Annotated in this window: 22 protein-coding genes (2 of these 22 only partly in view); 12 read left to right on the top strand and 10 right to left on the bottom strand. The window is 72.6% G+C overall.

Annotated elements, in window-relative coordinates:
• From ACSHWO_RS09130 to ACSHWO_RS09110, 5 genes are all read right to left on the bottom strand, one after another.
• Nucleotides 1-310: the start of a carbohydrate kinase family protein gene (locus ACSHWO_RS09130; protein WP_438311065.1), read on the bottom strand. 671 nt of this gene lie to the left of the window's left edge; only the first 310 of its 981 coding nucleotides appear in the window; it begins with the start codon at nucleotides 308-310; its stop codon lies beyond the left edge, outside the window.
• A gap of 64 nt (nucleotides 311-374) precedes the next feature.
• Nucleotides 375-1,217 carry a carbohydrate ABC transporter permease gene (locus ACSHWO_RS09125; protein ID WP_438311060.1) on the bottom strand — a complete coding sequence of 281 codons (843 nt, stop codon included), beginning with the start codon at nucleotides 1,215-1,217 and terminating at the stop codon, nucleotides 375-377.
• A 5-nt stretch (nucleotides 1,218-1,222) separates the two neighbouring features.
• Nucleotides 1,223-2,212, bottom strand: coding sequence for a carbohydrate ABC transporter permease (locus tag ACSHWO_RS09120; protein WP_438311057.1), 990 nt, complete (start codon nucleotides 2,210-2,212; stop codon nucleotides 1,223-1,225).
• A 53-nt stretch (nucleotides 2,213-2,265) separates the two neighbouring features.
• Nucleotides 2,266-3,606, bottom strand: a complete 1,341-nt coding sequence (locus ACSHWO_RS09115) for an ABC transporter substrate-binding protein (protein ID WP_438311055.1) — start codon at nucleotides 3,604-3,606, stop codon at nucleotides 2,266-2,268.
• Between the two features lie 74 nt (nucleotides 3,607-3,680).
• Nucleotides 3,681-4,703 (bottom strand): LacI family DNA-binding transcriptional regulator, encoded by a 1,023-nt coding sequence (locus tag ACSHWO_RS09110; RefSeq protein WP_438311053.1) that lies wholly within the window; start codon nucleotides 4,701-4,703, stop codon nucleotides 3,681-3,683.
• Nucleotides 4,704-4,884: 181 nt separating this feature from the next.
• Here ACSHWO_RS09110 and ACSHWO_RS09105 point away from each other — a divergent pair, with 181 nt between their 5' ends.
• Complete coding sequence (locus ACSHWO_RS09105; RefSeq protein WP_438311051.1) at nucleotides 4,885-6,234, top strand: mucin-1; 1,350 nt, start codon at nucleotides 4,885-4,887, stop codon at nucleotides 6,232-6,234.
• Nucleotides 6,235-7,316: 1,082 nt separating this feature from the next.
• Here the strand turns inward: ACSHWO_RS09105 and ACSHWO_RS09100 are convergent.
• The 4 genes from ACSHWO_RS09100 to ACSHWO_RS09085 all read right to left on the bottom strand — a co-directional run bounded on the left by ACSHWO_RS09100 (nucleotide 7,317) and on the right by ACSHWO_RS09085 (nucleotide 10,718).
• A complete protein-coding gene (locus ACSHWO_RS09100) occupies nucleotides 7,317-8,528 on the bottom strand; it encodes a metal-dependent hydrolase family protein (protein WP_404241782.1) in 1,212 nt (403 codons plus the stop codon).
• Nucleotides 8,525-9,664, bottom strand: coding sequence for an MAB_1171c family putative transporter (locus tag ACSHWO_RS09095; RefSeq protein WP_438311049.1), 1,140 nt, complete (start codon nucleotides 9,662-9,664; stop codon nucleotides 8,525-8,527). Before ACSHWO_RS09095 ends, ACSHWO_RS09100 begins: the two co-directional genes overlap by 4 nt.
• A 2-nt stretch (nucleotides 9,665-9,666) precedes the next feature.
• The gene (locus tag ACSHWO_RS09090; RefSeq protein WP_361093712.1) at nucleotides 9,667-10,089 is read right to left on the bottom strand and encodes a hypothetical protein; all 423 of its coding nucleotides are present in this window, start codon (nucleotides 10,087-10,089) and stop codon (nucleotides 9,667-9,669) included.
• Nucleotides 10,090-10,259: 170 nt separating this feature from the next.
• Entirely contained in the window at nucleotides 10,260-10,718 is a 459-nt protein-coding gene (locus ACSHWO_RS09085) for a helix-turn-helix domain-containing protein (RefSeq protein WP_361093709.1), read from the bottom strand.
• Between the two features lie 767 nt (nucleotides 10,719-11,485).
• Between ACSHWO_RS09085 and ACSHWO_RS09080 the strand changes: the two genes are divergently transcribed.
• The 3 genes from ACSHWO_RS09080 (at nucleotide 11,486) to ACSHWO_RS09070 (ending at nucleotide 15,839) form a co-directional block, all read left to right on the top strand.
• Nucleotides 11,486-13,414, top strand: coding sequence for a BTAD domain-containing putative transcriptional regulator (locus ACSHWO_RS09080; protein ID WP_438311047.1), 1,929 nt, complete (start codon nucleotides 11,486-11,488; stop codon nucleotides 13,412-13,414).
• Nucleotides 13,415-13,630: 216 nt separating this feature from the next.
• Nucleotides 13,631-14,398 carry a thioesterase II family protein gene (locus ACSHWO_RS09075; RefSeq protein WP_438311045.1) on the top strand — a complete coding sequence of 256 codons (768 nt, stop codon included), beginning with the start codon at nucleotides 13,631-13,633 and terminating at the stop codon, nucleotides 14,396-14,398.
• Nucleotides 14,391-15,839 carry an amidase family protein gene (locus ACSHWO_RS09070; protein WP_438311043.1) on the top strand — a complete coding sequence of 483 codons (1,449 nt, stop codon included), beginning with the start codon at nucleotides 14,391-14,393 and terminating at the stop codon, nucleotides 15,837-15,839. Before ACSHWO_RS09075 ends, ACSHWO_RS09070 begins: the two co-directional genes overlap by 8 nt.
• 12 nt (nucleotides 15,840-15,851) lie before the next feature.
• Here ACSHWO_RS09070 and ACSHWO_RS09065 read toward each other — a convergent pair whose 3' ends face one another.
• Entirely contained in the window at nucleotides 15,852-16,775 is a 924-nt protein-coding gene (locus ACSHWO_RS09065) for an ornithine carbamoyltransferase (protein WP_438311041.1), read from the bottom strand.
• Between the two features lie 195 nt (nucleotides 16,776-16,970).
• On the opposite strand from ACSHWO_RS09065, the gene ACSHWO_RS09060 reads away from it, so the two are divergent.
• The 8 genes from ACSHWO_RS09060 to ACSHWO_RS09025 all read left to right on the top strand — a co-directional run.
• Nucleotides 16,971-39,359: a non-ribosomal peptide synthase/polyketide synthase gene (locus ACSHWO_RS09060; protein ID WP_438311039.1), complete on the top strand. Its 22,389-nt coding sequence runs from the start codon at nucleotides 16,971-16,973 to the stop codon at nucleotides 39,357-39,359.
• Nucleotides 39,359-49,390: an amino acid adenylation domain-containing protein gene (locus ACSHWO_RS09055; protein ID WP_438311037.1), complete on the top strand. Its 10,032-nt coding sequence runs from the start codon at nucleotides 39,359-39,361 to the stop codon at nucleotides 49,388-49,390. The genes ACSHWO_RS09060 and ACSHWO_RS09055 overlap by 1 nt, the downstream gene beginning before the upstream one ends.
• Nucleotides 49,391-49,450: 60 nt before the next feature.
• Nucleotides 49,451-50,239: a thioesterase II family protein gene (locus ACSHWO_RS09050; RefSeq protein WP_404241772.1), complete on the top strand. Its 789-nt coding sequence runs from the start codon at nucleotides 49,451-49,453 to the stop codon at nucleotides 50,237-50,239.
• The gene (locus tag ACSHWO_RS09045) at nucleotides 50,236-53,862 is read left to right on the top strand and encodes an SDR family NAD(P)-dependent oxidoreductase (protein ID WP_438311035.1); all 3,627 of its coding nucleotides are present in this window, start codon (nucleotides 50,236-50,238) and stop codon (nucleotides 53,860-53,862) included. Before ACSHWO_RS09050 ends, ACSHWO_RS09045 begins: the two co-directional genes overlap by 4 nt.
• Complete coding sequence (locus ACSHWO_RS09040; protein ID WP_361089348.1) at nucleotides 53,859-54,071, top strand: MbtH family protein; 213 nt, start codon at nucleotides 53,859-53,861, stop codon at nucleotides 54,069-54,071. Before ACSHWO_RS09045 ends, ACSHWO_RS09040 begins: the two co-directional genes overlap by 4 nt.
• Before the next feature lie 4 nt (nucleotides 54,072-54,075).
• Entirely contained in the window at nucleotides 54,076-55,008 is a 933-nt protein-coding gene (locus ACSHWO_RS09035) for an ATP-binding cassette domain-containing protein (RefSeq protein ID WP_361089350.1), read from the top strand.
• Nucleotides 55,005-55,832, top strand: coding sequence for an ABC transporter permease (locus ACSHWO_RS09030; protein ID WP_361089352.1), 828 nt, complete (start codon nucleotides 55,005-55,007; stop codon nucleotides 55,830-55,832). The genes ACSHWO_RS09035 and ACSHWO_RS09030 overlap by 4 nt, the downstream gene beginning before the upstream one ends.
• Before the next feature lie 75 nt (nucleotides 55,833-55,907).
• Nucleotides 55,908-57,671, top strand: the 5' portion of a protein-coding gene (locus ACSHWO_RS09025; RefSeq protein ID WP_438311030.1) for a non-ribosomal peptide synthetase. 1,293 nt of this gene lie beyond the right edge of the window; only the first 1,764 of its 3,057 coding nucleotides appear in the window; it begins with the start codon at nucleotides 55,908-55,910; its stop codon lies off the right edge, out of view.

Genomic DNA, 57,671 nt, shown 5'->3' with positions numbered 1-57,671 from the left:
TGGCCTGGCCGGCCTCGTCGAGGTGGGCGATGGCGAGGGTGCTGGGCTCGGGGGCGTTCACGCTGTCGGTCAGGTCGACGCCGGAGGCGGTGAGGTGGTTGCGGAAGAGGGTGCCGAAGACGTCGTGGGAGATGCGGGCAAGGAAGCGGGTGGGAGTGCCGAGCCGGGCGAGGGCGACAGCCGTGTTGGCGGGGCCGCCGCCGGGGAGGACGTTCAAGGCGAGTTGGGCGCGGACGGATTGGGAAGCGTCGGTGAAGGCGTCGGCGACGCATTCGCCGATGACGGTGATGCCGCAGGTGGCCGTGCTCATGAAGTGTCTCTCTGCGGGGATGGACGTGGGGTGCGCACGCAGGTGCGGGTGCTCGGTCGGTGGGTCAGCCCTTGACGGCGGAGCTGGCGACGCTCTGGACGAACCACCGCTGGAAGAAGGCGAAGACGATCAGGACGGGCAGGACGAGCAGGACGCCGAAGGCGAGGACCTGGCCCCAGTCGACGGGCGTCTGTCCCTGGAAGACGCTCAGTTCCAGCGGCAGGGGGCGGACCGAGGGATCGGAGACCATGAGGACGGGCCAGAGGAAGGAGCCCCACTGGGTGAGGAAGGTCAGGATGGCGACCGAGGCGAAGACCGGCTTCGACATCGGGACGATGATCGCGAAGAAGGTGCGCCAGGGGCCGGCGCCGTCGATGCGGGCCGCCTCTTCGATGCTGGGCGGGATGGCCCGGAAGAAGGTGGCGAACTGGTAGATGGAGAAGGCGTTGGCGATGAAGGGGATCGCCTGCATGTAGATGGTGTTGCGCTGGCTGTTGAACATGTAGAACAGCGGCACCGCCACCGCTTCGAACGGGACCAGCATCAGCAGCAGGACGAGGGCGAAGACGACGCCCTGACCTTTCCAGCGCAGGCGGGTCAGCCCGTAGGCGGCCATGGAGTTGACGATCAGGCCGCCGAGGACGACGACGGTGGACAGCAGCAGGGAGATGCCCATGAAGCGCCAGAAGTAGCCGGTGGCGTCCGAGTCGAAGCTGTCCAGGACGGCGCTGTAGTTGTCGAAGGAGAGGTGGGTGGGCAGGAAGCCGGTGAGGCCGCTCAGGACTTCGTCGGAGGGCTTGAAGCTGCCGAGGATCAGGTAGAGGACGGGCAGGACGAAGACGAAGGACAGCACGCTCAGGACGGCGTAGTCGAGGAAGCGGCGCAGGGAGTTTCGGGTCCGGGCCATGGGGATCAGTCCTCGTTGCCGGTGCGGACGACGCGGCGCTGGATGAGGGTCAGGGCGACGACGATCAGGAAGAAGACGACGGTGATCGCGGACGCCTGGCCGATGTTGTTCTGGTCGAAGGCGGTGGTGACGGCCTGGTACATCACGGTGCGGGTGGCGTCCTCGTCGAGTCCGCCGCCCTTGACGAGGACGTAGACCTGGTCGAAGACGCGGAAGGACAGCACCGAGGTGAGCATGGCGACGAAGGCGAGGGTGCCGCGGATGCCGGGCAGGGTGACGTGGCGGAACTGCTGCCAGCGGGAGGCCCGGTCGAGTTCGGCGGCCTCGTAGAGCTCGCCGGGGATCTGCTGGAGTCCTGCGAGGAGGATGACCATCTGGAAGCCGACACCTTGCCAGATGGACAGCACGATGATCGAGGCCATGGCGGTCAGACCGTCGCCGAGCCAGTCGAAGGCCCCCCAGTTGCCGAAACTCACCGCGTCCAAGGCGGAGTTGAGCAGGCCGTCGCCGCTGCGGGCGAGGATGAGCCGCCAGATGACGGCGACCAGGGCCATGGGGAAGACGACCGGCAGGAAGAACAGCGACCGGAAGACGCCGATGGCCTTGAGTTTGCGGTTGAGCAGGATCGCGAGTGCCAGCGCGAGCCCGGTCTGTACGGGGACCACGACCACGGTGAAGGTGAGGTTGTTCAGCAGGGCCCGCAGGAACGGGCCGGACATGTCGGGGTCGGTGAACAGGCGCCGGTACTGCTCGATGCCGAAGAAGCGGGGCTGCAGCGGGGAGCCGAGGCGGACGTTGTAGAAGGAGAGCACGACCGCGTAGACGAAAGGTACGCCGACGAAGGCGATCAGTCCGCCGAGGGCGGGCGCGGACATGAGCAGTCCGCGCAGCCAGTCGCGGTTCCTGCGCCCGGGTCGTATGCGCGTCCGGAAGGTCGATGGCGGGGTCGGTTTCCTGCCTGCGGGGGCGGCGGGTGCGGGGCTCAGGGTGGTCACGGTAGGGGTCCTCTCCCGGCTGCTGGATGCCGGCTATGGCGACTGACCGCCGGCTACGGCAGCTTGTAGCCGTCGTTGTCCGAGAAGTCCTGGCCGATGGCGCGGGCGGCCTTCTCGAGGGCGGCCTTCGGATCGGCCCCGCCGTAGACGCCGGACAGCGCCTGGCTGAACTTGGCGGTGACCGTGGGGTATCCGGCGGTGACCGGGCGGGTCACGGCGACGCAGGACCTGTCGCTCCGGGAGTCGCCGCAGGGCTTGGCGAGTTGGTCGGCGAAGAGCTGGAGCGGGCCGCCCTGCTTGTACAGGTCGCTCTTGGCGAGCACGGACGTGGTCCCGGGAGGGGCACCGTTGGCCGTGGTCATCGCGGTGACGTTGGTGTCGTTGAGGAGGGAGTCGAGGAAGGCACCGGCGGCCTTGCCGTTCTTGGTGTTGGCGCCGATGCCCCACTGCCAGGAGCCCTGACCGGTCTTGGGGCCGTTACCGAAGTCGGGCAGCGGCAGGACGACCAGGTCGTCGCCGAGGGCCTTGCTGTAGGTGGGGTACATCCAGTGGCCGACCCAGCTCAGGGCAACGCGGCCCTTGGCGAAGGCGTTGCCGTCGGTGTTGGGGTCGGTGTACTTCTTCCAGCCCTGGAACGTCTTCAGCGCCGACGCCACCGCCGGTGTGTCCAGGACGCCTTCCGCCTTGCCGTTCTCCAGCAGCGAGCCGCCGGCCGACCAGACGATCGGGGCGAAGCCGTAGGTGCCCCATTCGTTGGCGTAGCCGCCGCTCTCCTGGAGGTCCAGGCTCTTGCCGTCGGAGTCCTTGGCGGCGAGGTTCGTGACGGCGGCTGTGAACTCGGCCGCGGTCCAGTCGTCGGACAGCCCCGTGGGGTACTTGATCCCGGCCGCGTCCAGAAGCTTCTTGTTGCCGTAGATACCGAGCCCGGAGTCGTACATGCCCAGGCCGTAGTGCTTGCCGTTGATCTCGCCCTGGGCCTTGATGGCGTCCGTGGCATTGGCCATGGTCTGGACGGAAACGTGGTCGTCGATCGCGGCGAGCTTCTTGTTGTAGACGAAGTTCGCCATGGTCGGACCGTCGAACTCCATCACGTCCGGCAGCTTGGAGGCGTCGGTCGCGGTGAGGGTCTTGGTGTAGTCGGTGTCCGGAATCAGGGTCAGCTTGACCTTGACCTTGTTCTGGGAGGAGTTGAACGACTCCACCGCGTTCTGCAGGGCGGTCGACTCACCGGCCTGGCCCTGGTGGGCCCAGACGGTGATGGTGCCGGTGCCGCTCCCGGCCTCGGCGGAGGTGTCGGCAGGGCCGCCCGGCCCGCATGCGGCCAGCGCCACCAGGGGGGCCAGGGCCAGGCCCGTACATGCGGTGCGGCGGTACTTTCTGCTGATTGAACTCATGGCTGTGCCTCCGTGCTGGGGGGAGTTCGAGGTGCTGTCGTGCTTACCGGGCGTGGGGTGTGGGGTTCAGGGAGTTATCGCGGGCCGCGCGGGCGCGGCGGGGCGGTGGTCTCGCGCAAGACGAGGCGGATGGGCATCTGCACCTGCGCGACGGGTGGTTCGGCGTCGGGTTCGTCCATCTGGCGCAGCAGCAGCCGGGCGGCCTCGGCGCCCTGCTCGGCGACCGGCTGGGCAACGGTGGTCAGGCCGACCACGTCGGCGAGTTCGTGGTCGTCGAAGCCGACGACCGACACGTCCTCCGGCACCTTCAGTCGGTGCCTGCGCAGGGCGCGCAGGGCGCCCATCGCCATCTCGTCGGACTGCGCGAACACGGCGGTCGGCGGCCGGGCAGCGGCCAGCAGTTCGGTCATCGCCCGCTCGCCGCCCTCGACGGTGTAGTCGCCGTCCGCCTCCAGGGCCGCATCGTGGTCGATCCCGGCGTCGGCCAGGACGTCGAGGTAGGCGTTGCGGCGCTCGATGGGCGTGGTCCAGTGCAGCGGTCCGCTGGCCCCGCTGATCATGCCGATCCGGCGGTGACCCAGGTTCACCAGATGCCGTACGGCGCTCTCGGTGCCGGCCCGGTCGTCGATGCCGACCACGGTGAAGCCGGGCCGGGGGCCGCCGACCGTGGTGGCCAGCGGCACCCCCAGTGAGCGCAGCGCCGCCGACTCCTCCTCATCAGGAATGAGGAGCGTCAGCACCGCGTCCACCCGCTTGCGGACCGGCAGCCTGGTGAAGAAGCGCCTGCGGGTCTCCGGCGAACCCAGGTTGTACAGCAGCACGTCGTACCCGGCGGCGCTGAACACCTCCTCGGCAGCGTCCAGTACGGTGCCGAAGAACCAGCGGCCCACGTACGGGACCAGCACACCAACGGTGTAGGTGCGGCCACTGGCCAGGCTGGAGGCCGAGCGGGACGCGGTGTAGCCGAGTTGCGCGGCGAGGGCCACGATCCGGTCCCGGACCTCCGTCGACACCCCCGGCCGGCCGCGCAGCGCGCGGGACACGGTGGACGCCGAGACTCCGGCGGCGCGAGCGACATCGGTGATGCTGGCCGTCACGGCGGACTCCTCCCCTTGATTTTCACGTCGGTGTGATCTGTGGGTGACGTGACCGTAAACCCGCACACCTTGTTGCGCAAGCGTTTGCGTTCTTATCTACTTGGGTCTGTCCTCGGGGACCTTCTTTTTGATCAAGCGGCAGCGCACGCGCTTGCGCGCTGCGGAGCGACAGGAACTGTGCATGCGATACGCCCCGCCCGGCCTCTGTGTGAACGACTTCGCCCTCCTGCGCGACGAGGACGGCACGTATGCGGTGCTGCACCTGCAGGGACCCTGGACACCAGAGTTCGACCATCTGCGGATGGAGACCTCCTATGGCCGGGCCACCTCCACCGACCTGGTCCACTGGCAGCCCCAGGGCACCGCCTTCGGCAACGGCCTGCCCGGCCGGTTCGACCAGCAGGCCGTGTGGACCATGCACCCCTTGCGGCACGCTGGCGCGATGGCGATGTTCTACACGGGCGTCTCCGGTCTCACACCGGGGGGCTGGCCCCTCCAGTCGGTCGGACTGGCGTACTCCGACCGCACCGACGGCACAGCCTGGCGCCGCCATGGCATCGGGCCGGTCGTCGAAGCGGACCCACGCTGGTACCGCACCGATGAACGCATGGGCTGGCGCGACCCATTCGTCGTACGTGACGACGAGTCGGACGGCTGGGTCATGGTCGTCTGCGCCAGCGATGCCTCCCTCCCGGTGGAGGTCAGCGGCTGCGTCGCGCTGGCCACCTCCGACGACCTGGAGCACTGGACCGTCCATCCGCCGCTCATCTCACCCGGCGACGTCGACGAGCTGGAGTGCCCGGTCCTGGAACGCCTCGACGACGGCAGCTGGCTGCTGCTCGGCTCGATCGGCGCCACCCGGGGCTTCGAGGCGTGGACCGCCCCCCGCCTCAGGGGCCCCTGGACCCGCCGTGGCCCGCTCGGCCCGACCGGCGCCTATGCTCCGCGCGTGATCGCCGCGCCCGACGGCTCCCGCGTCGTGCTGCACACCACGCCCCGCCGCGCCGGTCTCAGGGACACCGGTGCCAGCTGCCGCGGCATGCTCGCCCAGCCGAAGGCACTCGTGATGGGGGGCGATTCGGCTCCCCGCCTGGAATGGTGGCCCGGCCTGAACACCTGGCTCGGAGAGGAGACCGACCACCCCACCCTGCACGCGGTCGGCGACATCGGCATCACCGGGCCGGTTGAGATCACCCTGCGCACCGACACACCGGACGGCAACCGTCCCGCCCTCGCCGTGGGCTGCGACGGCAAGAACCTCTGGGTCACCGGCCCCGATGGGACCCGACTCGGCGAAACCGTCCTGACCGGCCCCGCCGCCACCCTGCGCATCCTCACCGTCGGCGAATACGTCGAGGTCTACGCCGACGGCGTGTTCGCCCTGACCACCCTGTGCTACTCCGGGCACCCCGCCCGGTGGACGGCCGCCGCAGAAGGACGCCAACGCACGGTTCCGGTGCGCCCGATCCGGCTGCCCGACCCGCACCGCGACGACGCCTCGGCCATCTGGCCCGGCCCCTCGACTCCCTGAGGGGCGAGAGCCCGCGCCCAACGGTCAGTTCGGCCGCTTCACACTCAGCCGGAAGGCCGGCAGCCGCCGCTCCAGCTCCTGAAGCCACCGGTGTGCTACTTCGGCTCTGCCGATCGCGCCGCGACCTACGAGAGCGCCTCCGACCGATTCGCCCAACCACCAGGCGGGAGGATCGAACCGACCCCTCAGGGCACGAGCACGGTTGAATCGCCGACGGCTCGACCGAGCAGAGGCCGGTGACGCCGAGGTGGCTGACGGACGTGACCCTGCCGGCCCAAAGCCAAGCCCCGGGCGGAGGCGGGAGTCAGACCTTCTGACCGGGCGACAGCGGCAGCAGCAGGGCACGGCGCGGCCGGTCCGTGTCCTGGTAGGCGGGCTCGACCAGCGCGACCGCCGCGAGGTACGGCGGTACGACGAGGAGCAGCCACGCGTCCCGCCGGAAAGCGGGGTCCGCCTCACGCGGTGCGGCCCCCGCGAAGCGGACCTCGCCCGGTCCGGCTGCTGGCGGCCCGACTTGCCGGAGCCGTTGGCGCCGGCGAGGGCCAGACAGTCGCCGGGCCCCAGGACCAGACAGACGTCGGCCAGGACGGCCGCTTTGCCGTAGGCGACGTGGATGTCCTGCGCGTACAGCAGGGCAGCGTGCCGGGAGGGGTCCTCGGCGGCGTCAGTCACGCCCTCCCCCTTCGCTGCCGGCACCGGCCGTGGCCCGCAGGAGCCGGGCAGCGGCCTCCGCCACGATGCATTCACCGTGCGCGAACATACCCGTGCGGTTGAGGGCCGTAGGGGTGGGGGAGATCTCCAAGCCGGACCGGGCCGATGCGCCCCCGGTCGGCGCGGTGGAGACGGGGGCACGAGGGCTGCCGGCGCCTCGGCCCACGGCGACACCGCCGCGGTACCTGCGGTGAGCGGCCGGGGCGCTCACCCGCCCGCGCGCCACCTGGAGTTCGACCCAGTCGGCGGCATGCTGCGCGAGCAACGCCGCCGGGAAGACCTCCTGCGGTCGGATTCGTCGGTGTGCAGACGCTTTGTGGTGGAGATCGCCGTTGTGCCAGGGGGCGGCTCGGTCTGGGGGGCTTCGCCGGTCAGGAGGGGAGGGGAGGGGCGGTTGGCGGGGTGTAGCGGCGGCCTGCGGCCAGGACCAGGCGGACCGCGCGCAGGGCGGTCAGGTCGGTCAGTGGATCGCCGTCCACGACGAGCAGGTCGGCGCGGTGCCCGGGGGCGAGGCGTCCGGTGTCGCGGGCGAGGTGCAGGGCTTCGGCCGCGCCGGACGTGGCCAGGTCGATGATCTCGGCCGGCGTCATGCCGATGTGCTCGAAGAACTCGAGGCTGGAGACGAAGCCGTCGAACACGGCGCGGGGCACACCGGCATCGGTCCCGGGCAGCAGCCGGACTCCGCTCTCGGCCATCCACCGGATCCGCCGGAACATCTCCTCGGCCCGCTCCGGGCCGAAGCGGGCCGCGAAGCCCTTCCAGTCCGGGCTCGCCGCGGGGCAGACCGCGATGCCCCGGGCGGCGATGGCGGCCACCAGGTCCTCGCGTACGTCGAACCCGTCCCTCGCCATCCACGTGCAGTGCTCGATGCTGTCGACCCCGGCCGCCACGGCGGCCGCGATGCCCTCCGTGCCGTGTGCGTGGGCCGCCACCGGCAGCCCGGCCCCGTGGGCCTCCTCCACGACGGCGCGCATCTCCCGCGGAGTGAACTGGGACTGCCAGACGGGCGGGCCGCCCTTGGTGATCCCGCCTCCGGTGGCCATCACCTTGATGAGGTCGGTGCCGTTCTCGGCGTTGCGGCGCACCGCTGCGCGCATCGCGGCTTCGCCTTCGACTTCTCCGCCGAGGAACCAGCAGTGCCCGCCGGGCGCGGTCAGCGGCGTCCCGGCGGCGAGGACGCGCGGACCGGGCACCCGCCCCGCCGCGATCTCGTCCCGCAGCCGGACGGCCAGTCCTCCCCGGTCGCCGAGGTCGCGTACGGTCGTCACCCCCGAGGCGAGGAGCTGCTCCGCGCGCATCGCCATCCCGGCGTACAGCTCGTCGTCGGACGAGGTGCGCAGGGTCTCCAGGGGGTCGGGACCGGCGTCGAGCGCGAGGTGGACGTGGGCGTCGACGAGCCCGGGCAGCATCGTGCCGTCGGGGAAGTGAACCCGCGGGACCGCGGGGTCGGCCTGTGCCTCGACGACCGTGCGCGGTCCGGCGGCCTCGATCACGCCGCGCCGGACGAGCACGGCGGCGTCGGGGACCACCCTCCCCCCGGGGCCGCAGACCATGCGCCCTGCCGATATCACGGTGTCCATCATGCGCCTTCCTGCCGGGCCCGCAGCGCGTCCGAGAGCGCCACGAGCTGCCTCACGTCGTCGTCGAGGTCGTTTCCGCCGGGCAGGGCCACGGCAATGGCCCGTCCGGGTGCCGGGGCTCCCGTCGTGTACGCCGCCAGCGCCTCCTGAAGATGCACCGCCGCCCGTCCGGCCGGGAGGGGGGCCCGGGGTTCCGTCGGAGCTTCCAGCTCGGCGAGATAGGGACTGATGCGTACGAGTCCGTCCCGGCACTCGATCGCGCGCCGGTAGTACCGGCGGTGGACCCCGCGGAAGTTCAGCGCGTCGCGCCAGCCGCCCGCCGGGGTGCGGTGGAGCGAGTCCTCCGGGAACGCCTCGTGCAGCACCGTCCACAAGGGGTTCAGCCGCTGGTACATGCGACGGCGGTGGACCCACAGGCGGACGGTCGTCCACCGGGTGGCGGCGGCGGGATAGAGGAGGCCCGCGACGAAGAGCGGGATCGCGAGGTCCAGGAGCAGCTTCGCTCCCACGATGAGGGCCGCAGGTACGGATGCGCCGGCCCAGCGGGTCACGGTGAGCGCCTCACGAACCGACCCCATCAGCACCATGACGGTCAACGCGGCCGCCACCAGCACCAGTCCGGTGCGCAGCGGCCTGTGCGACACCCGTATGTAGCGCAGCGTCCACCACAGTGCCATGGCCAGCCCGTAGACGAGGTACAGACCGGCCGCGAGGTAGAAGAGGGCGACTCCCGGCTCGCGCATGTTCGCCGTCGCGTACGTGTGGGCGCGCTCGGTCCCCGGTGTGATCGTCATGGCCCATGCGGCGATACCGATGGCGGAGACCAGGGGGACCAGTTCCCACCGCGCGCGCCGGTTGCCGGCCGTGCGGTCCGAGGCCGAGTAGAGGAAGACGCACTGCAGGAGGTAGACGAGGACGAGGAGCAGACTGTTCTGCAGCAGCTTCGCGAGTCCGTCGCCGGTCAGTGAGTCGACGTACCGGGCGCCCGCCTTGAGACCCACGAGGAACGACAGCGCGGCGCAGACGATGCACAGCGTCACCGACCGCAGGACCCTGTCGGAGGGTGCCTTGACCAGCTGGCTGGTCTTCCAGGCGAGCGCCAGGAGGAGGATCGCTCCCAGGAGTGAGGAAAGTGCCACGGCTAGAGCCAACCCATCCTGTCGACCAGTGCGGAACTGATGCGCCTGGTCGACTGGGCGTCCGCCGTTCTCGGGCTCACGCGGTTCAGTACGGAGGCCCACTCCAGGATGATGGTGGCGACCAGCTCGGCTTCCCGTTCCCGCTCGTCGTCGTAGGAGGTTCGCCGGAGCGCTCGCCTGATGACGTCGCCGGACAGCTCGGGCGCCATCGACTGCCAGAACGCATCGTCCATCTCGTCGCTCTGATGGCCCGCCAGGATGTGACCGATCTCGTGCAGGATGATGTGGTCCTGGTGGGCCCTGCTGGTCTCCTTCTGGTAGAAGACGTAGTCCGCCGACTTGCTGGCGATCCACACGCCGTACGGTCCCGGCACGGGCAGGGCGTAGTCGATCAGCCGGATGGGGCGGCCCCGGTGCTCTCCCAACGCCTGGCAGAACGACGGCACATGGAGCGGCGGCTGGATTCCCAGGGACCGGAGAGTGTGCCTGCATCGGCGTCTCAGCTCTCGCTCTTTCAAGGTGTTTCTCCGCTCGTGGTGCCGTGGTGCCGTCTCATCCAACGCTGCGGTTCTACACGTCGCCAGAAGAGAATCGGTCAACTGCCCGGCTCTATCGCACGTTCTGCCTGTTCCAGGCGGTAGACGACGTCGAGCAGGTCCATCACCTGCTTCCGGTGCCCCGGCGACAGCTGACCGGCGCGCATGGCCATCAGTTTCACGTCGTTGCCCTGGGACGCCTCGTGCATGCGGGCCTGCTCGGAGGCGAGGAGCTCCAGCTGCTTCGTGATCCGGTCCGCCGCCTCGTCCTCGACGAAGTAGGCGGTCGGCACGCCGAAGAACCCGGCCAGTGCCCGAAGGTGCATGAGTGTCGGGTTGCTCTTCCGCCCGTTGCGGAGCTGCCAGATGTAGCTCTGGGAAATGGAGACGTCGGCCTCCGACTGCCGGATCGCCGCGGCGACGTACTCGTTGCTGTACTCGTGATGAGGATCGGGTCTGACCGTTGCGAAGAGGCGGTTCAGCCTGTCGGCCAGACTCTGTCCTGCTGTGTCGACCATGCTCTCTCCGGCTCTCTCCGGTCTCCACCTGTGGCAACAGCGATCGTGCCAGTCCTGTGACAAGAGTTGAAGGGGTGGCATCCGTCAAGTTAGTGTCCTGGCAGGCAAGATTTCCACTGGGATGTCGGTCAACAGCTGGCCGAACCTTCACCTGAGTTGAGCCGGTCGAGTGCTCTTCGGCCCGCTCGCCAGTGGTTCCTTCCGTCCTCAGGCACAGGGGGAGAGACGTCGTCATGCGACCGAGACAAGGATGCCCGAGTGGGTGTCGGCTCTGCACCGCGCCGGCCGACTCGGCAGCGGAACCCACGTTCTGAGGACTCCCGGCTGTCCGCGTCCTCGGCCGGTGGCCCGCAGCGGGCTTGCCCGGCGGATGTCTCCCGACCCGGCTGACAAGCAGGTTCCAGCGGCGTGACACCGCCGTCCGGGACGGCGGTACGGCCCGGCCGTGCCGGGTGGACCGTCACCCCCGCCGTCTCGCCTTTCCACCTATCCCACCGAGGTCCTTCACCTGTCCAGTCGTTGCCGCCCCGGACCGTACGGTGCGGCGACACCAGCCCAACGCCTTGTCCTGCACGTCGTACGGCGGTGCGTCATGAGGTGGCGAGCGGGCCGCAGTCCGAGGGGCCACGGCCCTGCGATCGCGGCCGTCGCGATCGCCGGCCGTGAACGCACTTCTCAGGTTTTTTCAAAAGCTACACATAACGGGGATTCGAATGCTGCAAGCAATGACCGCTTTACTGCCGGCCTCGGGGCACGAGGATACCGCGGTGGGTTCGTTCTACCCGGGGCAGCGGAGCGACACCGTCCGGGGCGAAGGCCGCTTCGATTTCCGCGTCCTCGGCCCGCTCGAGGTCTGGGCCGGGTCGCGGAGGGTGGAGATCGGTGGACCGAGGCAGCGGACCGTTCTCGCGATGCTCCTGCTCGCGCCCGACCGGGTCGTGTCGATCGACCAGCTGGTCGAGGCGGTGTGGAACGGGCGTCCGCCGGCGACCAGTCGCACCCAGATCGCCATATGCGTCGCCAGCCTGCGCAAGGCGTTCCAAGCCGCGGGGTGCACCGACAAGGTGATCGTCACGGCCGCCCCCGGTTACCTGCTGCGCAAGGGCGGACACCAGATCGACTCGGTGCAGTTCGCATCCGGCGTGGCAGCGGCGCAGACGCTCGCCCAGCGCGGGAACGCCGGCGCATCGGCCGACCTGCTGGGCCAGGCCCTCGCCCTGTGGCGGGGTCCGGTCCTGACGGACATCTCGAGCCCCGTCATCGAGTCGGAGGCGGTGCTGCTCGAGCACCGGCGGCTCGCCGCGTACGAGCAGTACGCGACCCTCCAGCTGCAGCTGGGCCGGCATCGCGAGATCATTGCCGAACTGACCACCCTGGTGTCCGACCAGCCGCTGTGGGAGCAGGCGCGGGCAGCGCTCATGCTCGCCCACTACCGGTCGGGCCACCGGTCCGAGGCCCTCAGCCTCTTCCGCCAGGCACAACGGGTCTTCCGGGAGGAGATCGGACTGGAACCCGGCCGCGTCCTCCAGGACCTGCACACGGCCATCCTCCAGGAGACCTCCGGACTGATGCCGGCAGCCGACCTTCCCGGGCCGCTGAGCGCCGGCACCGCCCTGCCCGAACTCCCCTCCGGAGCGGCGACGTTCATCGGCCGAGACCGTGAGCTCAACACTCTGGACACCCTGCTCCGCCGGGCCCGCGGAGGAGCCTCGGCCGTCGGCCTGCTCGTGGGCCGACCGGGCATCGGCAAGACCGCGCTGGCGCTGCACTGGGCGCGCGGGGCGGCCGAAGCGTTCGCCGACGGGCAGCTCTACGTCGATCTCAAGCAGACCGAGGCCGCCGATGTCCCCGGCGTCCTCCTGCGGGCCCTCGGCCTGTCGGACGCCCAGATCCCCAGGAGCCGCCAGGACCGGCTCAAGGAGTTCCACCGGCGGGTGGAGGACCGGCGGATGCTGGTGATCCTCGACGGCGTCCCCGACGACACCACCGCGGACGAGCTGGTGCCCAAGTCGGGGAGCTGCTGTTTCCTCCTGACGAGCTGCCGGGTGCTCGCGATCGCGGCGCAGGTCCGGCTGCGGCTGGCGGAGTTGAAGCCCGCGGAGGCCGTGGCGCTGCTCGGTTCCCTGGTGAGCGACGGAAGCGTCGAGGAGGGTGGCGCCGCCGCGGCGAACGAGCTCGCCGCACTGTGCGACTACCTGCCGCTCGCCCTGTCCGCAGCCGCCGCCCGGCTCGTCGCCAAACCCCATTGGCGTCTGCCCCACCTGCTGGCCCGGCTCAGCGACCCCCGGCACCGGCTGGAGGAGCTCTACACCGGCGCTCCGACGCTGCGGACGGCGTTGGGCAGCGGCTACGACGCGCTCCCGCCCGCGGCCGCGGAGCTGTACGCCCGGCTCGGGCTCATCGACGGGGACCGGATACCGGTCTGGGCGGCCCAGGCGCTCCTCGACACCGATCCGATGAACGCCCAGGGGCTTCTGGAGGAGCTCGTGGACGCCACGCTGCTCGAGGTCACGGACACGGGGGCGGACGGTTGGTTCCGCTACCGCCTGCCCAGTCTGCTGGCTCTGCACGCCGAGGAGACCGTCCATGCCGTGGAGGACGCCGCCGAGCGCCGTGCGGCGCTGGAACGGGTGAGGGCGGCCTCGGCGGACGCAGGCGATAGCGCACCGATACCGGCCCTCCGTAGCGTCTCCTGACGGCAGCCTGCCGGGCTTTCGGGGGCGCGTTCGGACCCCTGCCGCGGCCCAGGCGCACACCACGTGATCCGTGGACGTGTGCCTGGGCCGCGCTCGTCGTCTTCCCGGGACGACGACGGTTCACCGCACCGCCGTACGCACCGCGCAGGCGGGTCGGCCGAAGCCGCCGGCGGCCGCAACGAGAACAGAACGTCAACGTTCCTACGGAGGAACACCATGACTGCCATTCAGCAGGCCGACCAGTGGTTGAGGCGGTACCGACCGGCGGAACGGCCCCGGGTCCGCCTGGTGTGCTTCGCGCACGCCGGCGGCGGCCCGAGCGCCTTCCGCACCTGGCCCGCCGGGCTGGCGCCCGACGTGGAGGTGCTCGCCGTACGCTACCCGGGGCGCCAGGACCGGGTCGCCGAGCCCTGCATCGACCGGATGGAACCGATGGCCGAGGCGGTCGTCGAGGCGCTCACCCCGCTGCTCGACCTGCCGCTCGTGCTGTTCGGCCACAGCATGGGCGCGTGGATCGCGTACGAGGTGGCACAGCGGATGCCGGTGAGCGCCCTGCTGGTGTCCGGCCAGGTACCGCCCTCACGCCGGAACTCGGCGCGGCCCGGCTCGGCCCGCCGCGGCGACGGCAACGGCGTGCTCACCGACGAAGCGCTGATCGCCGAGGTCAAGCGACTCGGTGGATACGACGCCCAGCTCTTCGAGGACCCCGAGCTGCGCGAGCTCGTCCTGCCGCCGATCCGGTCCGACTTCTCGCTGGTGGCGACGTACCGGCCCGGCCCACCCAGGGCGCTCGACTGCCCGGTGCACGCGTTCCACGGCGAGGACGACGCCGACACCCGCACGGAGGACGTCGATGCCTGGTCCGAGGTCACCACGGGCCCCTTCACGCGCACCCTCTTCCCCGGTGGCCACTTCTACCTGACCGACCACGAGCCCGCACTGCTGCGCGAGCTCTCCTCCCTGCCGGCGGTGTCCCGTGTTTGATCCGACCGAAGCGACCCTTGCACAGCTGCGGGAGGCGCTCGCCGACGGGCGGCTGACCGCCCTGGAGCTGACCCGCTGGTACCTGGACCGGATCGAGCGCTGCAACGGGGAACTGCGCGCGGTCATCGAAGTGAACCCGGACGCGGAGGCGGAGGCCGCGCGGCTGGACGCCGGTCCGGTCCGGGGGCCGCTGCACGGCGTTCCCGTGCTCCTCAAGGACAACCTGGACACCGCCGACCGGATGCACACCACGAGCGGCTCCACGGTGATGCTCGGCTCCCGGCCGGAGCGCGACGCCACCGTCGCCGCCCGGCTGCGGGCCGCCGGGGCCGTGCTGCTCGGCAAGGCGAACAAGACCTCGTGGATCCTCGGGCCGGCGGGATGGAGCGCCCGGGGCGGCCAGACCCGCAACCCCTACGACACGAGCCGGTCGCCGCACGGATCGAGCTCGGGCTCGGCGGTCGGCGTCGCGGCAAACCTGTGCGCGGTGGCGCTCGGCACCGAGACCATCGGGTCGATCCTGGGCCCGGCCGCCGCGAACTGCCTCGTGGGGGTGAAGCCGACGACCGGGCTCACCAGCCGAGCGGGAATGATCCCGGCCATCCCCAGCTTCGACTCGATCGGCCCCCTGACCCGGACCGTCGCCGACGCCGCGGAAGTCCTCACCGTGATCGCCGGACCCGACCCCCTGGACGCGGCGACGGAGGGTGCGCCCACCCTGGACTACCGGCGGTTCCTCGACGCGCAGGGGCTGCGCGGAGCACGCATAGGAGTGCCCCGCAAGGAGTTCTTCGGCTACAGCGAAGCGGCGGACGAGGTAGCCGAGCGCGCCCTGGAGACCATGAGCCGGGCCGGAGCGGTCATCGTCGAGGGCACGGACATCCCGACGGCGGACAGGTTCACCTCCGATCCGGCCTTCGGTGCCGTCGTGATGCACGAGACCGCGCACGCCCTGGGCCAGTACCTCGCCCGGACGCCCGGCGACCATCCGCGCTCCATCGCCGCCCTGGTCGCGGCGAACCGGGAGAACGCGGCGGTCGAACTGGAGTACTTCGAGCAGGACGTCCTGGAGATGCTGGCCGGCTTCACGCCCGACCTGGACGACGCGGGGTACCGCGAGGCGTTGGCGACCATGCGGAGGCTGGCGGGGGCGGAGGGCATCGACACCGTCATGGACGAGCACCGGCTCGACGCGCTGGTCATGCCGACCTGCCCGCCCCCGTGGCCGATCGACATGGTCGAGGGCGACCCGGACCCGCACGGCGCCGCACTCGCGCCCGGTATCGCGGGCTATCCGGCGATCAGCATGCCGGCCGGCTGGTCGGACGGACTGCCCGTCGGCATCACCTTCACCGGCAGGGCGTTCAGCGAACCGGTACTGCTCCGACTTGCCTACGCCTTCGAACGGACGGGGCCGGTCCGCCGCCCGCCCGCCCGGTGACCCGGCCCGGTTCTACAGGGCCCCGAGGCTCCACTCCAGAACGGCCGCGGCGCTGTGCATCTTCGCCTCGGCCTGGGTGAACGCGATCGAACGCGGCCCGTCCAGCACCGCGGCGGTGACTTCCTCGCCGCGGTGCGCGGGCAGGTCGTGCATGAAGACCGCGTCCGGGCTGGACTGCAGGACGGCCTCGTCGACCCGGAACGGGACGAAGCCCTCGCGCCAGTCGGGGTCGGCCTTCGAGGTGCCCGTGGTCTGCCAGCGGGTGGTGTACACGACGTCGACGCCCGTGGGCAGGTCGGCCGCGTCGTGCCGCTCGGTCACGGTCGAACCGTGCAGGGCCGCGTACTGCTCGGCCCGGACCAGGACGTCCGGGTCGACGCCGTAGCCCTGCGGGGTCCGCAGGTGCAGCTCCGTGCCCGGGTAGCGCGGAAGGGCCAGCGCCAGGGCGGCAGCGGTGTTGTTGCCCTCGCCCATGTAGAGCACGCGCCGCCCGGCCAGATCACCGAAGTGTCCGGCCATCGCGGTCAGGTCGGTCAGTGCCTGGGTGGGGTGCTCCTGCGCCCCCATCGCGTTCACCACTGCCATGCGGTCCTGGCCGGCCAGAGCGCGCAGCTCGTCGGTGCTCCCCGCCGTGCGGGCGACCAGCGCGTCCAGCATGCCGCCCAGGACCAGGCCGGTGTCCTGCACCGTTTCGCCCGTGTTGAGCTGGAGGTCGTGCGGGCCGTACGTGATCAGGCGCGCGCCCAGGCGCAGGGCCGCCGAGGAGAACGCCGTGCGGGTACGCGTCGACGTCGCCCGGAAGTACACGCCGACGACGGCGCCGCCCAGCGTCTCGGCCGGCCACGCCCCGGTGGCGAACCGTCGACCCCTGTCCACGATCCGGTACAGGTCGGCATCGGCGATATCGGCCAGCGAGATGAGGTGGTTTCGGACCATTGCGCGACTCCTGTGCTCAGCGGGCTTCGCAATGTAGAGGGGCCGTTTATCGCGGTGGTATCGACCACGGCCCCGGGCCGGATGGGCTCGCGATAACACGCTGAAAATCCGGCTCCGTACGGTCTGCCAACGTGTCGGACGTGTGCGTGCGTCCCGGCCGTTACGAGTTGTCGACGAAGTACAGGAGTCAGCAGCGTGGACCGTCGTGCGACGCGCAATCCGATCGGGTCGAGCCTGGACGGTGATGCGGTGACGCTGCCGCTGCCCGCACTGGTCGAGGCACAGGTACGGCGGGCCCCCGACCACCCCGCCGTGGTCTTCGGCCGGACGGTGCTCAGCTACCGGGAGCTCGACGGCCGGGCCAACCGGCTGGCGCGCCGGCTGATCGGCCTCGGGGCCGGTCCCGAGCGGGTCGTGGCCCTGGCGCTGCCGAGGTCGGCGGACGCCGTGGTCGCGATGCTCGCCGTCCTGAAGACCGGGGCGGCCTACCTGCCGGTCGACCCGCGCTACCCCGCACAGCGGATCGCGTTCATGCTGTCCGACGGCCGCCCGTCGGTCGTGGTCACCACCACGGCCGCGCGCGCCACGCTGCCCGACACCACGGCCCCCGTCGTCCTCCTCGACGACATCGACCTGACCTCGGGCGACGACACCGCGCCCGACGTCACCGTCGGCACCGCGAACGCCGCCTACGTCATCTACACGTCCGGCTCGACGGGCCTGCCCAAGGGCGTGGTCGTACCGCACCAGGGCGTCGCCAACCACATGCTGTGGCAGGCCGACGAGTGGGACATCGACGCGTCCGACGTGGTGCTCGCCCGGACCGCCTTCAGTTTCGACGCGTCCGGCTCGGAGATCTGGCTGCCGCTGATCGCCGGCGCGACGATCTGCATGGCGCCCGACGAGGTGCTGGGCCTGCCGCACCTGCTGCTCGCGTACGCCGCCGAACACGGCGTCACCGTCGCCCAGTTCGTCCCGTCGCTGCTGGCCGTCGCGGTGCCCGCGATCCGGGACACCCCCGGTCTCGCGCTGCGGCTGCTCTTCGTCGCGGGCGAGGTGCTGCCGCCCTCCCTGGCCGACGAGGTGGTCACCAAGCTGGGCCTGCGCCTGGGCCACCACTACGGCCCCACCGAGGCCTCGATCGACGTCACGGCGTACGAGGTGCGGCCCGGCGAGAGCCACCGGAGCGTGCCCATCGGATCCCCGGTCGCGAACACCCGGATCCACATCCTCGACAGCTCCCTGCGCCCGGTGGAGCCGGGCGAGGAGGGCGAGCTCTACGTCTCGGGCGTCCAGCTCGCCCGCGGCTACCTGGGCCGCGCCGACCTGACCGCCCAGCGGTTCGTCGCCTCCCCCTTCGCCGCGGGCGAGCGGATGTACCGGACCGGTGACCTGGCCAGGTGGACCGCGGACGGCCTCGTCGAGTTCGCGGGCCGGGCCGACGACCAGGTGAAGGTCCGCGGCTTCCGGATCGAACTGGGCGAGATCGAAGCGGCGATCACCGAACTGGCCGAGGTGTCGCAGGCCGCCGTGACCGTGCGCGAGGACCGGCCCGGACAGCAGCGCCTCGTCGCGTACTACGTCGGCGCCGCACAGACCGCCGCGGTGCAGGACCGGCTGGCCGCCCGGCTGCCCGAGCACATGGTTCCGTCGGCGTACGTGGTCCTCGACGCGCTCCCGCTCACCCCGAACGGCAAGCTGGACCGCGCCGCGCTGCCCGCGCCGCAGCTCACCGCCGGAGCCGGCCGCGCGCCCCGCACGCCTGCCGAGGAGATCCTGTGCGGGCTCTTCGCCGACGTCCTGGGCACCGACCGGGTCGGCGTGGACGACGGCTTCTTCGACCTCGGCGGCGACTCGCTCCTCGCCGCCCGCCTGATCAGCCGCATCCGTACCGCCCTCGACCGCGAGGTCTCGGTCCGCGCCCTCTTCGAGTCGCCGACCGTGGCCGGACTGGCGGCCCGCCTCGACGAGGCCGGTGCCGCCCGGCCGCCGCTGGTCCGCGGCGAGCACCCGGATCCCATGCCGCTGTCGCACGCCCAGCGCGGACTGTGGTTCCTGCACCGGCTGGAGGGCGCGAGCGCGACCTACAACATCCCCCTCGTCCTGCGCCTGGCCGGTGACCTCGACACCGAGGCGCTGCGCGCGGCCGTCCGCGACGTCGCCCGGCGCCACGAGACCCTGCGGACGGTCTTCCCGGAGACCGACGGCGTCGCCCGGCAGGTCGTCCTCGACGCCCCCGCCGAGCTCACCGTCGTCACCACCGCGGCCGTCGAGGACGCCGTGGCCGAAGCCGCCCGGTACCCCTTCGACCTGCACACCGAGGCTCCGCTGCGGGCCACGCTGTTCTCCCGGACCGGCACGGACGAACACACCCTCCTGCTGCTGATGCACCACATCGCGGCCGACGGCTGGTCCGAGCGGCCGCTGATCGAGGACCTGTCCCTGGCCTATGCGGCCCGCTGCGCCGGCCAGGAACCGCAGTGGGAAGAACTGCCGGTGACGTACGCCGACTACACCCTCTGGCAGGGCGAGGCCGACGGCGGCATCGAGTACTGGCGGACCGCGCTCGACGGGCTGCCGCAGCTCGTCGAACTCCCCACCGACCGCCCCCGGCCCCCGGCCGCGAGCTTCCGCGGCGGCGAACTGCGCACCCGCCTCGACGCCGACCTGCACCGGGAGGTGACCGCGCTCGCCCGGTCCACCGGCCGCACCGTCTTCATGGTGGTCCAGGCCGCGCTCGCCGCGCTCATGACCCGGCTCGGCGCGGGCACCGACATCCCCCTCGGCACGCCGTCCGCGGGCCGCTCCGACGAACAGCTCGACGGACTCGTCGGCTACTTCGTCAACACGCTCGTGCTGCGCACGGACACCTCGGGCGACCCGACCTTCCTGGAGCTCCTGGACCGGGTGCGCGACACGGCCGCGGCCGCCTACCCGCACCAGGACGTGCCGTTCGACCGGCTGGTCGAGGCACTCAACCCGGCGCGGTCCCTCTCGCACCACCCGCTCTTCCAGGTGATGCTCACCTTCGAGAACCTCGGCCTGGCGGGGGTCGACATGCCCGGCCTCACCGTCGAGGTGGACGAGGCCGCCACCGGTGTCGCCAAGTTCGACCTCGACCTGCGCCTGCAGGAACGTTTCGCGGCGGACGGCGCTCCGGCCGGCGTGGACGTGATCGCCGAATACTCCACGGACCTGTTCGACGGTTCCACCGTCGACGCACTGGTCTCCCGCCTCGGCCGGCTGCTGCGCGCCGCGGTGGCCGACCCCGGGCGCCGGATCGCCACGATCGACCTGCTCACCGACGGCGAACGCCGTACACTCGGCGGCCGCTCCCACCGCGTCGTCGACGAGAACGGCGAGCTGGTGCCCGACGGCGTGACCGGAACGCTCGACGGCGCGCCGGCCCGCTACACCACCGACGGCCGCCTCGAACGCCTCGACCCGCCGGTCCTCGTGGGCGGCTCCCCGGTTGACGTCTCCCGCACCGTCGCAGCCCTGCTCGCCCACCCCGCACTCGCCGAGGCAGCGGTGGCGGACGGCCCCGTCGCCTACGTCGTGACCGCGCCCGGGCACTCCGTACGCTCCGTCGACCTGCGTGAACACCTCGCCCGCGTGCTCCCCGACTACCTGGTCCCGGACACCTACGTCACCGTCGCCGCGCTGCCGCGCACCGAGGACGGCCGCCTCGACACCGGCGCGCTGCCCTCTCCCGGGACCGATGACCCCGTGGCGGCGGGCACCCCCGAGGAAGAGCTGCTGGCCTCGCTCTTCTCCGAGGTGCTCGGCCTGGCGCACGTCGGCCCGAACCAGGGCTTCTTCGACCTCGGCGGCGACAGCATCGTCTCCATCAAGCTGGTCAGCCGCGCCCGCAAGGCGGGACTGCACATCACCCCGCGGGACGTCTTCGAGCACAAGACCGTCGCCCGTATCGCGGCGGCCGCCCGCACGGCGGCACCCGCCGCCCCCGTCGTCCAGGACGTCGCGACCGGCACCCTGCTGCCCACGCCGGTCATGGCGGACCTGCGCGACCTCGGCGGTCCCGTCGCCGGGTACCACCAGTCGATGCTGCTCGTCGTGCCCGCCGCACTCGGCACCGAGCGGCTGACCGCCGCGCTCCAGGCCGTTCTCGACCGGCACGACGCGCTGCGCCTGATCCTGGACGAGGAGTGGCAGCTCTCCGTCCCCGCTCCGGGCTCCGTCACCGCCGCCGTACGGCGCGCGGACGTCGCCGGCCTCGACGCCGAGGCGCTGGGCCGGGCCATCGAGGAGCACCGCAGGGCCGCACAGGCCGAACTGGACCCGTACAAGGGCGACCTGGTGCGCGCGGTGTGGTTCGACGCCGGAGCGCAGTCCGGTCGGCTGCTGCTGCTCGTGCACCACCTGGCCGTGGACGGCGTCTCCTGGCAGCCCCTCCTCGGCGACCTGCAGGCCGCCTGGGAGGGCGAGACCCTCGAACCCGTCGGCACCTCCTTCCGACGGTGGAGCGCCCTCCTCGACGAGGAGGCGGCCCGCCGCACCGGTGAACTGCCGCTGTGGCGGTCGGTGCTGGAAACCCCCGACCCGCTGCTCGGCAGCCGGCCCCTCGACCCCGCCACCGACGTCCGGGCCGCGGCCGGGACGCTGACGCTCACCCTGCCGGCCGACGTCACCGAACCGCTGCTCACCACGGTCCCCGCAACCGTGCGCGCGGGTGTGCGGGACGTGCTGGTCACCGGTCTGGCGCTGGCGGTCGCCGACTGGCGCGGCCGCCGCGGGGTCGACGCCTCCGCGCTGCTCCTGGAGCTGGAGGGGCACGGCCGCGAGGACATCGTGCCCGGCCTGGACCTCACCCGTACCGTCGGCTGGTTCACCAGCGCCTACCCCGTCCGGGTCGACCCGGGCAGCGCGGACGGCGTCCGTGCCCTGAAGCTCGTCAAGGAGCAGCTGCTCGCGGTGCCGGACAACGGCATCGGGTACGGCGTGCTGCGCCACCGCGACGCGCGGACCGCCGCGGAACTGGCCGGGTACGCCCGCCCCCAGCTGGGCTTCAACTACCTGGGCCGGTCCGCTGCCCCCGAAGTGGCCGACTGGGCGCCCGCCCCCGAGGCCCCGGCGCTGGGCGCGGGATTCGACGGCGCCGCGCCGCTCGGCCTCGGCATCGAGCTCGACGCCGTGACCGTGGACCACGCCGACGGGTCGCGCCTCGTCGCGACCTGGACCTGGGCGCAGGGCCTGCTGACCGAGGAGGAGGTACGCGACCTGGCCGAGGCCTGGTTCGCCTCGCTCACCGCGCTGGCAACCGTGTCCACCGGCGGTCTGACCCCGTCCGACCTGCCGCTCGTGCAGCTCTCGCAGGGCGACATCGAGGAGCTGGAGGGCGCCCTGCCCGGCCTCGTCGACGTGCTGCCGCTCGCCCCGCTCCAGGAGGGCCTGCTCTTCCACGCCCTCTACGACTCCGACGGCGCCGACGTCTACGCCGTCCAGGAGGTCTTCGCGCTGAGCGGCCCGCTGGACGCCGGCGCCCTGCGTGCCGCGGCGGCCACCGTCCTCGACCGCTACCCGAACCTGCGGGCCGGCTTCCACCACGAAGGCCTGTCGCAGCCCGTGCAGGTGGTTGTCGACGGCCTCGAACTGCCGTGGCGGGAGATCGACCTCACCGGGCTCGCCGAGGCCGAGAGGGAGCCCGCGCTCGCCCGCGTCGTGGCCGAGGCGCGCGCCGAGCGCTTCGACCTCGGCCGCCCGCCGCTGCTGCGGTTCACCCTGGTCCGGCTCGCCGAGGACGAGCACCGGCTGGTCCTCGTCAACCACCACATCCTCTTCGACGGCTGGTCCATGCAGCTGGTCCTCGACGAGCTGTTCGCGCTCTACCGCGGCGAGACCCTGACCGAGCCCGCCGCCTTCCGCGACCACCTGGCCTGGCTGGCGGAGCAGGACCGTACGGCCGCGCACGACGTCTGGCGCGGTGCGCTCGCCGGGCTCGACGCACCGACCCTGCTCGCCGAGCCGGGCACGGGGGCGCCCGCACGCCCCCTCGAGGTCTACTGCGACCTGCCCGACACCGTGTCCGGGCGGCTCCAGGACCGGCTGCGCGAGGACGGGATCACCCTCAACACCGCCGTCCAGGGCCTGTGGAGCCTGCTGCTCGCCGCCCGCACCGGGCAGGAGGACGTGGTGTTCGGCGCCACGTACTCCGGACGCGCTGCGGAGCTCGCCGGCAGCGAGGTGATGGTCGGCATGTTCATCAACACGCTGCCGGTCCGCGTCCGGCTCGACGCGGACGAGCCCCTGCGGCGGCTGATGGAACGCATCCAGGACGAGCAGTCCCGGCTCATCGCGCACCAGTACCTCGGGCTGAACGACGTCCAGCGGATAGCGGGGCTGGGGGAGCTCTTCGACACGCTGACCATCGTCGAGAACTACCCGCACGACGACGATGACGTGTGGCAGCCCGCGCCCGGCCTGCGGGCGAGCGTGCTGGAGGACCACGACGCCACCCACTACCCGCTGACCCTCTCCGTGCTCCCCGGCAAGCAGCTCAAGCTGCGCCTGGAGTACCGGCCGGACCTGCTGGACGCGGCGCAGATCGACGTGCTCGCCGCCGACCTCGTCCGCCTGCTCACCGCTTTCGTGGACGACGCCTCCGTGGCCGTCGGCGAGCTCGTCGAGGCGGGCGCCGCAGCCGTCGCGACCGTGCCGGGCACCGCGGCCGACACCGCGGCGGACCCGTTGCCTGCCGCTGCGCCGGCCGCCGCGCCGGCGATCGAGCAGGCCGCCGCGGCCGGCGCCGCCGTGCCGCTCTCCTACCGTGCGCCGCGCACCCCGGAGCAGGAGATCCTCTGCGGCCTCTTCTCCGCCGTGCTCGGCGTGCCGACCGTCGGCATCGACGACAGCTTCTTCGACCTGGGCGGACACTCGCTCACCGCGATCCGGCTGCTCAGCCGCATCCGCTCGATGTTCAGCGTGGAGCTGGCCATCCGGCACCTGTTCGAGGCGCCCACCGTCGCCGAACTCGCCGAACGGATGAAGGGCGCCGAGCAGTCCAGGCTGCCCCTCGCCCCGATGCCGCGGCCGGAGCACGTCCCCGTCTCGGCGGCGCAGTGGCGCCTGTGGTTCCTGTACCGACTCGAAGGCCGCAGCGCCACCTACACCGTGCCGCTGCTGCTGCGGATGTCCGGGCCCCTCGACCGGGCCGCCCTCGAAGCCGCCTTCGGTGACATCGTCGCGCGGCACGAGAGCCTGCGCACCCGCTTCCCCGAAGTGGACGGGCAGCCCTACCAGCTGATCACCGACGCCGAACAGCCGGAGGTGACCCTGGTCGAGACCGACGAGGCGGGCCTCGCCGAGCAGCTCGCCGTCGCCACCCGGTACGGCTTCGACCTCGCCACCGAACTGCCGCTGCGGATCACCCTGTTCCGGCTGTCGGAGACCGAGCACGTCCTGCTCTTCCTCCTGCACCACATCGCCAGTGACGGCTGGTCGGACGCGCCGTTCGCCCGGGACCTCTCCGTCGCGTACGGCGCCCGGCTGGAGGGTTGCGCGCCGGCATGGCCCGCGCTGCCCGTCCAGTACGCCGACTACACCCTGTGGCAGCAGGAACTGCTCGGCTCCGAGAACGACCCGAAGAGCATGCTGTCGCAGCAGCTCGCCTACTGGCAGGAGAACCTCGCCGGGCTCCCGGAGCGGCTGGAGCTGCCGACCGACCGGCCCCGCCCCGCCGCGGCGAGCTTCCGCGGCGACGAGGTCCGCTTCGAGCTCGACGCCGAGCTGCACGCCCAGCTGCTGGAACTCGCCCGCCACACCAACACCACGCTGTTCATGGTGTTCCAGGCCGCGGTGGCGGGACTGCTCACCCGGCTCGGCGCCGGCGACGACATCCCGCTCGGCGGTGTCATCGCCGGACGGACCGACGAGGCGCTCGACGAGCTCATCGGCTTCTTCGTCAACACCCTGGTGCTGCGCACCGACACCTCCGGGAACCCGACCTTCCGGGAGCTGCTCGCCCGGGTCCGGGAGACCGACCTGGCGGCGTACGCCCACCAGGAGGTGCCCTTCGAGCGACTGGTCGAGGTGCTCAACCCGACCCGCTCCCTCGCGCACCACCCGCTCTTCCAGGTCATGATCCTCTTCCAGAACAACGCCGAGGCGGAGCTGGGCCTGCCCGGCCTGCGGGCCGCTCTGGAGGACGTCGGATCCGGCGTCGCCAAGTTCGACCTCGACTTCGACATGCAGGAGAACCACGGACCCGACGGCGAGCCCGCCGGCCTGTCGGGCCTGGTCGAGTACGCCACCGACCTGTTCGACCGGTCCACCGTGCAGGCGATCGTCGACCGGCTGGCCCGGCTGCTCCGGGCCGTCGTGGCCGACCCCGACCAGACCCTGTGGCAGACGGACATCCTGGCCCCGGCGGAACGCCGTGAGCTCCTGGAGCAGTGGACCGCGCCGGCTCCCGAGCAGTCGGAGCCGACGACCGTCCCCGCGCTGTTCGAGGCCGCCGCCGCCGCGCACCCGACAGCGACCGCCCTCGTCGACGGCGCGCAGCGCCTGACGTACGCGGAGCTGAACGCGCGGGCGAACCGGCTCGCCCACACCCTCCTCGCGCAGGGCGTGGGCCCGGAGTCCGTGGTCGCGCTGGCCCTGCCGCGCAGCGCGGACCTCGTGGTGGGTGTCCTCGGCGTGCTCAAGGCCGGCGGCGTCTACCTGCCGCTCGACCCCGCCTACCCGGCCGAGCGGATCACGTTCGTCGTCGAGGACGCCCGTCCGGCGGCCGTCGTGACCAGCCTGGCCGCGGACGTGGCACTGCCCGAGGGCGTCACCCGCGTCGTCGTCGAGGAGCTGGCCGACGGACCCGTCACCGACCCGGCCCGCCCGGCGCTGCGCCCCGACAACGGCGCGTACATCATCTACACCTCCGGCTCCACGGGCCGGCCCAAGGGCGTGCTGGTGCCCCACCAGAACGTGGTGCGGCTCTTCACGCAGACGGAGCAGTGGTTCGGCTTCGACGAGTCCGACGTGTGGACGCTGTTCCACTCCTACGCCTTCGACTTCTCCGTCTGGGAACTGTGGGGACCGCTGCTGCGCGGTGGCACGCTCGTCGTCGTACCGCAGGACGTCAGCCGCTCGCCGCTCGACTTCCTGGGGATGCTCCGGGACGAGCGCGTCACCGTGCTCAACCAGACCCCGTCCGCCTTCTACCAGCTCATGCAGGCCGACGAGGAGAACCCCGGCACCGACCTGGCGCTGCGGTACGTGATCTTCGGCGGTGAGGCGCTCGACCTGGGACGGCTCTCGTCCTGGTACGACCGGCACGCCGACGACGCCCCCGTGCTCGTCAACATGTACGGCATCACCGAGACCACGGTGCACGTCACCCACCACGCGCTCGACCGCGTCTCGGCGGCCGCCACCGCCAACAGCGTCGTCGGCGTCGGCATCCCCGACCTGCACGTCTACGTCCTCGACCAGGGCCTGCAGCCCGTCCCGGCGGGCACCACCGGCGAGCTGTACGTCGCCGGTGCCGGCCTGGCCCGCGGCTACCTCGGCCGCCCGGGCCTCAGCGCGCAGCGCTTCGTCGCCGACCCGTACGGCGCGCCCGGAACCCGGATGTACCGCACCGGCGACCTGGCCCGCCGGGCCGCCGACGGCACGCTGTCCTACTTCGGCCGGGCCGACGACCAGGTGAAGATCCGCGGCTTCCGGATCGAGCTGGGCGAGGTCGAGTCCGCCGTCCTCGGGGCGCCGGACGTCAGCCAGGCCGCCGTGATCGTCCGCGAGGACCAGCCGGGTGACCCGCGCCTCACCGCGTACCTGGTCGGCGGCGACCCCGCCCGCGTCCGTGACCACGTCGCGGCCGAACTGCCCGCGCACATGGTCCCCGCCGCCTTCGTCACGCTGGAGCGGCTGCCGCTCACCCCGAACGGCAAGCTCGACCGCAAGGCGCTGCCCGCGCCCGCGCTGTCCGGTGCCGCGGAGGGCCGGCGCCCCCGCAACCCGCGCGAGGAACTGCTCGCGGTGCTCTTCGCCGACGTACTGGGCGTGGACCGGGTCGGCATCGACGACAACTTCTTCGAACTGGGCGGGCACTCGCTCCTGGCCACCCGGCTGATCAGCCGCATCCGGTCCGCGATGGGCGTGGAGGTGCCCGTCCGGGCCCTGTTCGAGACGCCGACCGTCGCCGGGCTCGCCGGCTGGACGGACCAGGCGGCCGAGGCCAGGCTCGCCCTGGAGCCCGTGGAGCGCCCGGAGCGGGTGCCGCTCTCCTTCGGCCAGCGCGGACTGTGGTTCATCAACCGGCTCGAAGGCCCCAGCTCGACCTACAACGTGCCGCTCGTCATGCGGTTCTCCGGACCGCTCGACGTTCCGGCGCTGCAGGCCGCCCTGCACGACGTGGTCGCCCGGCACGAAGGGCTGCGCACCCTGTTCCGCGAGGCCGACGGCACGCCGTACCAGCACATCGTGCCCGCGGACGAAGCGGTCGTGGACCTGTTCGTCGTCGACGTCGACGACGAGCAGCAGCTGGAGTCGGCGCTCGCCGAGGCCGCCCAGTACCACTTCGACCTCGTCGACGAACTGCCCATCCGCTGCACCCTGTTCCGGCTCGGCGACGAAGAGCACGCCCTGCTGCCGCTCATGCACCACATCGCCAGCGACGGCTGGTCGGAGACGCTGCTCGGTGACGACCTCTCCGTCGCCTACGCGGCACGGGCCGAGGGGCGCGCGCCCGACTGGGCGCCGCTGGCCGTGCAGTACGCCGACTACACCCTCTGGCAGCGCGAACTGCTCGGCCGCGAGGACGACCCCGAGAGCGCGATCTCCCGGCAGCTCGCCTACTGGACCGAGACCTTGCGCGGCCTGCCCGAGCTCGTGGACCTGCCCACCGACCGCCCCCGTCCGCCGGTGGCCACGTACGGCGGTGCGGAGGCGCCGCTGCGTCTGGACGCCGCACTGCACGACGCCCTGCTGCGTCTCGCCCGCCAGGCCAACACCACCCTCTTCATGACGATCCAGGCCGGCCTGGTCGCCCTGATGAGCAGGCTCAGCGGCCACACCGACATCGCCATCGGCACGCCCGTCGCCGGGCGGACCGACGAGGCGCTGGAGGACCTCTTCGGCTACTTCGTGAACACGCTCGTGCTGCGCACCGACGTCTCGGGCGACCCCACGTTCGCCGAGCTGCTGGACCGCGTCCGCGAGACCGACCTGGCCGCGTTCGCGCACCAGGACGTGCCGTTCGAGCGCCTCGTCGAGGTGGTCAACCCCGTCCGGTCGCTCTCCCGGCACCCGCTTTACCAGGTCATGCTGACGTTCGAGAACTTCGACGAGGTCTCCTTGACCATGCCCGGCCTGGAAACCCGGCTGGAGGACGTCGTCGGCGACGCCTCCAAGTTCGACATGGACGTCCGCCTGCAGGAGAGGTACGGACCGGACGGCGAGCCCGCCGGGATCGTCGGCGAGATCGAGTACGCCACCGACCTGTTCGACCGGTCGACGATGGACGCGTTCGGCGACCGCCTGATCCGGCTGCTCACCGCGGCCGCCGCCGACCCCGCGGCACCCGTCTCCGGACTCGACCTGCTCGCCGACGACGAGCGGGACACCGCGCTCGTCGACGCCGAGGGACGGCTCGTGCCCCCGGGCGTGGTGGCCACCCTCGCCTCCGGCGAGCTCGCCCGCCGCACCGCCGACGGCACGACCGAGCTGCTCGGGCGCCCCGAGGACGTACGGGTGGTGCGCGGCTTCCGCGTCAACCCCGCGGAGGTCGCGGCCCGGCTGCGCGAGGTCTTCGCGGACGCCGCCGTCGTCGCCGGCTCCGCCCGGGTCGTCGCGTACGTCGTCCACGACGGCGACGCGACGGCCGCCCGGCGCCTCGCCGAGTCCGTACTGCCCGACTACCTGGTCCCCGCCAGGTTCGTCGTCGGCACCGAGATCCCGGCCGAGCTCCCGGCCGAGGACGCCGCCGTCGCCGCCGTGCGGCGCAGCCCGCGGACCCTCGTCGAGGAGATCATCGCCGGTCTCTTCGCCGAGACCCTGGGCGTCGCCACCGTCGGCATCGACGACAACTTCTTCGACCTGGGCGGCCACTCGCTGTCCGCGATCCGGCTGCTCAGCCGCATCCGGTCGCAGCTCGGCACGGAGCTGACGGTCCGGTCGCTGTTCGCCGAGCCGACGGTGGCGGGGCTCGCCACCCGGATCGACGGCGCGGCCGCCGCCGACCGGCCCGCCCTGGCCCGCCGGGAGCGTCCCGCCCGCGTGCCCCTGTCCTTCGCCCAGCAGCGGCTCTGGTTCCTGCACCGGCTCGAGGGCCCGAACACGACCTACAACGTGCCCCTGCTGATCCGGCTCACCGGAGAGCTCGACGCCGCGGCCCTGGAAGCGGCGCTGGGCGACGTCGTGGCCCGGCACGAGACGCTGCGGACGGTGTTCCCGTCCGATGCCGACGGCACCCCCTACCAGCGGGTGCTCGGCGTCGACGAGGCCAGGCCCGTCCTGGCCACCGACGTCGCGGACCCCGCCGAAGCCGCCCGGCACACCTTCGACCTCGAAACCGAACCGCCGCTGCGCGCCACGCTGTTCAGCGACGGACCGGACGAGCACCGGCTGCTCCTGCTGGTCCACCACATCGCCAGCGACGGCTGGTCGACCGGGGCGCTCGCACGCGACCTGTCGACCGCCTACGCCGCCCGGCGGTCCGGCCGGGCACCGCGCTGGCCCGGACTGCCGGTGCAGTACGCCGACTACACGCTGTGGCAGACCGAACTGCTCGGTGCCGAGGACGATCCGCAGAGCCTCGTCAGCCAGCAGCTGGCGTGGTGGAAGGGCGCCCTCGACGGCATCCCCGAACTGCTGCCCCTGCCGACGGACCGGATGCGGCCCGCCGAGGCCACCCACCGCGGCGGCGAGGTCGGCATCCGCATCCCCGCCGAGCTGCACGGCCGTCTCCAGGCCGTGGCGCGCGAGACCAACACGACCCTGTTCATGGTCCTGCAGTCGGCCCTCGCCCTCATGCTGTCCAAGCTGGGCGCCGGGACGGACATCCCGATCGGCACCCCGGTCGCGGGACGGACCGACGACAGCCTCCAGGACCTCGTCGGGTTCTTCGTCAACACCCTCGTGCTGCGCACCGACGTGTCCGGAGCCCCTTCCTTCCGCGAGCTGCTGGGCAGGGTCCGCGACGCGGACCTGGCCGCGTTCGCCCACCAGGACGTGCCGTTCGAGCGTCTCGTCGACGTGGTCCGCCCCGGCCGTTCCCTGGGCCACCACCCGCTCTTCCAGGTGATGCTCGTCTTCGAGAACGACGACGAGGGCGACTTCGCGCTGGCCGGTCTGGACGCCTCGTTCGACGAGGACGTCGAGATGGGAGCGGCCCGCTTCGACCTGACCCTGCACGTGCAGGAGGCGGTCGGCGCGGACGGCGCGGCCGAGGGCGTCGGCATCGACCTGGAATACGCCGAGGACCTCTTCGACGCCGGCACGGCGCAGCGGATGGCCGAGCAGTTCGTCCACCTGCTGGAGACGGTGAGCGCCGATGCGGACGTCGTCGTGGACCGGATCGCACTGCCGCACGCCGTGTCCCACCGGGGCACGCAGGCTCCGCCGCAGGCGCCCACCCTGCTCGAGCTGATCGACGCGCAGCCCAAGGACGCCGTCGCGATCGTCGACGGCGACACCGAGACCACGTACGGGCAGCTGCTGGCGCAGCCGCCGGCCGGCATCCTGACCGCGCTCGTCGGCGGGGAGCCCTTCGTCCTGCGCACCCGCACCGGTACGCCCGTCCACGTCCCGCAGGACGTCGTCGCGGCCCGGATCGCGGCCCGCCAGAGCGTGCACGGCCTGGACTCCACCGACCGCGTCCGGGCGGCAGCCGCCCCCGGGACGGTCGGCGAGATCGACGAGCTGCTGTGGCCGCTGACCGCCGGTGCCACCGTCGTACGCGCCGGGCGCACGTCCGACCCGTACGGCACGGACCGTCTGCACGGTGCCACCACCCTGCACGTCACCCCCTCCGAGCTGGCCGAGCTCCTGCGTGACCCGGCGCTGCCCGAGGCGGGACTGCGGCGGGTGTTCTGCTCCGGCGAGGCGCTGGCCGAGCCGCTGCAGCGCGCCTGGTTCGAAGCCGTCGACGTGCCCCTGTGGCACGGTTACGCGCTGACCGAGGCCGCGGGCCCCGTCACCGAGCGCGCCTGCGACCCGGACGACTGGGACCCCGTGGTGCCCCTCGGCACCCCGCTGCCCGGCACCGTCCTGTACGTGCTCGACTCCGGCCTGTGCCCGGTTCCGCCGGGTGTCGTCGGCGAGCTGTACGTCGGCGGGCCGCTGCTCGGCTCCGCCCCGTCGCTGGTCGCCGATCCGTTCGGTGCCGAGGGCGCACGGATGGTCCGTACCGGCGACCTGGTCCGCTGGACCGCGGACGGCGAGCTGGAGTTCGTCGGGGCGCCGCTGCCGCTGCCGGGCTTCACCGCCCACCCGACGCAGCTGGAGGCGGCCCTGACCGAGCACGGCGACGTCGCCCGTGCCGTCGTGGCGGTGCGGGACGGCTCCCTCGTCGCGTACCTGGTACCGGCCCCCGGTGCCGCCGTCCCGACCGGCGCCGTGGCCGCCTTCGCGCGCGCCGCGCTGCCCGATCACCTGGTCCCGGCCGCCCTGGTGGTCCTGGACCGGCTGCCGCTGACCGCGGACGGCCGGGTGGACCGCGACGCGCTGCCGTCGCCCAGCCCCGCCGGCACCGGGGCCGACCGCGGCCCCGGCACCCCGGCGGAGGAGATCCTCCAGGGACTCTTCGCCGAGGTCCTCGGGGTCGAGCAGGTCGGCCTCGACGACGGCTTCTTCGAGCTCGGCGGGCACTCGCTGCGCGCCACCCGGCTGATCAGCCGCATCCGTACCGCGTTCGGTGTCGAACTCCCCGTTCGTGCGGTGTTCGAGTCGCCGACGGTGGCGGGTCTGGCGGCTCGTCTGGTGGGTGCGGATGCGGCGCGGAAGGCGTTGGTGGCGGGGGAGCGTCCGGGGCGTGTGCCGTTGTCGGCGGCGCAGCGCCGGTTGTGGTTCCTGCACGCGTTGGAGGGTCCGTCGGCGACGTACAACGTTCCGCTGGTGTTGCGGCTCGAGGGTGCGTTGGACGTGGTGGCGTTGGAGTCGGCCCTGGGTGATGTGGTGGGCCGGCACGAGAGTCTGCGGACGGTGTTCGCGGATGTGGACGGTGTGCCGTACCAGCGGGTGCTGCCGGTGGCGGATGCCGGTGTGGTGCTTCGGGTGGCGGAGGTCTCGGAGGAGGGGCTGTCGGCTGCTGTGGACGGTGCTGCGGGGTATGCGTTCGACCTGTCGGCGGAGTTGCCGTTGCGGGCGACGTTGCTGCGTGTGGGTGAGCGGTCGTCGGTGCTGGTGGTGCTGATGCACCACATCGTGAGTGACGGCTGGTCGCTGGCGCCGTTGGCGGACGACCTGTCGGCCGCGTATGCGGCGCGGGTCGGGGGCGGGGTGCCGGATTGGGCTCCGTTGCCGGTGCAGTACGCCGACTACGCGCTGTGGCAGGCGGAGGTGCTGGGTGACGAGAGCGACCCGTCGAGCACGGCCGGCCGCCAGATCGACCACTGGCGCACCGCCCTCGCCGGCGCGCCCGAACTGATCGAACTGCCGACGGACCGGCCCCGCCCTGCTGTCGCCTCCTACCGCGGCGGCGCCGTCGACCTGGCCCTCGACGCGGAGCTGCACGGCCGTCTGCTGGCGGTCGCCCGTGAGTGCGGGGTGACCCCGTTCATGGTGGTGCAGGCCGCCGTCGCGGTGCTGCTGTCGCGGATGGGCGCCGGGACGGACGTGCCGCTGGGCACGGTCGTCGCCGGCCGGTCGGACCAGGCTCTGGATGCTCTGATCGGGTTCTTCGTGAACACGCTGGTGCTGCGCACGGACGTGTCGGGCGACCCGTCGGTGCGTGAGCTGCTGGCCCGGGTGCGGGAGACGGACCTGGCTGCGTACGCGCACCAGGACGTGCCCTTCGAGCGCCTGGTCGAGGTCGTGAGCCCGCAGCGCTCCATGGCCCACCACCCGCTGTTCCAGGTGATGGTGCTCTTCGACAACAACACCGAGGCATCGCTCGCGCTGCCCGGCCTCCAGGTCTCCGCAGGCGACTCCACCACGACGGTCTCGCAGTTCGACCTGTCCTTCGCCCTGTTCGAGCGCCATGACGGCGACGGAACGCCCGCAGGGATCAGCGGCGAGATCGAGTACGCCTCGGACCTCTTCGACGAGGCCAGCGCGGCTGCTCTGGGCGAGCGGTTCGTCCGGGTGCTGGAGGGGCTGCTCGCGGACGCGGACGGCCGGGTCTCGGCGGTCGACGTGCTGTCCGACGCCGAGCGCGGCCGGGTCCTGGACGAATGGGCTGCTCCCGCGCCGTCCGGCGCGGCGGAGGACCGGCCTTCGTTCCCGGAGCTGTTCGCGGCCCGGGTGGCGTCGGACCCCTCGGCCTGCGCGTTGGTGTTCAAGGGCGTGGAGCTGACGTACGGCGAACTGGCGGCGCGGGTGGACGCGTTCGCCGGATACCTCGCCTCGCACGGCGTCGGCCCGGAGTCCGTGGTGGCCGTGGCACTGCCGCGGTCCGTGGACCTGGTGGTGGCGCTGCTGGCGGTGCTGCGGGCCGGCGGTGCCTACCTGCCGATCGACCCGGACTACCCGGCGGACCGGGTGGCCTACATGCTGTCGGACTCCCGGCCGGTACTGCTCGTCACCGACGCCGAGACGCTCCCCGGGCTCGGCGAGCACACGGTGCCGGTGGCGCTCGTGGACGAGCTGGAGCCGTCCGGTGAGGTGCCGCCGGAGGTGCGGCAGAGCCCGGACCACCCGGCGTACGTGATCTACACGTCGGGTTCGACGGGCCGCCCCAAGGGCGTCGTCGTGCCCACCGCCCAGCTGATGAACTTCCTCACGGACATGAGCGACCGCTTCCAGCTGACCGCCGCCGACCGGCTGCTGGCGGTGACCACGGTCGGCTTCGACATCGCCGGGCTGGAGCTGTTCGCGCCGCTGCTCGGCGGGGCGGCGGTGGTGCTGGCCGAGCGCGAGACCGTGCGTGACCCGCAGGCCCTGTGCGCCCTGATCGCCTCGGCGGGCGTGTCGGTGATGCAGGCCACCCCGAGCCTGTGGCGCGCCGTCCTCGCCGAGGACGCCCCGCTGCACGGGGTGCGGGCCCTGGTCGGTGGCGAGGCCCTGCCCGCCGACCAGGCCCGGCAGTTGGTGGCCCGTACCGCCTCGGTGACCAACCTGTACGGCCCCACCGAGACCACCATCTGGTCCACCGCGGCCGTCATCGACGCCGACACGGCGAGCGCACCGCCCATCGGCAGGCCCATCGCCAACACCCGGGTGTACGTCCTGGACGCGGCCCTGCGTCCGGTGGCTCCCGGTGTCCCCGGCGAGCTGTACGTGGCGGGTGCGGGCCTGGCCCGCGGCTACCTCGGCCGTCCGTCGCTGACGGCCGAGCGGTTCCTCGCGGACCCGTTCGGTCCTGCCGGCTCGCGGATGTACCGCACCGGTGACCTGGTCCGGTGGACCGCCGACGGCGAACTGTCCTATCTGGGCCGGGCGGACACGCAGGTGAAGCTGCGCGGCTTCCGCATCGAGCTCGGTGAGGTGGAGTCCGCGCTGACCGCCGTGACCGGCGTGGGCCGGGCCACCGCGGTGGTCCGTGAGGACCGGCCCGGTGACCGGCGCCTGGTGGCGTACTACGTCGGTGACGCCGAGCCGGCGGCCGTGCGGGCCCAGATCGCCGCCGGACTGCCGGACTACATGGTCCCGGCCGCCCTGGTGGTCCTGGACGAGATCCCGCTGACACCCAACGGCAAGGTCGACCGGGCCGCTCTTCCCGCACCCCACTGGACCACCACCAGCGGCCGCCGGCCCGCGGACGCCCGTGAGGAGCTGCTCTGCCAGATCTTCGCCGACGTCCTCGGCCTGCCCGCAGCCGTCGGCCCCGACGACGACTTCTTCGTCCTCGGCGGGCACTCGCTGCTCGCCACCCGCCTCGTGAGCCGGATCCGCACGTCCTTCGGGCGGGAGCTCGCCATCCGTGCGGTGTTCGAGTCGCCGACGGTGGCGGGTCTGGCGGCTCGTCTGGTGGGTGCGGATGCGGCGCGGAAGGCGTTGGTGGCGGGGGAGCGTCCGGGGCGTGTGCCGTTGTCGGCGGCGCAGCGCCGGTTGTGGTTCCTGCACGCGTTGGAGGGTCCGTCGGCGACGTACAACGTTCCGCTGGTGTTGCGGCTCGAGGGTGCGTTGGACGTGGTGGCGTTGGAGTCGGCCCTGGGTGATGTGGTGGGCCGGCACGAGAGTCTGCGGACGGTGTTCGCGGATGTGGACGGTGTGCCGTACCAGCGGGTGCTGCCGGTGGCGGATGCCGGTGTGGTGCTTCGGGTGGCGGAGGTCTCGGAGGAGGGGCTGTCGGCTGCTGTGGACGGTGCTGCGGGGTATGCGTTCGACCTGTCGGCGGAGTTGCCGTTGCGGGCGACGTTGCTGCGTGTGGGTGAGCGGTCGTCGGTGCTGGTGGTGCTGATGCACCACATCGTGAGTGACGGCTGGTCGCTGGCGCCGTTGGCGGACGACCTGTCGGCCGCGTATGCGGCGCGGGTCGGGGGCGGGGTGCCGGATTGGGCTCCGTTGCCGGTGCAGTACGCCGACTACGCGCTGTGGCAGGCGGAGGTGCTGGGTGACGAGAGCGACCCGTCGAGCACGGCCGGCCGCCAGATCGACCACTGGCGCACCGCCCTGGACGGCATACCCGAACTGATCGAGCTTCCCCTCGACCGGCCGCGTCCGCAGACCCCCTCGTACCGCGGCGGGGTGGCCCGGTTCGGGACCGACGCCGCGCTGCACGGCCGTCTGCTGGCGGTCGCCCGTGAGTGCGGGGTGACCCCGTTCATGGTGGTGCAGGCCGCCGTCGCGGTGCTGCTGTCGCGGATGGGCGCCGGGACGGACGTGCCGCTGGGCACGGTCGTCGCCGGCCGGTCGGACCAGGCGCTCGACGGCCTGATCGGGTTCTTCGTGAACACGCTGGTGCTGCGCACGGACGTGTCGGGCGACCCGTCGGTGCGCGAGCTGCTGGCCCGGGTGCGGGAGACGGACCTGGCTGCGTACGCGCACCAGGACGTGCCCTTCGAGCGCCTGGTCGAAGTGGTGAGCCCGCAGCGTTCGCTGGCCCACCACCCGCTGTTCCAGGTGATGGTCGTCCTCGACAACAACGCCGAGGCCAGCTTCGGCCTCCCCGGCCTCGACGTCGACTACGAGGGCGCCGACCTCGGTGTGGCCAAGTTCGACCTGACCTTCCACCTGGAGGAGACGCCCGACGGGCTCAGCGGAGAGGTCCAGTACGCCTCGGACCTGTTCGACGCGGCGAGCGCCGACGCGCTGGGCGAGCGGTTCGTCCGGGTGCTGGAGGGGCTGCTCGCGGACGTGGACGGCCGGGTCTCGGCGGTCGACGTGCTGTCCGACGCCGAGCGCGGCCGGATGCTGGCCGAGTGGGCCGCTTCCGCGCCGTCCGGCGCGGTGGGTGACGCGCGGTCGTTCCCGGAGCTGTTCGCGGCCCGGGTGGCCGCGGACCCCTCGGCACCCGCCCTGGCCTTCGAAGGCGCGGAGTTGACCTACGGCGCGCTCGCGGAACGCGTGGACGCGTTCGCCGGGCACCTCGCCTCGCACGGCGTCGGGCCGGAGTCCGTGGTGGCCGTGGCACTGCCGCGCTCGGTGGACATGGTGGTGTCGCTGCTGGCGGTGCTGCGGGCCGGTGGCGCCTACGTGCCGGTCGACCCGGACTATCCGGCGGACCGGGTGGCGTACATGCTGTCGGACTCGCGTCCCGCGCTGCTGGTCACCGACAGCGCGACGCTGCCGGGGCTCGGTGAGCACACGGTGCCCGTGGTGCTGGTGGACGGCCCGGAACCGTCCGGTGCGGTCCCTGCACGGGTTCGGCTGCGTGCGGACCACCCCGCCTACGTGATCTACACGTCCGGTTCGACGGGCCGGCCCAAGGGCGTCGTCGTCCCGCACGGTGGCATCGCCTCCCTGGCACGGGCCCAGCAGGACGCGTTCGGTGTGGGTCCGGGCAGCCGGGTGCTGCAGTTCGCGGCACTGAGCTTCGACGCGGCGGCCTGGGAGATCGTGATGGGGCTGCTCTCGGGCGCGACCCTCGTGGTCGCCCCGGCCGAGCGGCTGATGCCGGGTCCGGACCTGGCGGCGCTCTGCGCTGAGCAGGCCGTGACGCACGTGACCCTGCCGCCGACCGCGCTGGCGGTGCTCGCGGAGGACGCCCTGCCGGCCGGTGCGACGATCGTCGTGGCGGGCGAGGCCTGCCCGCCGGAGCTGGTGGCCCGCTGGTCGGTAAACCGCCGGATGATCAACGCCTACGGCCCGACCGAGACGACCGTGTGCGCCACGATGAGCGCGCCGCTGTCGGGCGAGGTCGTGCCGCCGATCGGCCGTCCGATCACCGGAGCACGGGTGTACGTCCTGGACGCGGCCCTGCGTCCGGTGGCCCCCGGAGTCACCGGCGAGCTGTACGTGGCGGGTGCGGGCCTGGCCCGCGGCTACCTCGGCCGTCCGTCGCTGACGGCCGAGCGGTTCCTCGCGGACCCGTTCGGCCCCGCCGGCTCGCGGATGTACCGCACGGGCGACCTGGCCCGGTGGACCGCCGACGGTGAACTGTCCTACCTCGGACGGGCGGACACGCAGGTGAAGCTGCGCGGCTTCCGCATCGAGCTCGGTGAGGTGGAGTCCGCCCTGAACGCCGTGGACGGGGTGGGCCGGGCGACCGCCGTGGTCCGCGAGGACCGTCCGGGCGACCGGCGCCTGGTGGCGTACTACGTCGGTGACGCCGAGCCGGCGGCCGTGCGGGCCCAGATCGCCGCCGGACTGCCGGACTACATGGTCCCGGCCGCCCTGGTGGTCCTGGACGAGGTCCCGCTGATGCCCAACGGCAAGGTCGACCGCGCGGCGCTCCCCGCACCGCAGTGGTCCACCACCGCCGGCAGCGGACGCCGGCCCGCCGACGCCCGCGAGGAACTGCTCTGCCGGATCTTCGCCGACATCCTCGACCTGCCCGCCGTCGACCCCGACGACAGCTTCTTCGACCTCGGGGGCGACAGCATCATGTCGATCCAGGTGGTCAGCCGGGCCCGCGCGGGCGGACTGCTGGTCGCGACGCGGGACGTCTTCAGGGAGCGCACTCCCGCCCTCCTGGCACGGGTGGCCACAGCGGTTCCGACCACGACGGAGGACCGGGACGCCGGTACGGGCACCTTCGCGCCCACCCCGATCATGCGCTGGCTGGAGGACTACGACGCCACCGACGGCTTCAACCAGTCGATGGCCGTACGGGTCCCCGGGGGCCTCGACGAGACGGCCCTGGTCCGCGCGGCCCAGGCCCTGATCGACCACCACGACGTGCTGCGACTGCGGCGCCACCCCGAGGGCACGTACGAGGTGCGCGAGCGCGGCACCGTACCGGTCTCGGTCGTGCGCGTCGACTCCGGCGACGGCGAAGCCGCGGAGACGGCCCGCCGGGAACTGTCCCCGGCGGCCGGTGAGGTCGCACGGTTCGTCTGGTTCGACGCCGGACCCGACGCGTCGGGCACGCTGCTGATCGTCCTGCACCACCTGGTCGTCGACGCGGTGTCGTGGCAGATCCTGCTGCCCGACCTCGCCGCCGCGTACGAGGCGGCCGCCGCGGGCCGGGCCCCCGAGCTCGCCCCGGTGGCCACCTCCTACCGGACCTGGTCGGCGCACCTGCACGCCGCGGACCGGCGGGCCGAACTCCCGGTGTGGCAGGAGATCGCCGCGACCGCCGACCCCCTCCTCGGCACCCGCCGGCTGGACCCCGCGGTCGACACCGCGGCCACGGCCCGGGAGATCGAGCTGACGCTGGCACCGGAGGTCACCGAGGCGCTCCTCACCAGGGTCCCGGCGAGCGTCAACGGCACCATCAACGACGTACTGCTGTGCGGGCTGGCGACGGCGGTCGCCGAGGGCCGCGGCGCCGGACCGGTGCTCGTCGACCTGGAGGGCCACGGGCGCGAGCACGTCGCCGACGGGGTGGACACCTCCCGGACGGTCGGCTGGTTCACCAGCCTCTACCCGGTCCGGCTCCACCCGGAGGGCCGCACGCCCACGGACCGCCTCAAGCGGGTCAAGGAGCAGCTGCGCGCCTTCCCGGACAACGGCGTCGGATACGGCATCCTGCGCCACCTGAGGGGCGAACCCGGTCTGGACGTCGCGCCGCAGATCGGCTTCAACTACCTGGGCCGGTACACCGACGGCGACGACACGGGTGACTGGCAGACCGTCGACGGGCCGACGCCCGCGCCGCGGTCGCCCGAGATGCCGATGACACACGCGGTCGAGATCACCGCGGTCACCGAGAACCACGAGGGCCGTCCGCGCCTCGTCGCCACCTGGACCTGGGCCTGCGGGGTGCTTGCGGAGTCCGAGGTACGGCGGCTGGCACACGCATGGTTCGACGCGCTCACCGCCCTCGCGGACGAGCGGCCGGACACGGTCGGACTGACGCCGTCCGACCTGAGCGACGACCTGACACAGAGCGAGATCGACAGCCTTGAGGCTGAACTGGGGGATTGGTAATGAAGCGCTCGCGCCTCGAAGACGTACTGCCGCTGACACCGTTGCAGGAGGGGCTGCTCTTCCACTCCCTCTACGACGACGAGGCGGTGGACGTCTACAACACCCAGCTCGTGCTGGAGCTGTCCGGTGAGGTGGACGGCGCCCTGCTGCGCCGCAGCGCCGAAGCCGTCCTACAGCGGCACGCCAACCTGCGGGCCGGTTTCCGGATGCGGGCGAACGGCCGACCGATGCAGATCATCCCCCGGGACGTGAAGCCCGGGTGGTCCGAGTCGACCCTCCGGGCCGAGGAACTGGACGCGTTCCTGACGACCGAACGGGCCACCCGGTTCGACCTCGGCAGGCCGCCGCTGATCCGGTTCAGCCTGGTCCACCTCGGGCCGCGAGAGCACCGGCTCGTCATGACCAACCACCACATCCTCCTCGACGGCTGGTCGGCGCCCCTGCTGGTCAACGAGCTCTTCGAGGTCTACGAGGCCAAGGGCAGCACCGACGGTCTGCCCCGGGTCACCCCGTACCGGGAATACCTGGGCTGGCTCGCCCGGCAGGACGCCGACGCGGGTGCGCAGGCGTGGCGGACGGTTCTCGCCGGGCTCGACGGGCCGACCACGGCGGCTCCCGGCGCCCCCGCCGGCAAGGTGCTGCCCGAGCGGATCGCCGCCGAGCTGTCGCCCGGGACCACGGCCCGACTGGTCCGGATGGCGGCCGACCGCGGCCTGACCGTGAACAACCTGGTGCAAGGTGCCTGGGCGATGGTGATCGGGCAGCTCACCGGCCGCAGCGACGTCGTCTTCGGCGCCACCGTCTCCGGTCGCCCGGCCGACCTGCCCGGCGTCGAGGGCATGATCGGCTCCTTCATCAACACGCTGCCGGTACGGGTCCGGCTGGACCCTGCCGCGCCGTTCGCCGAGGCCGTCGCCGCCCTCCAGCGCCGGCAGGGCGACGTGCTCGACCACCACCACGTCAGCCTCGCCGAGATCCAGCGGGCGGCGGGCCTGGGAGAGCTCTTCGACTCGATCCTCGTCTTCGAGAACTACCCCTTCGACGACGCGGAGGAGAGCTCGGATACGAGGCTCAAGATCGCCGACATCGAGGGCGGCGGCGCGACCCACTACCCGCTCAGCCTCATCACCGGCATCGCGGGAGACCGCCTCGTCGTCCGGCTCGACATCCGGCCCGAGCAGTTCGACAGGGCGCAGGGCACCGCCATCGCCGCCCGGTTCCTCCAGGTCCTCGAAGCCGTCGCCGCCGACCCCGACCTCCCCGTCGGCCGCATCGACGTGACCCTGCCCGCCGAGCGGGAGCAGGTCGTCGAGACGTGGAACGCCACGGGTCTCGATCTGCCCGCCGCGGTCCTCCCCGAGCTGCTCGACGCCCAGGCGGTCCGTACCCCCGAGCGGGTCGCCCTGGTCATGGAGGGCGAGGAGGTCACGTACGGGGAACTGCACGCACGGGCCAACCGGCTGGCCCGCCACCTCGTCGACCGGGGCGCCGGTCCGGGCGGGCTCGTCGCCCTCGCCGTGCCCCGCTCGGTGGACCTCCTCGTCGGCCTGCTCGCGATCGTGAAGACGGGCGCGGCGTACCTGCCGGTGGACGTCGGCTACCCGGCCGACCGCATCGCCTACATGCTCGCCGACGCCGCCCCGATCTGCGTGCTGGACGGCGCCTACCTGGCCGGTACGGACGTGGAGGGGTACGAGGACACCCCGCTCACCGACACGGACCGGCTGCGCCCGCTGCACCCGTCCGACGCGGCGTACGTCATGTACACCTCCGGGTCGACGGGCCGCCCCAAGGGCGTCGTCATCCCGCACGCCGCGGCCGTGAACCGGCTCGACGGCATGCAGCGCGCCTACCCCCTGGAGGCCGACGACCGGGTGCTGCAGAAGACCGCCACCAGCTTCGACGTGTCGGTCTGGGAGTTCTTCTGGCCGCTGCTGCAGGGCGCCACGATGGTGATGGCCAAGCCGGACGGGCACCGCGACCCCGAGTACCTCGCCGAGCTCATCCGGGCCGAACGAGTGACGACGGTCCACTTCATCCCCGCCATGCTCGCGGCCTTCGTGCAGATCCCGCAGGCCGCCGGCTGCACCAGCCTGCGCCGCGTGTTCTGCGGCGGCGAGGCACTGCCCGCCGACCTGCACCGCAGCTTCCGCCACCTGCTCGGCGTCCCCCTGCACCACCTGTACGGCCCGACCGAGGCCACCGTCGACGTCACGGCGTGGGACGGCGGCCAGGAGATAGGCCCGGGCAACGCACCGATCGGCTTCCCCGTGTGGAACACCCGCGTCTACGTGCTCGACCGGGCGCTGCGCCCGGTCCCGCCCGGCGTCGTGGGAGAGCTCTACCTCGCGGGCGTCCAGCTCGCGCACGGCTACCTGAACCGGCCGGGCCTCAGCGCGGAGCGGTTCGTGGCCGACCCGTTCGGCCCGGCAGGGTCGCGGATGTACCGCTCCGGCGACCTCGGGCGGTGGAACCCCGACGGCTCCCTCCAGTTCGCCGGCCGTGCCGACCGCCAGGTCAAGGTGCGCGGCGTCCGGATCGAGCTCGACGAGATCCGGGCCACGGCAGCCGAACTGCCCGAGGTGGGCCAGGCCGTCGTCACCGTGCGCGACGAGCGTCTCGTCGCGTACGTCGTCCCCACCGGGGACGACCGGGCCGGCGACGACCTGATCCGCACGGTCCGGGAGCACCTCGCCGCGAGGCTGCCCGAGGTGCTCGTGCCCGGCGCGATCGTGCTCCTCGACGCCCTGCCGCTGACCCCCAGCGGCAAGCTCGACACCGCCGCCCTGCCCGCCCCCGAATTCGCGGCCGCCCCGGCGGCGCGGACCGCGGCGACGCCGCAGCAGGAGATCCTCTGCGGCCTGTTCGCCGAGGTGCTCGGCCTGCAGCAGACCGGTGTCGACGACGACTTCTTCGCACTCGGCGGGCACTCGCTGCTCGCCACCCGGCTGGTCAGCCGCATCCGCTCCACGTTCGCCGTCGAGCTGCCGATCCGTGCGCTGTTCGAGGCGCCGACCCCGGCCGCGATAGCCGCCCGCCTCGACACGGCGGCCGTCGCCCGCCCGCCGATCCTCGTCGGTGCGCGGCCGGAACACCCGCCGCTGTCGTACGCGCAGCGACGCCTCTGGTTCCTGTACCGGCTCGAAGGCCCCGCCGCCACCTACAACCTGCCGATCGCGCTGCGCCTGACCGGCCGGCTGGACCGGTCCGCGCTGGAGGCCGCGATCACCGACGTGGTCGAGCGGCACGAGGCCCTGCGGACCGCCTTCCCCGACTTCGCGGGCACGCCCTACCAGCAGATCCTGCCCACCGAGGTCGAGCTGAGGGCGGAGCGCTTCTCCCCGCAGGCACTCGACGCGGCCGCCGGGTACGCCTTCCACCTGGAGCGGGAAGCACCGCTGCGCGTCACGCTCTTCGAGTCCGGTCCGGAGGAGCACACCCTGCTGCTGCTCCTGCACCACATCGCCGGTGACGGCTGGTCCGCCGCCCCGCTCGCCTCGGACCTCGCGACCGCGTACGCCGCCCGGCTGACCGGCGAGGGTCCCGCCTGGCCGGACCTGCGCGTGCAGTACGCCGACTTCGCGCTGTGGCAGCACGAGCTCCTCGCCGGCGAGGAGGACCCGGACAGCCTCATCGCCCGTCAGCTCGACTACTGGCGCACGACGCTGGCCGGTGCCCCCGAACTCCTCGAACTGCCCACCGACCGGCCGCGTCCCGCGATCGCCGGGAACGGTGGCGGGGTCGTCCGGCTGGCCGTGCCCGCCGAGGCCCACGGCGCGCTCGTGGCACTGGCCAGGGCCCACCAGGCGAGCGTGTTCATGGTCGTCCAGGCCGGTGTGGCGGCCCTGCTGACCCGGATGGGCGCGGGCACCGACATCCCCCTGGGCACGGCGATCGCCGGGCGTACGGACGAGGCGCTCGACGACCTCGTCGGCTTCTTCGTCAACACGCTGGTGCTGCGCACCGACGTCTCGGGCGATCCGTCCTTCGCAGAGCTGCTGCGCCGCGTCCGCACGGCCGACCTGGCCGCGTACTCCCACCAGGACGTGCCGTTCGAGCGGCTGGTCGAGGTGCTCAACCCGGCCCGGTCGCTGGCCCACCACCCGCTCTTCCAGGTGATGCTGACGTTCGCGAACACCGCGGACGGCGACTTCGGCATGGCCGGTCTGGAGGTCGTCCGGGAGCAGATCGGCGGGGACAGCGCCAAGCTCGACCTGTCGTTCTTCCTCGCCGAGGAGCACACCGGGGACGGCCGCCCGGACGGGCTGTACGGCGCGATCCAGTACGCCACCGACCTGTTCGACGCCGAGACCGTGCAGGCGATGGCCGACCGCCTGGTCCGGCTGCTGACCGCGGCCGCGGCCGACCCGGACCGCCCGGTCGGAGACCTGCCGATCCTGTCCGAGGAGGAACGCCACGACGTCCTGGTCGGCTGGAACGACCCGGGACACGACGTGCCCCGGACGACCGTGCCGGAGCTGTTCGCCGCGCAGGCGGCCAGGACCCCCGGAGCCGTCGCCGTGGTGTCCGGGGAGGACCGCGTCACCTACGCCGAACTGGCCGACCGGGTCGATCGGCTCGCCCGCGTGCTGGTCGCGCGGGGGGTCCGTCCCGAGACGTTCGTGGCGATCGCCCTGCCGAAGTCCGTCGACCTGGTGGTGGCGGTGCTCGCGGTGTTCCGGGCCGGGGCGGCCTACCTGCCGCTGGATCCCGAACACCCGGCCGACCGGCTCGGCTTCGTCCTCGACGACGTCGATCCGGTGCTGGTGCTGACCACCACGGCGACCGAACTCCCCGGCACGCGGCCGCGCCTCCACCTGGACGCCGACCCCTCGCCCGACGCGGACTCCGCCGCGGACGCGGCCGAGACGGCACCGCTGCCCGCGTCCGTACCGGACAGCGCCGCGGCGTACGTGATCTTCACCTCCGGTTCCACCGGCAGGCCGAAGGGCGTCGTGGTCGAGCACCGCTCGCTCAACTCCTACCTGGCATGGGCCCGCACCGCCTACGACTCCGTCGAACGCGGTGCGCTCGTGCACTCGCCGATCTCCTTCGACCTCACCGTGACCGGCGTCTTCGCGCCCCTGACAGCGGGCGGCGCGGTGGACCTCGTCGACCTGAAGGGCGACGCACCCGGCACGCGCCCCGCCTTCGTCAAGGCGACGCCGAGCCACCTCTCGCTGCTGCTGAACCTGCCGGACGCGTTCTCCCCGACCGAGCAGCTCGTCCTCGGCGGCGAGTCGCTGATGGGCGAACTGCTCGACGAGTGGCGCCGCCGCCACCCCGGCGTGACCGTGGTCAACGAGTACGGCCCCACGGAGACCACCGTGGGCTGCACCGAATTCCGCATCGCCCCCGGCGAGGCCGTCCCCAGCGGTGTCATCACCATCGGCCGGCCGGTCTGGAACACCCGGATGTACGTGCTCGACGCCAAGCTGCGGCCGCTGCCCGTCGGCGTGACGGGCGAGCTGTACATCGCGGGCGACCTGGTCACCCGCGGCTACCTCAACCGGCTCGGCCTGACCGCGACCAAGTTCGTCGCGGACCCCTACGGCCCCGCGGGATCGCGGATGTACCGCTCCGGCGACCTGGGCCGGTGGAACCGCAACGGCGAACTGGAGTTCGTGGCCCGCGTCGACCACCAGGTGAAGCTGCGGGGCTTCCGGATCGAGCTGGGCGAGGTCGAGTCGGCCGTCGGCAACCATCCGGACGTGGCGCACGCCGCCGTCGTGCTGCGCGAGGACCGGCCGGGCGACAAGCGCCTGGTGGCGTACGTGACGCCCGCCGGGCTCGACCTGGCGGGCGTGCGGGCGCACGCCGCCGAGCAACTGCCCGATTACATGACGCCGTCCGCGTACGTGGCGCTGGACCAGCTGCCCTTCACCGGCAACGGAAAGCTGGACCGGGACGCGCTGCCCGCACCCGAAGCGGTGGTCACCTCCGCCCGGGCCCCCCGGGACGCCCGCGAGGAAGCCCTGTGCGCGATCTTCGCCGAGAGCCTGGGCGTGCCCGCGGTCGGCGTCGACGACGTCTTCTTCGACCTCGGCGGGCACTCGCTCCTCGCCGCCCGCGTCGTCGCGCGGGTCCGGGACGAGCTCGGTGTCGAGATCGGCATCCGGACCCTCTTCGAAGCGCCCACCGTCGCCGGTTTCGCCGCGCGGATCGCCGAGCTGGAACCGTCGGCGGGGCCGACCCGCCCCGCACTGGCCCCCCGTCCGCGGCCCGAGCGGGTGCCCCTGTCGGCCGCCCAGCGCCGCCTGTGGTTCATGTACCGCTTCGAGGGTCCGTCGCCCACGTACAACGTCCCGCTGGCGCTGCGGCTCACCGGCCGCGTCGACCGGCCCGCGCTGCGGGCCGCCCTCTGCGACGTGGTGGGACGGCACGAGAGCCTGCGCACCGTCTTCGGCGACGAGGGGGGCGTGCCCCACCAGCGGATCGTGACCGACGAACCGGTCCTCGAGGAGGTCACCGGCGGCGACGTCGTCGCCGCGGCCGGCTACGCGTTCGAGCTCGACCGCGAACTCCCGATCCGCTCCTGGCTCTTCACCCAGGGCGACGACGAGCACGTCCTGCTCGTGCTCGTCCACCACATCGTCAGCGACGGCTGGTCGATGGGACCGCTCCTGCGCGACCTGGGCACCGCGTACGGGGCCCGCCGGGCCGGGCGCGCTCCGCAGTGGACGCCGCTCCCGGTGCAGTACGCCGACCACGCCATCTGGCAGCAGGAGGTCCTCGGCGAGGAGGGCGACCCGGACAGCGTGCTGGCCCGCCAGACCGCGTTCTGGCGCGAGACCCTCGCGGGCGCACCCGACCTGCTGGACCTGCCCCTCGACCGGCCCCGGCCGGCCGCCCTCAGCCACCGCGGCGGCTCGGCGCCGCTGACGATCGGTCCCGACCTGTACCGCGCCGTCGTGGACCTGGCCCGGCGCCGGCGCGCCAGCGTGTTCATGGTGCTGCAGGCCGCGCTCGCCGCTCTGCTCACCCGGTACGGCGCCGGCACGGACATCCCGCTCGGCTGCGCGGTCGCCGGACGCGACGAGGAGGCGGCCCGCGACCTGGTCGGCTTCTTCGTCAACACGGTCGTGCTGCGCACCGACGTCTCCGGCAGCCCTTCCCTGAACGAACTCGTCGACCGGGTGCGGGAGACCGACCTGGCCGCGTTCGCCCACCAGGACGTGCCCTTCGAGCGGCTCGTCGAGGTGCTCAACCCGGCCCGCTCGCTGGCCCACCACCCCCTCTTCCAGGTGATGCTGACGCTGCAGAACCTCGACGCCTCGGAGCCCGAGCTCGCGGGCCTCGTGGTCCGCGGGGAGCAGGTCGACACGGAGACCGCCAAGGTGGACCTGGCGTTCGTCCTGGAGGAGGACGAGGCCTCGGGGTTGAACGGGATCGTCCGGTACGCCACCGACCTGTTCGAGCCGGAGACCGCCCGCGGCCTGGTCGACGGCCTGGTCCGGCTGCTCACCGCGGCCGTGGCCGAGCCCGATGCGCCGTTGGACCGGCTCGACGTCCTCGGTCCCGAGCTGGGCCGGCTGGTCCTCGAAGGAGGGAACGACACCGCCCGCGACGTGCCCCCGCTCACCTGGCCGGAGCTCTTCGCGCGGCAGGTGGCCCGCACCCCGGACCACCCGGCCGTTCAGGACGGTGCCGAGACGCTCAGCTACGCCGAACTGGACCTGCGCGCCAACCGGCTCGCGCACGTGCTGCGCGAGCGGGGCGCGGGACCGGGGGAGACCGTCGCGCTGCGGCTGCCCCGCTCGGCCGACCTGGTGGTCGCCGTGCTGGCGACGCTGAAGGCAGGGGCCGCGTACCTGCCGGTCGACCCGGACTACCCGCCCGAGCGGATCGCGTTCATGCTCGACGACGCCGGCCCGGTGTGCGAGCTCTCGTCCGCCTCCTTCCCTGTCCCGGACGGGCTCCCCGGTACGGAACCGGTCGTCCCCCGGCACCTCGACGACGCCGCGTACGTCGTCTACACCTCCGGGTCGACGGGCCGGCCCAAGGGCGTCGTCGTGTCGCACCGCGGCATCGCGGGCCTGGTCGCCAACCAGGCCGAGCGCTACGAAGCCGGTGCGGGCAACCGCGTCGCCCAGCTCATCTCCCCGAGCTTCGACGCGAGCGTGTCCGAGTTGTGCCTCGCCCTGCTCACCGGCTCCTGCCTGGTGATCCCCCCGGGTGTCCTGGCCGGCGAAGAACTCGCCGCGTTCCTCGCCGACCGGCGCATCACGCACGCACACCTCATCCCGGCCGTGATGGCCGGCCTGCCGCGGATCGACCTGCCCGCCCTGCGGGTGATCGTCACCGGCGGCGACGTCCCCCCGGCGGACGTGATCGCGCACTGGTCCGAGGGCCGCAGGCTCGTCAACGCGTACGGTCCGACCGAGGCCACCGTGGACGTCGCGTCCTGGGTGTACGCCCCTCCCGGCCGGCAGCCGGTCCCGATCGGCAGGCCCATCGCCAACGCCGGCGTGTACGTGCTCGACCGGTACCTGCGGCCCGTCCCGCCCGGCGTGGCGGGAGAGCTGTACACGACCGGCCCCGGCCTGGCCCGCGGCTACCTCGACCGCCCCGCCCTGACCGCCGAGCGGTTCGTCGCGAACCCGTTCGCACCCGGCGACCGGATGTACCGCACCGGCGACCTCGTCCGGTGGGACCGCGACGGTCAGCTGGTGTTCGTCGGCCGGGCCGACACGCAGGTGAAGCTCCGCGGCCTGCGGATCGAGCTCGGCGAGATCGAGTCCGCGCTCGCCGAGCAGCCCGGTGTCACCCACGCCGCCGCGGCCGTCCACGCCGACCGGCTCGTCGGCTACGCCGTCCCGGCCACCGGGGTGCAGCCGGACCCCCGGGAGCTGCGCGCCCGGCTCGCCTTGGCGCTGCCGGCGCACATGGTGCCCGGCGTGGTCGTGGTGCTGGAACGCCTGCCGCTGAGTCCCAACGGCAAGGTCGACCGCAAGGCCCTGCCCGTACCGGAGGCGACGGAGGCGACGGCCGGGCGCGACCCGCGCAGCCTGCGCGAGGAACTGCTCTGCGGCCTCTTCGCGGAAGCACTCGAACTGCCCCGGGTCGGCGTCGACGCGAACTTCTTCGAGCTCGGCGGCCACTCGCTGCTCGCGATGCGCCTCGCCACCCGGATCAGCACCGAGCTCGACACCGTGACGGACGTGCGGACCCTCTTCGAGGCGCCCACCCCGGCCCTGCTCGCCGCCCGGCTCGACACCACCGACGACACCGGGCCCATGGTGGTGCTGCGCCGCGGCGGCGACCGCCCCTCCCTGTTCTGCGCCCCGCCGTCGCTCGGCCTGAGCTGGTGCTACGCCGGACTCCTGCGCGGGCTGCCCGAGGACGTGGGGCTGTACGGCCTGCAGGCGTGGGGACTCGACGGGCCCGGACCGCTGCCGGAGTCGCTGGCCGCGTGGGCGCTCGAGGCCGTCGAGCAGATACGCGGCGTGCAGCCGCAGGGCCCGTACCACCTGTTGGGGTACTCGACCGGCGGCAACATCGCACACGCCATCGCCACCGCCCTGCAGGAGCAGGGCGAGCAGGTCGCCCTGCTGGCGATCATGGACTCCCTGCCGGGCGACCCCGCCCAGCAGGGCCCCGTGGAAGGACAGCGGCTGCTCACCGCCGCCGACGTGCTCGCCGTCCTGAGCGACGACGCGGGCGGTGACCCGGACGACCGCGGTGACGAGGCGCAACAGCGGGAGCGCGCACTCGGCCTGGTGGAAGACGTCCTCGGCGGTGACGCCGACGAGCGGCTCTTCGACGTCATGATCAACACGATCATGGTGGTCACCGCGCACCGCCCCGCCGCGTACAAGGGCCAGGTCGCCCTGATCACGTCGGGCGGCGAGCAGAGGGCGGCGGAACTGGCCGCTGCCTGGGCCCCCTACGTGGACGGGGAGCTGAAGGTCACCCCCTTCGACTGCGGGCACGACGACCTGCTGGATCCCGCCCTGCTGCGCGACGTGGCGACCCGGCTCGCGGGGACCTTCGAATGCGGTCCGGAAAGGGCCGTAATAGAGGACCGATAAGGCTCCTCAATACCGTGCGGTGTATTCCTGTTGTCCTGCGGATTTCGAGGCGGATCGGTCATGCCTGACAGGCTCGTAGCAGAAACTCCATTCGTCCGTCGTGCCCGGCGGGCGAACCGGAGGGTCCGTCTCTTCTGCTTTCCGCATGCAGGAGCGGGCGCGAGCGCGTTCGCCGCATGGCCGGCCCTTTTCCCGGCGGAGGTGGAAATCGTGGCCGTGCAACTGCCCGGCCGCGAGGACCGCGTCGGCGAACCGCACCCCGCGTCGGTCGACGTCGCCGTCCGCATGGTCGCCGTGGCACTGCGGCCCTACCTCCAGGGGCCGTACGCGTTCTTCGGCCACAGCGGCGGCGCGCTGCTCGCGTTCGAACTGGCCAGGGCGCTGCGCAAGCGCGGCACGCAGCCCGGACACCTGTTCCTGTCCGGGCAGCCGGCCCCGGGCCACGACACCGCCGCGCCGCAGCTGCACCGGCTGTCCGACGACGACTTCAGTGCCGCCCTGCGGGATCTGGACGGCACGTCCGACGGGGTGTTCACCGACCCGGAACTGATGAAGCTGCTGCTGCCGACGCTGCGCGCCGACTTCACCCTCTGGGAGAACCACCGGCACGGCCCCGGCGAGCCGCTCGCAGTACCGATCACCGCGCTCGGCGGGGACACCGACCCGCGCGCGCCCGTCAGCGGCCTGCACGCGTGGGAGGAGCAGACCAGCGGGGCGTTCTCCGTCGAGGTCTTCCCCGGCGGCCACTTCTATCTCAACGACCGCGAGGCGGAGCTCACCGCGACGCTCGGCAGCAGGCTGCTGGGCCGTGAACCCGCGTACGCAGGCCAGGGGGAGCGCAACCGATGACCATGCCCGGACACGATGCCGTGGCCCAGCTGCGGGCGTCCGCCGAATCCGTCCCAGGGGTTCAGGAGGCCGTGCCGCTGCTGCGCCGCGAGGCCCGGCTCGACCGGGTGCGGCCGTCCGCACCCCGCGCCGCCGACGCCCCGCCCGTGGCGGCGGGCACCCCGGCGCTCGCGTACGGCGGCGACCTGCCGGCCGACCCCGCTTTCCCCACCACCTTGCAAGAAGCCCTCCGGCTCGCCGCCGAACTCGCCCCGGACCAGGGCACCGTCTACCTGACGGACGACGGCGAGGACTTCCAGAGCTACTCCCAGCTGCTCGCCGACGCGCAGCGGCTGCTCACCGGCCTGCGCTCCACCGGCATCGCCCCCGGCGAGTCCGTGCTGTTCCAGTTCGGCGACAACCGCGCCTTCGTCACCGCGTTCTGGGCGTGCGTCCTCGGCGGATACCTGCCCACCCCGGTCGGTGCCGCACCCGGCTACGACCGGGAGAACGCCGTCACGACCAAGCTCCGCAACGCCTGGCAGCTGCTGGACCGGCCGCTCGTCCTCACCGACGCCTCCCTCGCCCCGGCGGTGGCCAAGCTGCCCGCCCTCTGGGGCGTCGACGAGCTGCGGGTGGCCGTCGTCGAGCAACTGGGCGACGGCCCGCAGAGCACGGACTGGTTCCCGGCGACCCCCGACACCCCGGCCGTGCACCTGCTCACCTCCGGCAGCACCGGGGTGCCGAAGGTGGTCCGGCACGCCAGCCGCAGCATCCTGGCCCGCACCCGGGCCACCGCGGCGGTGAACGGATTCGATTCCAGCGAGGTCGCGCTGAACTGGATGCCGCTCGACCACGTCGGCGGCATCGTCATGTGGAGCGTGCGGGACGTCGTGCTGCGCTGCCGGCACGTCAACGCCACCATCGACGCCTTCCTCGCCGACCCGCTGCGCTGGCTCGACTGGATCGACCGGTACGGCGTCACCAACACCTGGGCCCCCAACTTCGCCTTCGCGCTCGTCAACGAGCGTGCCCCCGCCATGGCCGGCCGGTCATGGGACCTGTCGACGCTGAAGCACCTCCTCAACGGCGGAGAGGCAGTCGTCAGCCGCACCGCGGACCGGTTCATCGAACTGCTCACGGCGTACGGGATGCCGGCCGACGCGATGCGTCCGTCCTGGGGGATGTCGGAGACCAGCTCGGGGGTGACGTCCTCGACGCTGCGCGCCGGGAATCCGGACGAGGGACGCCTGCGGGTGGACAAGAGTTCACTCGGCGGGGCGCTGCGCTGGTCCACCGACCCCGACGCCGTCACGTTCACGGAGGTCGGCCCGCCGATCCCGGGCGTGCGGCTGCGCATCGTCGACGCGAACGACGCCGTGCTGCCCGAGGACCACGTGGGACGGCTCCAGATCACCGGGCCGACGATCATGGAGGGCTACTTCCGCAACGAGGAGGCGAACGCGGAGGCGTTCACCGCCGACGGCTGGTTCCGCACGGGCGACCTCGCGTTCCTGCACGAGGGCCGGCTCACCATCACCGGCCGGGACAAGGACCTCATCATCGTCCAGGGTGCCAACATCCTGAGCTACGACGTGGAGTCCATCGCGGAGCAGGTGGAGGGAACCGAGGTCACCTACGTCGCCGCCTGCGGCTGGTCCGGCGCGGGCGACACCACCGACAAACTGGTGATCTTCTTCGTCCCGGCCTCCGACGACCGGACCTCCGTCCACGACACCATCGCCGCGATCAAGGCGCGGGTGGCCGAGGCCCTGGGCCTCCAGCCCGACCTCGTGATCCCGGTCGAACGGGACCACTTCCCCAAGACGGGCAGCGGCAAGATCCAGCGAGCCCAGCTCATCGCCGACCTCGACGCGGGCCTGTACGCCGAATGGTGCGACGAGGCGGACGGCCCGTGGTACTTCGAACGGACCTGGACCGACGCTCCCGCCGAACGCGGCGTGCTGCCGCCCGGCCCGTGGCTGGTCTCCGAGGCCCTGCGGGAAGAGCTCGCCGCCGTACCCGGCGTCCCCGAGCTCGTCGTCTCCCCGACCGGACACGCCGGGGCCGTCGTCCACCTGGCCCAGGGCCCCGACCCGCAGAGCGTGGCCCTCGACGTGCTGCGCCTGCTCCAGGACCTGGCCGCGTACGATCCCGCGCCGCCCCTCCTGGTGGTCACGAGCGGCGGTCTGTGGACGGCCGCGGGCGACACCCTCGACCTCGCCGCCGCGAGCCTGCCCGGTCTCCTGCGCACGGCCGCCGTGGAGCAGGTGCTGCCGTCCGTCCGGCAACTCGACGTGCCCGCCGCGTCCGCCCCCCGCGACCGGGCCGCCGCGGTCGTCACGGAACTCGCCTGCCACGACGCCGCCGACCTCGTGGCCCACCGCGGCACGCGCCGCCTGGTGCCCCGGCTGCGGCCGATGGCCCTCGACGGCCGGGGGAGGGACGCCTTCGTCACCGGCGGCCGCTACCTCGTCACCGGTGGTCTCGGCGGCGTCGCCCATCCGGTCGCGGAATACCTCCTGGCCGCCCACGCCGCGAAACTGCTGCTGGTCGGACGGAGCCCGGCCGACGGGGGCGAGCGCGCCGAGCGCCTCGAAGACCTCGCAGTCCTGGGCGACGTGGCCTACCGCGCGCTCGACGTGGCCGACCCGGTCGCGCTGCGGGCCGCGGTGGCCGAGGCGGAGGCCCGCTGGGGAGCACCGCTCGACGGGGTGCTGCACCTGGCCGGCGCCGACGTCTCCCACCAGTGGGCGCAACTGGAACTCCACCAGGTCGCCCGCGAGTCCCCGCAGGCCTTCCGCGACGCCTACCGCGCGAAGGTGACCGGCACCCTGGCGCTCGCCGAGCTGCTGGAGGACCGTCCCGACACGCCCCTCGTGCTCTTCTCGTCGGTCAACGGCGAGTTCGGCGGAAGCTCCTTCGCGGCGTACTCGTCGGCCAACAGCTTCCTGCACGGATTCGCCGACCACTGGGGACGCGAGCGCGGCCGGCCCGTGCACTGCCTGGCGTGGAGCACCTGGAGCGGCCTGGGCATGAACCGCGGAGCACCCGAGGACGCCGCCCAGGCCCGGGGCTTTCGCACCCTCGACCCCGACGAGGGCCTCGCCTCGCTGCTCACCGTACTGGGACAGGACCGGGCCACCGTGCTGATCGGCCTCGACGGCCGCAACGAGCACATCGCGCGCGCCCTCGCCCCGGAGAGCCTGCACATCGCGGAGGCGATCGTCGTGTACACCGGGTCGGCCCCCGAGGCCGACGTCCGGGCGGCCGTGGCACCGGTGGCGAGGGAACTCGACCATCCCCTGCGCTGTCTGCGCCTCGACAGGCTGCCCGCCGACCGGGACCAGCTGCTCGCTGTCGCCGTCGCAGCGCTGGAACGCGGCGGACGGCAGCTCGTACCGCCGGCCACCGAGCTGGAAAAGGCCCTGGCCGCCCTCTGGAGCGACGTCCTCGGTAGCGACGTCGGCCGCGACGACCGGTTCTTCGACCTCGGCGGCAGTTCGCTGCGCGCCGCGCAACTCGTGAACCGCATCAACAGTGCACTGCCCGCCCGGCTGTCGGTGCACCAGCTCTACGAGCACCCCACTGTCGGCGCACTCGCCGCAGTGCTTTCCCCGCAATTGGAAGGAGAACGAGGATGACCAATCCGTTCGAGGACGCGGACGGCACCTACCTGGTGCTCGTCAACGACGAGGGACAGCACAGCCTCTGGCCGACCTTCGTCGACGTGCCCGCCGGCTGGCTGACCGCCCACCCGGCCGACACCCGCGACGCCTGCCTCGCCTACATCGAGGCCCACTGGACCGACATGCGCCCGCGCAGCCTGGCCACCGCCATGGACGCGCAATAACACCATGACTCTGGCCATCGAGGTCGAGGGCCTGGTGAAGTGCTTCGGCGCCCACCGGGCCCTCGACGGAGTCGACCTCGCGGTGCCCGCCGGGCAGATCCTGGGCCTCCTCGGACCGAACGGGGCGGGGAAGACCACCACGGTGCGCGTCCTGGCGACCCTGCTGCGCCCCGATGCCGGGCGCGCCCGGGTCTTCGGTTACGACGTGGCGAGGGAACCCCACCAGGTCCGCCGCTGCATCGCGCTGACCGGGCAGTTCGCCTCGGTCGACGGGAACATCTCCGGCAGGGAGAACCTGTACCTCATCGCCCGTCTCCTGGGAGTGCCCGCCCGCCGGGCCCGGCAGCAGGCGGACGGGATGCTGGAGCGGTTCCGGCTCGGCGAAGCGGGCGGCAAGCCCGCCCGCGAGTACTCCGGCGGAATGCGCCGTCGTCTCGACCTCGCCGCATCGCTGATGGGCGAGCCGAGGCTCATCTACCTCGACGAGCCGACCACCGGCCTGGACCCGCACAGCCGCAACGAGCTGTGGACCACGGTGAAGGAACGCGCCCTCGCCGGCTCGACCGTACTGCTCACCACCCAGTACATGGAGGAGGCCGAGGCGCTGGCCGATTCGGTGGTCGTCGTGGACAAGGGGCGGGTGATCGCCGCCGGTACGGCCGCGGAGCTCCGGGCCCGGGTGGGCGGCCGGACCCTGGAGATCCGGCCCGCGTACTCCCGGGATCTGGCGGCCCTCGCGGGAGCCCTGGCCCTGGAAGGGCTGGAGGGCCGGATCGACCAGGAGGCCTGCATGGTCCGGCTCCCGCTCGTGGAACCGGACGAACTGACCCGTGCGGTAAGGGCCGTCACCGCCTCGGCGGTGGAGGTGCTGGCCGTGGACACCCGGGTCGCCAGCCTCGACGAGGCCTTCATCGAACTGACCAGGAGCACCCCGTGACCCCGACCACCGACATCGCGCCGACCGTCGGGGTACCCCCCCTCGCCGGTTCCGCCCGGAACGGGCTGCGGGACACCGCCAGGCAGTCGCTCGCCATCGCCAGGCGCAACATGCTCCAGCTGCGCGGCGACCCCGGACAGCTCCTCGACTCCGTGGTCATGCCGATGGTCTTCACGCTGATCTTCCTGTACGTCTTCGGCGGCGCGATCTGGGGAGACCGCCCCGGCGACTACCGGCAGTTCCTCCTGCCGGGCATCATGGTGCAAACGCTGATGTTCGCGTCCCGTTCGACCGGTTACCTGCTCGCCGTCGACTTCGACAACGGTGTGATGGACCGGTTCCGCTCCTTGCCCATCGCCCGCTCGGCGGTCCTGACCGGCCGGATCGTGGCAGACATGAGCCGGCTCCTGCTGGGCCAGGTCGTCATGCTCCTGTTCGCACTCGTCATCGGCTTCCGGGTGGAGACCAACTTCCTGTTCGCGGTGGCCGCCGTGCTGCTCACGCTGCTGTACGGGACCGCGCTGGCCTGGGTGTCGGCCTTCATCGGCCTGTCGATGCGCAGTCCCAACACCGTGCAGTCAGTGGGCTTCCTGTGGATGATCCCGTTCCAGTTCGGCAGTTCCATGCTGGTGCCGACCAGCACGATGCCGGGTTGGCTGCGGGCCTTCGCCGAGGCCAATCCCACGACCCTGGTGACGGACGCGTGCCGCAACCTGCTCGCCGGGGGGCCGGTCGCCGGTCCCGTCCTCGGCACCGTGCTGTGGAGCGTTGGCCTCATGTGCTGTGCGGTACCGCTGGCGATATCCCGCTATCGACGTCGCTGAAATGTGATCGATAACGGGAGGGAAAGCCCCGCCCCTACGTTTTTCCCATTCCAACTCCCCGAGTGGAGGAACTCCATGAGGTCCGGTCATACCGCCGTTCCGCGGTGGCAGGCGACCATCGGTTCGGCACCGGGCACGGCGACCGTCGGCATTCCGCTGGAATGCGAACCGACGCCGGCAGAACTGTCCGCAGCCCACGCCAAGGTCGTCGCGATCCTCAGCGGTGAGGACGAGGTGGCCTTCGGCCCCGTACCCCTCCTCGTGCCGGTGGCCGGCACCACCTGGGCCGGCCTGCTGGACCGCGTCCGCAACGCGGCCGCCGCACCCCGCCACGGCTTCGAGACCGTGGTCGGCGGGACCCCGGGCACCCTGCCCGACGGCGTGGTCTTCGGGGTGTGCGTCACCGACGGCGAGCTGGTGCTCACGTACCGCACCGAAGACTTCGACGCCGACCACGCGACCCGAGTCGCCGGCTACCACCGCACCGCCCTCGACCGCATGGCCGCCGACCCGGACGCCCCGCACGAGAGCGGCAGCCTGCTGTCGGAGGCCGAGCGCCACCACCAGCTCGTCGGCATGGCCGGTCCGGAGCGGGAGCTGCCGGACCGACGCTTCCACGAGCTCTTCGAGGACCGGGTACGCCAGCACCCCGGGAAGACCGCCGCGATCATGGGCGAACGCCGGATCACGTACGCCGAGCTGAACGCCCACGCGAACCGGATCGCCCGGACCCTCCTCGCCCGCGGCCTGGCGGCCGAGGGCTCCGTCGCAGTGGTGACCGAGCGCAATCTGGACTGGATGGCCTGCGTCCTCGCCGTGTTCAAGGCCGGCGGCGTGTACGTGCCGATCGAGCCGCACTTCCCGGCTGACCGCATCGGCACCACCCTCGACCGCGCCGGATGCACCCTCGTCCTCACGGAACCGGGGAGCACCACCACCCTCGACGAGGCCCTGCGCGAGCGCCCGTCCGTCACGGTGCTCCGCGTCGAGGAGAGCGACGGGGCCGATCCGACGGACCTCGGGGTCGACATCGGCCCCGACCGGCTGGCCTACATCTACTTCACCTCCGGCTCCACCGGTAGGCCCAAGGGGGTGATGTGCGAGCACGAGGGCATGCTCAACCACCTCTACGCGAAGACCGACGACCTGAAGGTGGGCGAGGACGACGTCGTCGCCCAGGTCGCTCCGCAGTGCTTCGACATCTCCCTCTGGCAGCTCGTCGCGGCCCTGCTGGTCGGCGGTACGACCCTCATCGTGCCGCAGGAGGCGATCCTCGACGTGGAGAGGTTCGTGGAGGTCGTCCGCGCAGCGGACGTCGCCCAGCTGGTCCCCTCCTACCTCGAGGTGGTGCTGTCGCACCTGGAGGAGCACGGCGGCGGCCTCGGCCGGCTCCGCTGCCTCTCGGCCACCGGTGAGGCGCTCAAGAAGGAGCTGGTCGAACGCTGGTTCGCGGCCTTCCCCGGGACCTCGCTCGTCAACGCGTACGGGCTCACCGAGACCTCCGACGACACGAACCACGAGGTCATGACCGAGCCGCCGCACGGCGACCGGGTGCCCCTCGGACCGGCCGTCGCCAACGTGCGCGTCTACGTCGTCGACGCCGGCCTCGAGCCGGTGCCGCTCGGCTCGCCCGGCGAGATCGTGTTCGCCGGCATCTGCGTCGGCCGCGGCTACGTCAACGACCCCGAGCGCACGGCCGCCGCGTACGGCACCGATCCGCACCGGCCGGGCGAACGGCTCTACCGCTCCGGCGACTTCGGCCGCTGGTGCCCCGACGGCAAGCTGGAGTTCCTGGGCCGTCGCGACGCACAGGTGAAGCTGCGCGGCTTCCGCATCGAG

The sequence above is a fragment of the Streptomyces pallidus (ex Mingjun et al. 2026) genome (assembly GCF_051550185.1).
In the GTDB taxonomy this organism is placed as follows: domain Bacteria; phylum Actinomycetota; class Actinomycetes; order Streptomycetales; family Streptomycetaceae; genus Streptomyces.
Note: the sequence above shows the minus strand (reverse complement) of the source record. Positions and strands in the feature narration are given on the sequence as shown.

Bases quoted from the DNA above. Each gene is read 5' to 3' on its own strand.
- ACSHWO_RS09115 (WP_438311055.1), bottom strand. From the start codon at position 3,606: ATGAGTTCAATCAGCAGAAAGTACCGCCGCACCGCATGTACGGGCCTG.
- ACSHWO_RS09065 (WP_438311041.1), bottom strand. From the start codon at position 16,775: ATGGTCCGAAACCACCTCATCTCGCTGGCCGATATCGCCGATGCCGAC.
- ACSHWO_RS09055 (WP_438311037.1), top strand. From the start codon at position 39,359: ATGAAGCGCTCGCGCCTCGAAGACGTACTGCCGCTGACACCGTTGCAG.
- ACSHWO_RS09125 (WP_438311060.1), bottom strand. From the start codon at position 1,217: ATGGCCCGGACCCGAAACTCCCTGCGCCGCTTCCTCGACTACGCCGTC.
- ACSHWO_RS09105 (WP_438311051.1), top strand. From the start codon at position 4,885: ATGCGATACGCCCCGCCCGGCCTCTGTGTGAACGACTTCGCCCTCCTG.
- ACSHWO_RS09040 (WP_361089348.1), top strand. From the start codon at position 53,859: ATGACCAATCCGTTCGAGGACGCGGACGGCACCTACCTGGTGCTCGTC.
- ACSHWO_RS09035 (WP_361089350.1), top strand. From the start codon at position 54,076: ATGACTCTGGCCATCGAGGTCGAGGGCCTGGTGAAGTGCTTCGGCGCC.
- ACSHWO_RS09045 (WP_438311035.1), top strand. From the start codon at position 50,236: ATGACCATGCCCGGACACGATGCCGTGGCCCAGCTGCGGGCGTCCGCC.
- ACSHWO_RS09075 (WP_438311045.1), top strand. From the start codon at position 13,631: ATGACTGCCATTCAGCAGGCCGACCAGTGGTTGAGGCGGTACCGACCG.
- ACSHWO_RS09100 (WP_404241782.1), bottom strand. From the start codon at position 8,528: ATGATGGACACCGTGATATCGGCAGGGCGCATGGTCTGCGGCCCCGGG.
- ACSHWO_RS09050 (WP_404241772.1), top strand. From the start codon at position 49,451: ATGCCTGACAGGCTCGTAGCAGAAACTCCATTCGTCCGTCGTGCCCGG.
- ACSHWO_RS09085 (WP_361093709.1), bottom strand. From the start codon at position 10,718: ATGGTCGACACAGCAGGACAGAGTCTGGCCGACAGGCTGAACCGCCTC.